Annotated in this window: 50 protein-coding genes (1 of these 50 running past the window's edge); 33 read left to right on the forward strand and 17 right to left on the reverse strand. The window is 54.8% G+C overall.

The window, feature by feature from the left end:
- Positions 1 to 605 precede the first annotated feature (605 nt).
- The 3 genes from Q0721_RS00005 (at position 606) to Q0721_RS00015 (ending at position 7,344) form a co-directional block, all read left to right on the forward strand.
- Complete coding sequence (locus Q0721_RS00005; protein ID WP_299023987.1) at positions 606 to 4,427, forward strand: GAF domain-containing protein; 3,822 nt, start codon at positions 606 to 608, stop codon at positions 4,425 to 4,427.
- Positions 4,428 to 4,441: 14 nt separating this feature from the next.
- The gene (locus tag Q0721_RS00010) at positions 4,442 to 6,781 is read left to right on the forward strand and encodes a winged helix-turn-helix domain-containing protein (protein ID WP_299023989.1); all 2,340 of its coding nucleotides are present in this window, start codon (positions 4,442 to 4,444) and stop codon (positions 6,779 to 6,781) included.
- 164 nt (positions 6,782 to 6,945) lie between these two features.
- Positions 6,946 to 7,344 carry a hypothetical protein gene (locus Q0721_RS00015; RefSeq protein ID WP_299023991.1) on the forward strand — a complete coding sequence of 133 codons (399 nt, stop codon included), beginning with the start codon at positions 6,946 to 6,948 and terminating at the stop codon, positions 7,342 to 7,344.
- 37 nt (positions 7,345 to 7,381) lie between these two features.
- Here Q0721_RS00015 and Q0721_RS00020 read toward each other — a convergent pair whose 3' ends face one another.
- The gene (locus Q0721_RS00020) at positions 7,382 to 8,203 is read right to left on the reverse strand and encodes an alpha/beta hydrolase (protein ID WP_299023993.1); all 822 of its coding nucleotides are present in this window, start codon (positions 8,201 to 8,203) and stop codon (positions 7,382 to 7,384) included.
- Between the two features lie 100 nt (positions 8,204 to 8,303).
- Here Q0721_RS00020 and Q0721_RS00025 point away from each other — a divergent pair, with 100 nt between their 5' ends.
- The 5 genes from Q0721_RS00025 (at position 8,304) to Q0721_RS00045 (ending at position 12,341) form a co-directional block, all read left to right on the forward strand.
- A complete protein-coding gene (locus Q0721_RS00025; protein WP_299023994.1) occupies positions 8,304 to 8,774 on the forward strand; it encodes a Fur family transcriptional regulator in 471 nt (156 codons plus the stop codon).
- A gap of 65 nt (positions 8,775 to 8,839) precedes the next feature.
- The gene (locus Q0721_RS00030) at positions 8,840 to 9,796 is read left to right on the forward strand and encodes a metal ABC transporter substrate-binding protein (RefSeq protein ID WP_299023995.1); all 957 of its coding nucleotides are present in this window, start codon (positions 8,840 to 8,842) and stop codon (positions 9,794 to 9,796) included.
- Between the two features lie 43 nt (positions 9,797 to 9,839).
- Positions 9,840 to 10,691, forward strand: coding sequence for a metal ABC transporter ATP-binding protein (locus Q0721_RS00035; protein WP_299023996.1), 852 nt, complete (start codon positions 9,840 to 9,842; stop codon positions 10,689 to 10,691).
- Complete coding sequence (locus tag Q0721_RS00040) at positions 10,684 to 11,535, forward strand: metal ABC transporter permease (RefSeq protein WP_299023998.1); 852 nt, start codon at positions 10,684 to 10,686, stop codon at positions 11,533 to 11,535. Before Q0721_RS00035 ends, Q0721_RS00040 begins: the two co-directional genes overlap by 8 nt.
- Before the next feature lie 68 nt (positions 11,536 to 11,603).
- Positions 11,604 to 12,341, forward strand: coding sequence for a sulfite exporter TauE/SafE family protein (locus tag Q0721_RS00045; protein WP_299024000.1), 738 nt, complete (start codon positions 11,604 to 11,606; stop codon positions 12,339 to 12,341).
- A gap of 19 nt (positions 12,342 to 12,360) precedes the next feature.
- Here Q0721_RS00045 and Q0721_RS00050 read toward each other — a convergent pair whose 3' ends face one another.
- Complete coding sequence (locus Q0721_RS00050) at positions 12,361 to 13,269, reverse strand: hypothetical protein (protein WP_299024002.1); 909 nt, start codon at positions 13,267 to 13,269, stop codon at positions 12,361 to 12,363.
- A 307-nt stretch (positions 13,270 to 13,576) separates the two neighbouring features.
- On the opposite strand from Q0721_RS00050, the gene Q0721_RS00055 reads away from it, so the two are divergent.
- The 5 genes from Q0721_RS00055 (at position 13,577) to Q0721_RS00075 (ending at position 19,550) form a co-directional block, all read left to right on the forward strand.
- Positions 13,577 to 15,307 carry an ABC transporter substrate-binding protein gene (locus Q0721_RS00055; protein ID WP_299024004.1) on the forward strand — a complete coding sequence of 577 codons (1,731 nt, stop codon included), beginning with the start codon at positions 13,577 to 13,579 and terminating at the stop codon, positions 15,305 to 15,307.
- Between the two features lie 96 nt (positions 15,308 to 15,403).
- Positions 15,404 to 16,483: an ABC transporter permease gene (locus Q0721_RS00060; protein WP_299024006.1), complete on the forward strand. Its 1,080-nt coding sequence runs from the start codon at positions 15,404 to 15,406 to the stop codon at positions 16,481 to 16,483.
- A gap of 7 nt (positions 16,484 to 16,490) precedes the next feature.
- On the forward strand, positions 16,491 to 17,429 hold the full coding sequence (locus Q0721_RS00065) for an ABC transporter permease (protein ID WP_299024008.1): 939 nt from the start codon (positions 16,491 to 16,493) through the stop codon (positions 17,427 to 17,429).
- Between the two features lie 10 nt (positions 17,430 to 17,439).
- Complete coding sequence (locus Q0721_RS00070; RefSeq protein ID WP_299024010.1) at positions 17,440 to 18,498, forward strand: ABC transporter ATP-binding protein; 1,059 nt, start codon at positions 17,440 to 17,442, stop codon at positions 18,496 to 18,498.
- A gap of 5 nt (positions 18,499 to 18,503) precedes the next feature.
- Entirely contained in the window at positions 18,504 to 19,550 is a 1,047-nt protein-coding gene (locus tag Q0721_RS00075) for a dipeptide ABC transporter ATP-binding protein (RefSeq protein WP_299024012.1), read from the forward strand.
- Here the strand turns inward: Q0721_RS00075 and Q0721_RS00080 are convergent.
- A complete protein-coding gene (locus tag Q0721_RS00080; protein WP_299024014.1) occupies positions 19,531 to 20,616 on the reverse strand; it encodes a hypothetical protein in 1,086 nt (361 codons plus the stop codon). The two genes, Q0721_RS00075 and Q0721_RS00080, sit on opposite strands and share 20 nt — an antisense overlap.
- Positions 20,617 to 20,670: 54 nt before the next feature.
- Complete coding sequence (locus Q0721_RS00085) at positions 20,671 to 21,750, reverse strand: glycosyltransferase family 2 protein (protein WP_299024017.1); 1,080 nt, start codon at positions 21,748 to 21,750, stop codon at positions 20,671 to 20,673.
- Between the two features lie 94 nt (positions 21,751 to 21,844).
- On the opposite strand from Q0721_RS00085, the gene Q0721_RS00090 reads away from it, so the two are divergent.
- The 8 genes from Q0721_RS00090 (at position 21,845) to lexA (ending at position 29,197) form a co-directional block, all read left to right on the forward strand.
- Positions 21,845 to 22,570 carry a hypothetical protein gene (locus Q0721_RS00090; protein WP_299024019.1) on the forward strand — a complete coding sequence of 242 codons (726 nt, stop codon included), beginning with the start codon at positions 21,845 to 21,847 and terminating at the stop codon, positions 22,568 to 22,570.
- A gap of 316 nt (positions 22,571 to 22,886) precedes the next feature.
- Complete coding sequence (locus tag Q0721_RS00095; protein WP_299024021.1) at positions 22,887 to 23,912, forward strand: bile acid:sodium symporter; 1,026 nt, start codon at positions 22,887 to 22,889, stop codon at positions 23,910 to 23,912.
- Between the two features lie 124 nt (positions 23,913 to 24,036).
- The gene (locus tag Q0721_RS00100) at positions 24,037 to 24,351 is read left to right on the forward strand and encodes a hypothetical protein (protein WP_299024022.1); all 315 of its coding nucleotides are present in this window, start codon (positions 24,037 to 24,039) and stop codon (positions 24,349 to 24,351) included.
- Between the two features lie 154 nt (positions 24,352 to 24,505).
- Positions 24,506 to 24,910: a NifB/NifX family molybdenum-iron cluster-binding protein gene (locus Q0721_RS00105; RefSeq protein ID WP_299024024.1), complete on the forward strand. Its 405-nt coding sequence runs from the start codon at positions 24,506 to 24,508 to the stop codon at positions 24,908 to 24,910.
- A gap of 12 nt (positions 24,911 to 24,922) precedes the next feature.
- Entirely contained in the window at positions 24,923 to 26,101 is a 1,179-nt protein-coding gene (locus Q0721_RS00110; RefSeq protein ID WP_299024026.1) for a vitamin K epoxide reductase family protein, read from the forward strand.
- A gap of 151 nt (positions 26,102 to 26,252) precedes the next feature.
- Positions 26,253 to 26,717: a transcription elongation factor GreA gene (gene greA / locus Q0721_RS00115; protein WP_299024028.1), complete on the forward strand. Its 465-nt coding sequence runs from the start codon at positions 26,253 to 26,255 to the stop codon at positions 26,715 to 26,717.
- A gap of 93 nt (positions 26,718 to 26,810) precedes the next feature.
- Entirely contained in the window at positions 26,811 to 28,328 is a 1,518-nt protein-coding gene (gene lysS, locus Q0721_RS00120; protein ID WP_299024031.1) for a lysine--tRNA ligase, read from the forward strand.
- A 161-nt stretch (positions 28,329 to 28,489) separates the two neighbouring features.
- Entirely contained in the window at positions 28,490 to 29,197 is a 708-nt protein-coding gene (lexA, locus tag Q0721_RS00125; RefSeq protein ID WP_299024033.1) for a transcriptional repressor LexA, read from the forward strand.
- Positions 29,198 to 29,214: 17 nt separating this feature from the next.
- On the opposite strand, the gene Q0721_RS00130 is transcribed toward lexA, so the two are convergent.
- Genes Q0721_RS00130 through Q0721_RS00155 form a run of 6 tightly spaced genes read right to left on the reverse strand, consistent with a single transcriptional unit; the run spans position 29,215 to position 34,494 of the window.
- Positions 29,215 to 29,559, reverse strand: a complete 345-nt coding sequence (locus tag Q0721_RS00130; RefSeq protein ID WP_299024035.1) for a hypothetical protein — start codon at positions 29,557 to 29,559, stop codon at positions 29,215 to 29,217.
- 8 nt (positions 29,560 to 29,567) lie between these two features.
- Positions 29,568 to 30,884: an extracellular solute-binding protein gene (locus Q0721_RS00135; protein WP_299024037.1), complete on the reverse strand. Its 1,317-nt coding sequence runs from the start codon at positions 30,882 to 30,884 to the stop codon at positions 29,568 to 29,570.
- Between the two features lie 11 nt (positions 30,885 to 30,895).
- Positions 30,896 to 31,894, reverse strand: a complete 999-nt coding sequence (locus Q0721_RS00140; protein WP_299024038.1) for a M42 family metallopeptidase — start codon at positions 31,892 to 31,894, stop codon at positions 30,896 to 30,898.
- A 25-nt stretch (positions 31,895 to 31,919) separates the two neighbouring features.
- Positions 31,920 to 32,975 (reverse strand): hypothetical protein, encoded by a 1,056-nt coding sequence (locus Q0721_RS00145; protein ID WP_299024041.1) that lies wholly within the window; start codon positions 32,973 to 32,975, stop codon positions 31,920 to 31,922.
- Positions 32,976 to 32,977: 2 nt separating this feature from the next.
- Positions 32,978 to 34,042, reverse strand: a complete 1,065-nt coding sequence (locus Q0721_RS00150) for a hypothetical protein (RefSeq protein ID WP_299024043.1) — start codon at positions 34,040 to 34,042, stop codon at positions 32,978 to 32,980.
- Positions 34,043 to 34,074: 32 nt separating this feature from the next.
- On the reverse strand, positions 34,075 to 34,494 hold the full coding sequence (locus Q0721_RS00155; protein WP_299024045.1) for a hypothetical protein: 420 nt from the start codon (positions 34,492 to 34,494) through the stop codon (positions 34,075 to 34,077).
- A gap of 176 nt (positions 34,495 to 34,670) precedes the next feature.
- Between Q0721_RS00155 and Q0721_RS00160 the strand changes: the two genes are divergently transcribed.
- On the forward strand, positions 34,671 to 35,159 hold the full coding sequence (locus tag Q0721_RS00160) for a histidine phosphatase family protein (protein WP_299024047.1): 489 nt from the start codon (positions 34,671 to 34,673) through the stop codon (positions 35,157 to 35,159).
- A gap of 9 nt (positions 35,160 to 35,168) precedes the next feature.
- Here Q0721_RS00160 and Q0721_RS00165 read toward each other — a convergent pair whose 3' ends face one another.
- The 4 genes from Q0721_RS00165 to murJ form a co-directional block, all read right to left on the reverse strand.
- A complete protein-coding gene (locus tag Q0721_RS00165; RefSeq protein ID WP_299024049.1) occupies positions 35,169 to 37,046 on the reverse strand; it encodes a cellulase family glycosylhydrolase in 1,878 nt (625 codons plus the stop codon).
- Positions 37,047 to 37,107: 61 nt separating this feature from the next.
- A complete protein-coding gene (locus tag Q0721_RS00170; protein WP_299024051.1) occupies positions 37,108 to 37,857 on the reverse strand; it encodes a SagB/ThcOx family dehydrogenase in 750 nt (249 codons plus the stop codon).
- Positions 37,857 to 38,483: a GNAT family N-acetyltransferase gene (locus Q0721_RS00175; protein WP_299024053.1), complete on the reverse strand. Its 627-nt coding sequence runs from the start codon at positions 38,481 to 38,483 to the stop codon at positions 37,857 to 37,859. The genes Q0721_RS00170 and Q0721_RS00175 overlap by 1 nt, the downstream gene beginning before the upstream one ends.
- The gene (gene murJ / locus Q0721_RS00180; RefSeq protein WP_299024055.1) at positions 38,480 to 40,114 is read right to left on the reverse strand and encodes a murein biosynthesis integral membrane protein MurJ; all 1,635 of its coding nucleotides are present in this window, start codon (positions 40,112 to 40,114) and stop codon (positions 38,480 to 38,482) included. The genes Q0721_RS00175 and murJ overlap by 4 nt, the downstream gene beginning before the upstream one ends.
- A gap of 77 nt (positions 40,115 to 40,191) precedes the next feature.
- Between murJ and Q0721_RS00185 the strand changes: the two genes are divergently transcribed.
- From Q0721_RS00185 to Q0721_RS00205, 5 genes are read left to right on the forward strand one after another with little or no spacing between them, the layout of a single operon-like run.
- A complete protein-coding gene (locus Q0721_RS00185) occupies positions 40,192 to 40,893 on the forward strand; it encodes a rhomboid family intramembrane serine protease (RefSeq protein WP_299024057.1) in 702 nt (233 codons plus the stop codon).
- Positions 40,894 to 40,918: 25 nt separating this feature from the next.
- Positions 40,919 to 41,776, forward strand: a complete 858-nt coding sequence (locus Q0721_RS00190) for an ATP-dependent Clp protease proteolytic subunit (protein WP_299024059.1) — start codon at positions 40,919 to 40,921, stop codon at positions 41,774 to 41,776.
- A 40-nt stretch (positions 41,777 to 41,816) separates the two neighbouring features.
- A complete protein-coding gene (locus Q0721_RS00195; RefSeq protein WP_299024061.1) occupies positions 41,817 to 42,776 on the forward strand; it encodes a helix-hairpin-helix domain-containing protein in 960 nt (319 codons plus the stop codon).
- Entirely contained in the window at positions 42,773 to 43,744 is a 972-nt protein-coding gene (locus Q0721_RS00200; RefSeq protein ID WP_299024063.1) for a hypothetical protein, read from the forward strand. The genes Q0721_RS00195 and Q0721_RS00200 overlap by 4 nt, the downstream gene beginning before the upstream one ends.
- Before the next feature lie 26 nt (positions 43,745 to 43,770).
- The gene (locus Q0721_RS00205) at positions 43,771 to 44,379 is read left to right on the forward strand and encodes a hypothetical protein (RefSeq protein ID WP_299024065.1); all 609 of its coding nucleotides are present in this window, start codon (positions 43,771 to 43,773) and stop codon (positions 44,377 to 44,379) included.
- An 87-nt stretch (positions 44,380 to 44,466) separates the two neighbouring features.
- Here Q0721_RS00205 and Q0721_RS00210 read toward each other — a convergent pair whose 3' ends face one another.
- The 3 genes from Q0721_RS00210 to Q0721_RS00220 form a co-directional block, all read right to left on the reverse strand.
- Positions 44,467 to 45,567, reverse strand: coding sequence for a hypothetical protein (locus Q0721_RS00210; RefSeq protein ID WP_299024067.1), 1,101 nt, complete (start codon positions 45,565 to 45,567; stop codon positions 44,467 to 44,469).
- Positions 45,568 to 45,630: 63 nt separating this feature from the next.
- On the reverse strand, positions 45,631 to 46,833 hold the full coding sequence (locus Q0721_RS00215) for a trypsin-like peptidase domain-containing protein (RefSeq protein ID WP_299024070.1): 1,203 nt from the start codon (positions 46,831 to 46,833) through the stop codon (positions 45,631 to 45,633).
- Between the two features lie 26 nt (positions 46,834 to 46,859).
- Positions 46,860 to 47,783 carry a J domain-containing protein gene (locus Q0721_RS00220; RefSeq protein WP_299024072.1) on the reverse strand — a complete coding sequence of 308 codons (924 nt, stop codon included), beginning with the start codon at positions 47,781 to 47,783 and terminating at the stop codon, positions 46,860 to 46,862.
- Between the two features lie 159 nt (positions 47,784 to 47,942).
- On the opposite strand from Q0721_RS00220, the gene Q0721_RS00225 reads away from it, so the two are divergent.
- From Q0721_RS00225 to Q0721_RS00250, 6 genes are all read left to right on the forward strand, one after another.
- Positions 47,943 to 49,640 (forward strand): GAF domain-containing protein, encoded by a 1,698-nt coding sequence (locus Q0721_RS00225; RefSeq protein WP_299024074.1) that lies wholly within the window; start codon positions 47,943 to 47,945, stop codon positions 49,638 to 49,640.
- On the forward strand, positions 49,637 to 51,562 hold the full coding sequence (locus Q0721_RS00230) for an ATP-binding protein (RefSeq protein ID WP_299024076.1): 1,926 nt from the start codon (positions 49,637 to 49,639) through the stop codon (positions 51,560 to 51,562). The genes Q0721_RS00225 and Q0721_RS00230 overlap by 4 nt, the downstream gene beginning before the upstream one ends.
- 463 nt (positions 51,563 to 52,025) lie before the next feature.
- Entirely contained in the window at positions 52,026 to 52,640 is a 615-nt protein-coding gene (locus Q0721_RS00235; RefSeq protein WP_299024078.1) for a LysM peptidoglycan-binding domain-containing protein, read from the forward strand.
- A gap of 100 nt (positions 52,641 to 52,740) precedes the next feature.
- The gene (locus Q0721_RS00240; RefSeq protein ID WP_299024081.1) at positions 52,741 to 53,274 is read left to right on the forward strand and encodes an NUDIX hydrolase; all 534 of its coding nucleotides are present in this window, start codon (positions 52,741 to 52,743) and stop codon (positions 53,272 to 53,274) included.
- A gap of 197 nt (positions 53,275 to 53,471) precedes the next feature.
- Positions 53,472 to 57,071 carry a pyruvate:ferredoxin (flavodoxin) oxidoreductase gene (gene nifJ / locus Q0721_RS00245; RefSeq protein ID WP_299024083.1) on the forward strand — a complete coding sequence of 1,200 codons (3,600 nt, stop codon included), beginning with the start codon at positions 53,472 to 53,474 and terminating at the stop codon, positions 57,069 to 57,071.
- A gap of 67 nt (positions 57,072 to 57,138) precedes the next feature.
- Positions 57,139 to 57,671 carry the 5' portion of a dihydroorotate dehydrogenase-like protein gene (locus Q0721_RS00250; protein ID WP_299024086.1) on the forward strand. 475 nt of this gene lie beyond the right edge of the window, so only the first 533 of its 1,008 coding nucleotides appear in the window; its start codon is at positions 57,139 to 57,141; its stop codon lies off the right edge, out of view.

Raw genomic sequence — 57,671 nt, forward strand, 5'->3', positions numbered from 1 at the left:
TTCTGCCGCAACGCGCCGCGACCGCGTTGCTGTCTCAGCCTCACCGGCAGCATCGGTGAGGCTGAATTGTATTTTGTGTATAAGTATAGCAAAAGTTTGAATTTGCGACACCGTTTTGAGGTGGCAGCATTGTCAAGCCAACAAAACCCCACTTTATTACGGAGGTAAAACCATATCAGATCTTATTTCTAATGCACTTAATTTCTCTGATTTAGCGCAGAGGCTTATCTGGGATGTTTGTGGGGAAAAGGAGAATGAAACCCCTGTAGCCTGTCTTACCAAACTGCGCTGTTTGGAGCATTTTTTAGCGGAGAAGGGTTATACGGAGATAAATCAACGGTCAGTAGATAAATTTGGGTTGTGGATAGAACGGCGCTGTGGCGTAGTGTCAAATGCGGGTTCAAGCCCCGCCGGGGGCGCTGATCATGTGAGTTACCTGCACTGAGACTGACATCTACCTGACCTGTATCTGGTATGAGAGGGTCAGATAGATGTCATTTCTTAAGAGGAGCCTCTCTGGTAATCTTAGTGTAGACTCAGAATAAGCCTGTAACTTTGTCCCCTTGGATAAATAAATCTTGTTGTTTGAAGCATGGGTGGCACTTATGACAGGGTCTTATCAGGGTCGTTGGTGGTCATTAGCAAAGTGGTCAGAGGCCTTTGGGACATTCTTGCAAGATTTAGCCATGGCTGAGGATATTGACCAGGCCTATGGGATGATCGTTTCCTCCGCCTTAACGCTATTTGGCGCTGATGGCGCTATTCTGTACCCATTTTCATCAGATGGATCCCGTTTTGAACTTGATCGTGTGATCAGTGAAGGACTGGCGGAGGATTTTATTTTCTATCACCATGAGTATCCCCTGCTCGATAGACTACCAGCACAGGTCTTGGAGAGTGGACAAGTGGCGGTTGAAGATATCTCAAAGCCCATCCATCAAGGATGGATGAGTGCTTTGACCCGCCAGCGCTTGCTCGGTGTGGGGATTCGTGCATTAGTTGCCCAGTTGCTCCAATTTAGGGGCGAGAACTTGGGTGTCCTCTATTTCAACTTCAGCCGACCCCAAGGTTTTTCTCTAGAATTCCTAGAATGGATTCGACACTTTGCGGATATTGCGGCCACTTTTTTAGGTCGGATGCAGATACTAGAAGAGCAAATCGCCCAATATCGAAAGCTAAAACGCTATTTTGAGCTAGCAGAGCAAATTGGATTTCTGACAACCATTCGGGCAGGTGGAGACTTGTCTGTTCAGCACTTGCTTTCTCTCTTAGTGGATCGTGTACCTGGCCTTCAGTTGGCTGCCTTTTATCAACGTTGCGATTCGCCCTCTAGATTGGAACTCGTAGGGTATTCTTCACAGACTCAACCTGCTAGCATACAGAGGAACATTCCCCTTTCACTCGAATTGATTCGGCAATTGCAAGAGGTTTATGAAAGCACAAAATTCCAAGGCTATCATCAGGAGTTGGAGGAAATTGGGCTCTGGTCTTCGAGAGCTGCTTCGTTTTTGAATTACCCCTTATGTGATCCTTCCACGGGTGATCTTCTGGGATTGATTCACCTTGAGAGCAATCTGGAGCAAATCTTTGGGCCCGAGGATCGGCACTTACTCTATCTTATCAGTATTTATCTAAGTAATCTCTTCAAGTATTGGCAGTTATATAACAAGGAGCGGCGCCGAGCAGAACAATTCAAAACAATCTTAGGAATTACCCAAGGGATCTCAGCACTCCAGTTCTATCGAGATGTTCTACAACAAATTGCGAGTCATTTGCTGGCCTATTATATGCATTATTATCCACCCGAGAAATGCGCCATAATTCTTTTCCCGTATCGAGAAGATCGTCAACAATGGGAACGGCCCGTTATTGCTGGTCATCTGCAACTTCCAGAACGGGTTGAGAGCAAGATGGAAGGCGACACCCTTCTGGACAAGATTCTCAAGGGTGGGGATAACTCCCACTTTACTTCTGGAGAGGCATCTCAAGATCCCTTGCTTGCGGGTGGTTTTGTGAGACGGGAAGGAATAAAGGCCTCAGGATTTGTGCGTTTGAGGATTGGCCGGGAAATTGCTGGGGTGTTATTTGTCAACTTACGCGTCCCTCATGAGTTCGATTCCGAGGAACGTGAATTCATTAATCTGCTGGCTAATCAAGCCTCGATCGCGATCTTAAACGCGCGTCAGTTTGAAGCGTTATCGGGTGATTTGGACCACCTTGAAGCCATGTTATGGGGGGTACTGGGACATTTTGAGTCGGGGTCATTGCGTGGCGAACTGCAAGCCATTCTAGAGGACTTAGTGCACAAAGAAAAGTACGATACGGTTTCACTTCACCTCTATAGACCCGAGGCGCAACAGCTAGATCGTCCATTGTTGGCCGGTAACTTCTACGCTTATGTGCAGGCCGCTGGCTTAGATAGAATCGAGGGCACCGTTTTATCTCATTTCTTACCCGAGGGTCCAGCGGAATATTTCAGTCGAGACGCGCGTCATGACCCTCTACTTTGGGGTGGCTTCGTGGAGCGCGAAAAGGTTGCTTCAGCGGCGGTTCTGCGTTTAGAAGTGGCGGGACGCATTCATGGGTTGCTTTTCGTCAACTCACGGCATCCCCTTCAATTTGATGAAGCACGGAAAGAAGCCTTGCGCCAATATGCTCATCGCGCGGCGCGTATTCTCGATCAGGCGTGGCTCTACCGAAAGGATAAACAACAACTGAGATTGATTGCTAGAGTTCAGCAATCAGTGACACGTACTTTGTGTATCGAAGAACTCTTTGATCTTCTCAAAGGGGCTTTCAAGGAAATTTGGGGCGAGGATGTTCTCCTAAGTTTGTGGTTGCCATCGAAAGATAGAACCTTGTTAGAGATTTGGCAACCTGAGAGGTCCATTGAGCACATAGAGGAACGGTTGATAGAGGGGAGGGTATCTATTGGGGATGGCTCGATCATTGGTAAGGCAGCCCAATCTCTTCAGACGCAATCAACACTCCCTTACAGTCCTGATCCAACAAGGATTCCGTCGGCTTGGGAGGGGATTGTGGCTGAATTTGCGGTTCCCATCCTTTTAGATAGTGAAGACGGCTGCGAGTTAGTGGGTGTTCTGGATGTTGGTGCCTCCGCTCCCGGTGTCTTGACAGAAGACGATCAAATCCCTTTGGAACTCCTGGCACGTCAATTAGGATATGCCCTAAAGAACATTCGAGCCTATGAAGAGTCGGAACGAATGCGTAAGCAACTCTTGGGTCTCTATGAGTCGGTCCAAGCTTTGATGACCCCATTAGAAAAGTTTCAAATGTTACAGAGGATCCTGCGCAAAGCCTGTGAGATGACCGGAGCTCACGCGGCGATGCTCCTGCGCTGCGAAGATTCCGCGTTGAGTTTTGAGGCTATTTACCCTGATGAAGCCGCTTCTCAAATCTTAGGCCGTATCGGCAGGAGTATACCTCTAAGTGGAAAGGGAATAACCATAGAAGCCGCTCGAACCGGTAAAGTGATTTTGGTTGAAGATGTTGAATCTTCAGCCCTATATCTAGATGGATTAGGTTGGAGAACACGATGCGAAATGGCAGTGCCTATTGTACAAAATGGACAGGTAATCAGTGTTTTCAATATTGAGCATGGAGAAGTGGGTGGATTATCGGAACGGGATCAAGATGTCATCTTAGCGTTGGGGTACCTAAGCGAGGCGGCGCGTCAAATTGCGGATCAGGCAAATGCAATAGCCGGATATCAGGCTCAACGTCGCCAACAGCAGATTTTGGGGCGGGTTCGTAAACGTATGATTGGCCATTTAGAGCGTATGGGAAGCCTCGTCGGTGATCTTGGGGGAAGATTGAACAATCTTAAGCGAGAGATAGATCGTGGGCGCGGATTATATCTCGAACGCGAAGTTAAGAGCGCCATCAGAGCATGTGGTGAGCTTTTTGAACTTCTGCAGTTGGTGCGGCAGCATAACGTGGATGAGCCACCCCAGGAGATTGAAATTGTGGATTTTCTGCGCAATCGTCTGAGACGGTGGAGGGTACGCTGTTCCAATGTTGAATTTGATTTTGGTCCTCTCGCCAATGTCAAACCCCTTCTGGTGAAGACGATTCCATCCGACTTGGAGTGGATTTTGGATTTGCTCGTTCAGAATTCCGTCAATGCTTTGCGGTCCGAAGTGAGCGGGCCCAAAAGGATCTGGTTTCAGTTAGAGGTGGAAAAGGCTGATCTCTATATAAAGTTACTGGATTCTGGACCGGGTATACCTGAAGACTTAATAGGCCGCCTGGGTTCTGAAATGTTAAGGTTAAGAGATGAACGCTATCATATGGGGTGCTATGAGGCCGCTCAATTTGCACAGGATCTGGGCGGAGAGGTCACTTGGCAGAATATGCCTGGGGGAGGCGCATGTGCCACGCTACGACTACCGCTGAGTGTGACATAGTGGACAGCACAATTATGGCTCAAACCCAGGTCGTAATTCTAGGCGAGGATGATCTCTGGGTAAGCATTCTGCCCAAGCGCCCTGATCGGGAGTACATATGTGTAACTAGTGCTGAGGCTTTGAAAAAGTTGTTGCTCAAGCCTTTGCCGATTCAACCCGATGTGATCGTGATAGATGTGAGTGCAGTCTTTGACCCTATTGCGTGGGTGAACGTGTTGCGGGATTGTTTTGTGAGTTCTCGTGTTGTGGTTTTAGGAGCGGCACCGAACTGGCCTCTTGTTCGCTCTGTGCTTAAGCGGGGAGCGGTCGCGTTCTGGGATAAAATTTATGATAGGGCGCGGGTTGATCAACAACTAGATGAGGTTTTGAGCCAAGTTCCATTGCCAAGGGAGGAGCGAATGATTAAACCTCGTATCTTGTACTATGACAACGAACGTGAAGATTTGGAACGGTTGCAGGAAACGCTACAACTTGAAGGGTATGAGATTGAGACCTTTTGGGTGCAAACGCGAGAGGATATCCTCTACCTTAAACAACGATTGCAGAATGAGTGGTGGCATTTGATTATCGGGGATATTGCTCTCATCAATGAAGATGAAGAGAAAGGGGTGGATGAAGAGGGATTAACGCTTGCTCTGGGCCTCGATTCTGTAGTGCCTCTGATCATTTGGACGGCGCATCCGAATTGGGCCCGCGCTTATCGAGCGCTCAGAGGGGATAACGGGGAAAGCAAAGCGAAGGCGTTCGATTTTATTGATAAGGCCGATATTCAAAGTACCAACAAACTTCTGCAAGCCGTTAGGCAAGTTTTCACCACGGACCCCCACAGAATAAACTTCAATCTCTCTATCTCTTATCTAGACGATTTCTCTTTCCTGGAATTGATCCGTGCCTTTGACGAGGACTTCGGGAAAATTGATGGGGTTAGCCAGCTCCAGTTACGGCATGATGAACTGGCAGATTTGTTGCGCAAGCTTTTCTTTGAAAATAAGGCCATTCAGGTTGGGCGCGCTCTAAAACGTCGGCGGACAGCGTTAATCAAAGTGGCCTTTCAGGGATTATGGGGTACTCCTTCGACGGTTCTGGTTGAACTGGGACCACGTCCTGTCATTCGAGATCTTAAGGATAAATGGGATCGTTATATGACCGTTCTTCATCCCAACGCTCAACTAGTAGCCGCGGTAGAAACCCTTCGTTATGGAGCGTTAGCCTACCGGCTGGAAGGGGAAATTGAAGAATATAAGACCTTTCGAAATTACTACAGGATTCATCCACCCGAGGTAGTGAGAGATTTTTTAGAGCATCTTTTCATGAACGAACTCCAGCCATGGTTTGAAGTCGACGCAGAAATAGGCTCATCCGCTTATCCGTTGGGGGAGTTTTATCGAAAGTGGCTTGATCTTGAAGGGCATAAGGTGGATTTGCAGAGCATTTTTCAACGTGAAGTAAGGCGACTCTCGATAGTGCGGTTGGATCGCCAGGTACAAGGCTATCGTCTAGAATTAGATGCTCGTGAATACCTACTCCCAGATCCGCTCCAAGTCGTGTACGAGGGGAAATTGCTCGAGAAATCGTATCCGCTGGCCGTCACACATGGAGCAATGACCGCTAATGGGTTGCTGATCGCACCTGGGGGGCGATGGTGGCTTTTAGGGGCAGAAAGTATAGGGGCCTCGCATTGCTGGCGCGATCTGATCAGTCTCGAGGGCGCTATTATGTTCGAGTTGGCAGAGTCGGCGGTGCTACCGGAAGAAACGTGGCTTCGGGGCCTGTGTGAGTGGCTTTCTCCGTCCCAACCCGACGATAAGATTGTGTTATCTGGACAAAGCAGTGAGTTCTACAAGGCCTTTGAAACCATTAATCACATCCGTTCTTTAGCAAAACGCCTTGCACCTGATGAGGATTTATATGCATATTATCTGGGTTTGTTAATGGTCATGGCCCGGAATCTTCTCACGTCACGAACACGCGAATCAAGTGCTCCTTTAGTCCTAATGCTTTTTCTCCTGGCGAGCCGTGTAAGTGGATGGCCACGGTGGGATCTTTTGCGTTCGGGCTTATCAAAGGGGATACAATTAGACGAGGTCAGACGGCGCGTTTTTGTTCCTGCAAAGGGCGAGTGGGTGCTACTCAGTGAGCAGGAGACTCAGTTACTCTCTTTTCTCCTTGCCCACCCTAATACCGTAATCGCTTGGGAGGCCGTTGATAAAATTCTGTGGCCGGGTGGAGAGGTGAGCAAGGAAATGCGCCAGAAAGCAGTTAGCCGCTTGCGTGCCAAAATCGAGATTGATTCGAAGCATCCTGTTTATCTCCATGTCTTGCGTGGTAAAGGGATTGAATTCAGGCCAGCGTAAGCCTCTGAGATATGACCATAAACTGATCTAAAGCTGACCCAACAACCCGCCAAGTTCCTGGCGGGTTGTTTTCGTTTCCGGACTTAAAGGTGTTGGGTTGTCGTCTGTGGTTTCTCCTCTCTACGAAGGTATTCTGAAAGTGGTGGGTGAGAGAGGAGGGCCAAATGCAAAAGATAAAGAACACCTTAGTTCTGCTGATATTACTGTATGGGATTTTATATTTTGTCGCGGCAGCACCTGCGGAGGAAACATCAGGGCAACTTGGGAGACAAAGCCTATCCACCCCAGGGCACAGTTTGTTATCTGGGGAGAGCGAACCTCAATCCGAGGAGCAGGTCAAGGAGGCTATCCAACTGGTAAGTCATGCAGGCTTGCTTCTCAAGGAATTCACTAGTTTTCTGGCGGAATTCTATCGCTTCTTCCTGGCTGCCCTGCATTGGATCGCTGGATGGAATTCGGACTTTCTAGATGCGCTGATGGGCTTTGTGTGCTTAAGGGGGATAGTCTTAGCAATGCTGGGTAGGGGGGTGCTTTCAATCTCTTCCAGGGTGCTCAATAGATAGCATGGAATCTTGCGCTTTGGGTGGGTGAGAAGGGGGCTCACCCACTGACTTTTCGCAAGAACCTTAACACCGTCTGAATGTAGGGGCGGTAAGCCTCACGATGGATACTGTGGCCAACTTCAGGGAAGGGTACAACTTGCACTTGGGGCCACAGAGCTTTGATCTCCTGAGCCACTTGAGGGGTTATCAGGCCCCCGTGCGCAGGGTCGGCGGTGAGCAGTAACCCCGGACAGCGTAGGCTGCATACCACCTCACGCCAAGGACGGCGCGGTTCCACCCAGCCACTGAGGGCTTCGGGGCGCAATTCGCGCTTGGCTTTAGCCCATTGGAAATATTCACTCTCATCCCAAGTGGGGTGACGCGTCCGACACAAGGCGATCAAATCATCAAGGGTGCGTTGTTTGTTAATCAGCAGATCATCCCAAATTTGTGCGTATTGAGGAGACTGAGGGTCCAGGCGGTTTAGCAAGAGGTGATCTCCCCAAGGAGGATCTTCCAGCACCAAGCCGCGTACTAGATCAGGGCGGTTGGCCGCTAGGCGGGCGGCGACGTCGGCGCCCATCGAATGACCGATGACGACCGGCGGTTTCAACGCCAAGGTTTCGATCAACACCTCCACATCCCGTGCCTGCACTTCGAGGCCAACCCCTTCGGGCCCAATCCCCGAAGAGCCGTGCCCACGGGCATCGGGGAGAATGACATCAAACTCTTCTTCCAAGGCCAGAGGGACACGGTTCCAGCACAGCGCATTGTCGGAGAAGCCGTGCAAGAGGATGACCGGGGGCTTCTCGCCACCAGTGCGGTAGTAGGTCAGGCGCATCTGACCTATGGTAATGTGACCGTAAAATAGGCGTGGCATATAATGGCTCCCCGCAATTTGAGTTGAATCAATTTTAGCATACGCCGTCTCAACCAACTCAGGAATTGGGCGCTGCCATTCTTGCATCAGGCGCCTTGACATGAAAATGATTTTCAATTACACTTTTATAGCAATGAGTGAGGGAGTGGCGGACTTGGTGAATGAGTGGTTGGAGCGATTGCAGGCCAACGGTTACCGGCTGACCGAGCCATTGCGTCACATTGTGGAAACCCTGGTTGTCAGTCCGCGTGCCCTTGGGCCAATTGAAATTTATGACTTGGTACGAACACGCTATCCCAATCTGGGCTTGGTAACCGTGTATCGCACCTTGGAAAAATTAGAGTCTCTCGGGTTGATCCAGCGCGTGCACCAGGAAGATGGCTGTCACCGTTATTTGCGCGCTACGCAAGGGCATCAGCATCTCCTAGTCTGTACCCGTTGCGGACGGGCGGTTTACTTTGCCGGCGATGACCTTTCACCTCTGATCCAGCGTACCGAGGCCGAGACAGGTTACGCCATTGAAGATCACTGGTTGCAACTTTATGGCCTGTGTCCAACGTGTAAATCGTAGTCGTATTTTTGTTAATCTCTTAGCGAAAATGATATTCATTACATAACGTAAAGTGGAGGTGCGTCATGGCCAAACGCTTAGTGGTTAGCATAGTAGTTGCAGTACCCTTGTTGATCCTGGCCGCCTGCGCGGCGCCTGCACAACCTTCGCCCGTGCCAACGCAGGGCCAAAAGCTGCGCGTTGTTGCGACCACCACGCTGGTGGGGGATGTGGTTAAGCAGGTCGGTGGTGAGTGGGTTGACCTGCATGTTCTGCTCCCCGTTGGTGCTGATCCTCATAGTTTTGAACCGGCGCCCCAGGACGCGGCTAAGTTGTCTCAGGCGGATCTCATCTTTGCGAACGGTTTGGAATTGGAGGCGTTTCTAGAGCCGTTGATCGAAAGTGCAGGTGCGTCAGAGCGGGTGGTGTATGTTTCGGAGGGTATTCAACCGTTGTCTTTAGCCGAGGAGGAACCTGCGCATGAGGCAGAGCACACTCATGAGCATTCCCACGGCGCAGGTGACCCGCATGTGTGGATGGATCCCCATAACGTGATGATCTGGGTAGATAACATCGAGAAAGCACTGAGCGACCGCGATCCCGCCCATGCGGCTGATTATGTAGCCAACGCTCGCGCCTATCGTCAGGCGCTGCAAAACCTAGACACCTGGATTCGCGAGCAGGTGGCCCAGGTGCCCCCAGAAAAGCGTAGAATTGTCACCGATCATCTCGTTTTCGGGTATTTTGCGCAGCGTTACGGGTTTGAGCAGGTGGGGGCAGTGGTACCTGGCTTCAGCACCCTGGCGGCGCCCTCAGCGCAAGACCTGGCAGCCTTGGAAACCCAGATCCGTCAATTAGGGATTAAGGTCATTTTTGTGGGTACAACTGTCAACCCCGCCCTGGCTCAGCGCCTGGCCGAAGACGTTGGGGCCAAGGTGGTTACCATTTATACTGGCTCGCTTAGTCCAGCCGACGGGCCAGCAGCAACTTATCTCGACTTTATGCGCTATAATGTGCTTGCATTGGTAGAGAATCTTAAGTGAAAGAACTCTACTTTAGCCCATCTGGGCCAAAGGAAGCAGACGTATGACCTTGATACGCGAAATTCGGCGAACGCGCTGGTCACTTAACGGTTATCGTGCTGTTCATGATCGTGGGTACCCCATCGTTCGGGCAGCGGATCTGAGCGTACGGTATGAAAGTGGGTTTGCCCTTGAGCGCGTAAGTTTTGAGGTCATCAAGGGAGAGCGCCTGGCTGTGGTCGGCCCCAACGGCGCCGGTAAGAGCACTCTGTTTAAGGTCATTGCGGGTATTTTGCCGCCCACCAGTGGACGGGTTGAGATCTATGGGGGGGCACCCGGGGAACACATCTGTGTCGCCTATTTACCCCAACGCTCGATGGTGGATTGGCGCTTTCCGGTGACTGTTTATGATGTGGTCATGATGGGCCGTGTAGGGCGGATTGGGCTGCTCCGCCGTCCTAGACGGGAAGATCATCAGAAAGTGCGCCAGGCTCTAGAGCGGGTGGGACTGAGTGACCTGGCGACGCGTCAGATCGCTCAACTTTCAGGAGGGCAACAGCAGCGTATGTTCCTGGCGCAGGCTCTGGCCCAGGAAGCTGAACTGATGCTCCTGGATGAACCCTTCACAGGGCTTGATCTGCCTTCACAGAATGAGTTGCTGGACCTGTTGGTGCGCTTGCAACGCGAAGAAATTACCCTCATGGTCTCGTTACATGACCTGAACCTTGCCGCCCAGCACTTTCCTCGCATCTTGTTGCTCAATCGGTCACTGATAGCATTGGGTTCCCCGCAGGAGGTCCTCAATACGCGAACTCTGCTGGCCGCCTATGGAGGGTATCTCCATGTTCTAAACGAGCCCACGGGTAACCTCGTTTTGGGCGATACCTGTTGCGAGGGAAGAGGGTTTGATGCTTGAGGTGTTCTTACAGCCATTTCAGTATGCGTTTATGATGCGAGGGATGTTGGCTGCCATCTTGGTGGGGGTGGTTTGCGCTGTGGTAGGCACGTTTGTCGTCCTGCGAGGTATGGCGTTTTTTGGCGACGCGCTGGCACACACGATCTTGCCCGGCCTGGCGGTGGGGTACTTGATTGGGGGTGGTTCGCGAGAAGCTCTTTTCTGGTGGGCGCTGGGAACAGCAGTGCTCAGCGCGGTTTCGATTGGCACCCTCAGTCGCAAACTGCACTTGAAAGAAGATACCGCTATTGGGATTATCTTCGCCGGGATGTTTGCCCTGGGCGTAGCGCTGATCTCATCCGTGCGCAGTTATTCGGTGGATCTGGCCCACTTCCTCTTCGGCGATATTTTAGCAGTCCGCACCAGTGATCTAGTGCGTAGCGCCATCTTCGGCGGGCTAGTGTTGATCTTGATCTACGCCTTTTATAAGGAATTCACCCTTCTTTCCTTTGATCCTGTTTTGGCAGCCACCCTGCGCTTGCCGGCCTCTCTGCTGGATTTATTATTGGTCATTTTGATTGCGGTGACCATTGTGGTCTCCTTGCAGACGGTAGGCGTAGCGCTGATGGTCGCCATGTTGATCACCCCAGCGGCAACCGCTTCGCTACTCACCCGTCGTCTGCCGCTGATCATGCTCTGGGCCGCGGTCATCGCTGCCTTCTCAGGAGTGATTGGACTATACCTTTCATATTACTTCAACGTTGCTTCTGGTGCTGCCATTGTGTTAACCTGTACCCTGATCTTTATTTTAGTCTCCGTCATGCGGGCGGTGCGTGAACGATTCATGCGTGTTTCGGCAACGTAAAGGAAATCCGTCTCCGAGCAGGTTCCATGGTGAGAATCCAAGGTGAATTTATTTAAAGGATTTGCCCCGTGATAGAGGGTTCAACGTTGCTGATTGCTCTGGCTTTTTTTGTGGCTGCCCTTCTCTACGCCTCGGTGGGGCACGGGGGAGCTTCGGCCTATCTGGCGGTAATGGGGCTGCTGGGCATTGCACCTGCAGTGATGCGTCCAACGGCCTTGATCCTTAACCTGTTGGTGGCAAGCGTGGGGGCGTATCAATACATCCGTGCGGGTCGTTTTTCTTGGCGTGTCTTCTGGCCGTTTGCGCTCACTTCGGTGCCCCTGGCCTATCTGGGAGGGCGCGTTCACCTCCCTGCTCATTATTTTGAACCCTTGTTGGGCATCGCCCTACTTTTTGCCGCGCTGCGTTTATGGGTCAGAAAAGAGGATAGCACCGAAACTCTGCGTCCCTTTGTTTTGGGTTGGGCGTTAGGGATTGGTGCGGTGCTAGGGTTTGTTTCGGGGCTAATTGGCATTGGGGGTGGCATTTTTCTCAGCCCATTACTGATCTTTCTACGCTGGGCCGAGACACGCCAGGTTTCTGGTATTGCGGCGGCCTTCATCATAGTTAACTCAGTCTCGGGCTTCTTGGGCTTACTGCAAAGTCATCCACCTTTGCCCCAGGCCTTGCCTTTATGGGCGCTGGCGGTATTGGTGGGAGGGTGGATAGGTGCCGACCTAGGCAGTCGCCGCCTTAACTTGCCCTGGATTCGGCGCGCACTAGGGGCAGTGTTGGTAGTAGCGGCTTTGCGGGTTCTGGCGGTCTGAAGAACAGTTGCCTCGTTCTTCACCCCCCGGTTTGGAGTAAGCGCGGCAGGATGTGCCGCTCCACTTGTTGGTCGTTGTGGGGAGTGGGTACTTCGTCGAACAGATACCAATCCTCGATATGTTCAAGGCTTTCGCCGGGGGCGAGGCGCATCAGAGGGCCGAGTGTTTCAAGTTCTAAGAAACGATCATTGATAAATACCTCGACCGTACTCCCCCAGTCGGGATAGGTGGCCTCGGGATGATATTCAAACCGCTTTAGGAATAGGTGCCCGCGGCGGGCATAGGCTGCCCACCCTAACGGGGTATGCAGGCCAATTTTCTGTTCCATGGAACGTAGGGGATCCTGACGAGCCAGTACGTAGGAGCGTCCCAGCGTCCATCGTGGATCGCTGAGATCCGTATAGGCCCACAGCGCCAGTGCACTTACGGGCTGAAGGTAGGCCTCGTGCGTGCTACGTGGGGGCAGGGGGAGGATTGCGCTACCGCCCGGCGCCATGGCGGTGATAGCCCAGGCAGCCAATTCTACTTCCCAAACCCCCTGGTTGTGTAAGCGGTGGATCACCCGCACGTGGCTTCCCTCGGGGGCCAGCCAAATCTCCAGGCTCTTTTGGATGCCGGTCAGGGTTTCCACCGGTTGGATGACACGTACACCCTCAGCGGTCACTTCGTAAGAGACGGGCTGGTTATCGGGCACGTAGGTGCGAGGGCGCACCTCTGGGGCATGCCACAGGCGATGACCGCCATAAAGATACCACTCTGTAGGGTCAAGCGGTTGAGTGGGATTGAACACTTCGGCGAATTCGTTCTCACCCTCGAGGAATCCATAACGAATGATGCGCGGACCGAGGGTGGTGGTGATCAATACTTCAACCCGGTCATTGGCCAGGCGGAGGCAAAGGCCGAAAGGGGGATAATCTACAAGGTTCATAAAGGGATAAGACCTCGGGTGGTAGATAGGACTTGTTTTGGTCGTTTTTTATTATTATCCCGATAACGTGGAGGTAAAGCAAGAAATTTAGCGGGGTGGGACTCGTAGTGTGGTAAAATTCGCTCAATTCGCACGGCAATCTGTCGTATTTTATATCTCCCAGGGATTATTTGCGTATAATAGTTTTTGTACTCGGTGTCCTGATTCACCCTGGCCAAAGGAGGTGATGCATAAACCGGTACCCCCCAAACTTTTTCTTCCCCAGTAGCACAATTCTTGCCCAGTCTTGCATTTGAAGGAGGAGACGATGTTTGCCAAGAGAGTCTTTGTTGTTCTGGCTGTTCTGACCGTTGTGAGTATGGCATTGGCTGCCTGCCAGCCGGCTGCAACTCCTACCGCAGCCCCTACTCAACCCCCGGCTACACAACCCCCAGTAAGTGAACCAACCGCTACGCAGCTCCCTGCAACCGAGGTGACTTTTGAAGGGATGAAGTACCCGGAAAATCCCTCATGTGATTATGGTGGGATCATCAAAGAAATTGCGGCGCTGGATCGGCTGACGGTGCAATTTACGCTTTGCCAACCGGATCCGGCTTTCCCCTCTAAGGCGGCCTTCTCGGCTTTCTCTATCCAGCCCAAGGAATGGATTGAGGCGGCAATGGCCGACCGGCGCATTCTTTCCCAGCCCATTGGAACCGGGCCGTTCAAACTGGAGGCGTGGAACCGTGGCGACAGCATCGTAATGAAGCGCTTTGAGGATTATTGGGGCGAGAAGGCCAAGGTTGAGACCCTGGTCTTTCGCTGGAATAAAGAGGCCGCTGCACGTTTGCTCGAACTGCAGTCTGGCACTGTGGATGGCATTGATAATCCCAGCCCGGATGATTTTGAGGTTATTCGCAACGATCCTAAGCTGAGACTCATCGAGCGTGAAGCGCTCAATGTCTTCTACGTGGGCATGACCAATACCTTCAAGCCCTTTGATGACGTGCGGGTACGCCGGGCTATTGCGATGGGCATTGATCGCGAGCGCATTGTCAAGAATTTCTTCCCCGCCGGCTCCGAGGTGGCTACCCACTTCACGCCTTGCGCCATTCCCAACGGCTGTACAGGGGATCCCTGGTATGACTTCGATCCCGCTAAAGCCAAGCAGTTACTGGCCGAGGCAGGATATCCGAATGGCTTCAAGACCAAGATTTACTACCGCGATGTGGTGCGTTCTTACCTGCCCGAACCGGGTCTGGTTGCGACCGATATCCAGGCACAACTGAAGGAGAACCTGGGAATCGAGGCGGAGGTGGTTGTGATGGAGTCGGGGGCGTTTATTGAGGAATCGAGCGCTGGTCGGCTGGATGGGTTGTACCTGCTGGGTTGGAATGCGGATTACCCACACATCACCAACTTCCTTGATTTCCACTTTGGGGCTTCCAACCCGCAATTCGGCAAACCCCATCCTGAGATTTATGAGGTGCTTCAGAAGGCTGCCCAGATCGCCGATCCTAAGGAAGCCGAAGCGCTCTATACCCAGGCCAACAATGCCATCCGTGAACTGGTGCCCATGGTGCCCATTGCGCATGGGGGTTCAGCAGTGGCCTACCGTGCCGATGTGGAAGGCGCCCATGCCAGCCCGTTGGGAAATGAGTACTTTGCGGTGGTGAAACCAGGAGACCGCAATACCTTTGTGTGGATGCAGAATGCAGAGCCCATCTCGCTCTACTGCAATGATGAAACCGATGGTGAGTCGCTGCGTGCCTGCGAACAAATGCTGGAGTCTCTGCTCTCCTTTGAGGTGGGTGGCACGGCGGTTAAACCCGGCTTGGCAACCTCTTGCGATCCCAATGAGGATCTCACAGTGTGGACCTGCAAACTGCGTGATGGGGTGAAATTCCACGATGGATCCGACCTGGATGCCAACGATGTGGTCATGTCGTGGGTTGTTGCCTGGGATGCCAAGCACCCGCTTCACATTGGCAACACCGGCGCTTTCACTTACTTCTCGACCCTGTGGAACGCACTGCTTAATGCACCGCCCAGTGAATAGCCAGACTTAGCCCATAAAGAGGTTTTTAGCGGGATGGGGTTGGAAGGGTTACCCCATCCCGCTTCCACCATCCCTTTGGAGAGGGCCTAGAAACCCATGATCCAGTATTCCATCCGGCGTATCCTGGCCTCTTTCCCGGTTTTGCTGGGAATTCTAATTGCCACCTTTGTCCTGGCGCGGCTCATCCCCGGTGACCCCTGCAAAGCAATCCTGGGCGAAAAAGCTACCCAGGAGGTGTGTGCCCAATTTGCCGAGCGCTATGGATTGAATAAGCCCATTTACGTTCAATTGGGAATTTACATGGGCAATGTGCTGCGGGGTGATTTTGGTACCTCGATTCGTTTCAGCCGCCCGGTCACGGTTATTTTGATTGAGCGCCTGCCCACCACAGTGGAATTGGGGCTGGCAGCGATGACCGTTGCTTTGGTGGTTGGCATTCCTGCCGGTATTATCTCGGCCATCAAACGCAATTCCGTGTTGGATGTGATCACCATGGTGGGAGCAAACATCGGGGTTTCCATGCCAGTGTACTGGTTGGGTTTAATGTTGGCCTACTTTTTTGCCTTGGTGTTAAAAGACACCCCATTCTGGCTACCCCCCAGTGGCCGTCTTAGTCCGGGGGTGACCGTGGTGCCGTTTTATCAGGTCTTTGGCTGGTCGGTACCCGAGGCGGGTTTTTGGCGGGGCGTGTTGGATTTTATTGCCCGTCTCTATCTCTTTAATTCCCTGATTACCGGTAACTGGAAGGTCTTCAAAGATGCCCTAACTCACCTGATCCTTCCGGCACTGGCGCTGAGCACAATCCCAATGTCTATTATTGCACGCATGACGCGTTCGAGCATGTTGGAGGTGCTACGCCTGGATTACATTCGCACTGCACGTGCCAAAGGGCTGACCGAACGCCTGGTTATTCTCAAGCATGCTTTGCGCAACGCCTTGCTGCCGATTGTGACGGTTGTGGGCATTCAAGTGGGTAATTTGTTTGCGGGTGCCGTGCTCACGGAAACCATTTTTGGGCTGGCGGGGGTGGGGAGCATCCTTTTTGAAGCCATCACCGCGCGTGATTTTCCGATTATCCAGGCCTTTACCGTGGTCATTGCCATTGGTTATGTGGTCATCAATCTGTTGGTGGATTTATCTTATGTCTTTATAGATCCTCGTATTCGCTTGGAGTGACCCCTCTATGGCCTCAACCTCGGTACCCCTTGGTTCATCGTCGGTGCGCGATTATCGCGCGAACAGCCTGTGGCGTTTGACGTTGCGGCGCATTTTCCGTCAGCGTCCCGCCATTATTGGCATGACGCTGCTGGGTCTCTTGGTTTTCTGCGCCGTCTTTGCGCCAGTGATTGCGCCTTATGATCCAGAGGCCGTGCTTATCGGGATTGAGGATGTGCGCAAGCGCGAGCCGCCGTGCATTCATTTGCTGGGGTGCCCAAAGGATCGCCCGCAGCACCTGATGGGCATTGATGGGAATGTGCGCGATGTGTTCAGCCGTATTATATTTGGCGCGCGCATTTCTCTCTTCATTGGTATCACAACGGTCAGTTTTGCCATTATTGTCGGCACCATTTTGGGGGCTATTTCCGGTTACGTGGGGGGCTGGGTGGATCTGGTGATCATGCGCATTCTGGATGTATTGCTGGCTTTCCCTTCACTGTTATTGGCCATTGCGATTGTGACGGTTTTGGGGCGCGGGTTACAAAATGCTCTGCTAGCGATTGCCATTGTTTCCATTCCGGTCTATGCGCGCGTAGTGCGTGCCAGTGTGCTCTCGGTTAAAGAAAGTGCCTATGTGCTGGCCTCACGGGCTCTGGGTGGCAGTCATTTTCACGTCCTCTTACGTCGCATTTTGCCCAATGCCATTCCACCCCTGATCGTGCAGGGCACGCTGGGAATTGGCACGGCGATTCTAGATGCAGCGGCGCTGTCCTTCCTGGGGCTGGGGGCTCAGCCCCCGACCCCTGAGTGGGGCACCATGTTGGGTACCGAGCGCAATCAGGTCTTCACAGCGCCGCATTTGGTCTTCTTCCCCGGCCTGGCGATTATGGTCACGGTGCTCTCATTCAACCTGCTGGGGGATGGCTTGCGGGATGCCATTGATCCTCGCTTGAAGCAGGGGTAAGGAGGCCGGTATGAGCGTTAGCGGCCATTCGCAACCTTTACTAGACGTGCGCGATTTGAAGACCTATTTCTTTACCGAAGACGGCATAGTCAAAGCGGTAGATGGCGTCTCGTTTCGTGTGTATCCGGGGGAAGTGTTGGGGTTGGTGGGTGAGTCGGGATGTGGCAAGAGCGTGACCTCGCTTTCCATTATGCGTCTGCTGGATGCACCGGGAAAAATTGTGAGCGGTGAGATCTGGTTTGAGGGTCGCGATCTCTTGCGCTTGAGCGAACACGAGATGACTCAGGTGCGCGGGAATCAGATTTCAATGGTCTTTCAGCAGCCGGTGACCAGCCTGAACCCGGTGTTCAATATTGGCAGTCAGATCGCCGAAGTGATTATGATTCATAACCCCCAGGTTAAGAAGACGGATGCCTGGCGCGAGGCAGTTAACCTGTTGCGCCTGGTAGGCGTCCCGGATCCCGAACGACGTGCTTATGCTTACCCCCACGAACTTTCAGGTGGGCAGGCGCAACGGGTGATGATTGCCATGGCGTTGGCCTTGCGTCCCAAACTCCTGATCGCCGATGAACCCACTACGGCGCTGGATGTGACTATTCAGGCGCAGATTCTGGATTTGTTGCGAGGACTCCGCAATCAATTCAATACCGCTGTTATCCTCATCACGCATGATCTGGGGGTAGTAGCCGAAATGGCGGATCGTGTCGCAGTGATGTACGCAGGCAAGATCGTGGAAGAGGCCGGTGTGCAAGAGTTATTTGCTAACCCACTTCATCCTTACACCCGCGGATTAATCGCTTCAGTGCCGATTCTTGGGCGTGTGCGTGATTACTTGGAAACCATCCCGGGTAATGTGCCTAACCTGATCGACTTACCGCCGGGTTGCCGTTTTGCGCCGCGTTGCCAGGCGCGCGTGGATTATCATCTGGAGATCTGCACTCAGGAGGAACCGGACCTCGTTGAGATTGCGCCGGGTCACATGGTGCGTTGTTGGTTGTATCAGGGTCGTGGGGCGCACACAGCTCCCTTACGCCAGATGGTGCAAGACCAATCTTCCATGAGGGATTGATTAAGGTGGCAGACGAAGCCGTATCTCCAAACCTAACCCCTGCTAAAAATGGGCGTGTCCTGTTGGAAGTGCGCAACCTGGTCAAATACTTCCCCGTGCGAGGTGGCATTTTTCGCCGTGTCGTCGCTTGGGTGAAGGCGGTAGATGATGTCAGTTTCACCATTCGTGAGGGCGAGACGCTAGGATTGGTTGGGGAGTCCGGTTGTGGCAAAACAACGGTGGGACAGGCGATCTTGCGCTTGACCGAGCCCACGCGTGGGCAGGTGATCTTTGATGGACAGGATTTGCTTAAACTCAAGGGCGAAGCCCTTAAGCAGGCGCGGCGCAACTTGCAAATTGTCTTCCAGGATCCTTATGGGTCGCTGGACCCACGCTTGCCGATTGGTGAATCTATTGCCGAGGGGCTACACATTCACAACATTGGCACGTCTGCTGAACGGTTTGAGATCGTTTTAGAGATGCTGCGCAAAGTAGGCATGGAAGATTATCATGCCATGCGCTACCCCCACGAATTTTCGGGTGGACAGCGTCAGCGCATTGGTATTGCCCGCGCGTTGGTGCTGCGCCTCAAGTTCCTTGTCTTGGATGAGCCGGTCTCAGCCCTGGATGTGTCCATTCAGGCCCAAGTGCTTAACCTCTTGCGCGATTTGCAACACGAGTTTGGCCTGACCTACCTCTTTATTGCCCACAACCTGGGCGTGGTGGAGCACATTTCTGACCGGGTGGCCGTGATGTACCTAGGCAAAATTGTGGAAGTGGCGCCCCGGGACGTGCTCTTTGGTAACCCGATGCACCCATATACGCAGGCGTTGATGTCAGCTATTCCTATCCCAGACCCCACCATCAAGCGGCAGCGCATCATCCTCAAAGGGGATGTGCCCAGCCCGCTTAATCCGCCTTCAGGCTGTCGCTTTCATCCCCGCTGCCCAATGGCTATGGGGATTTGTGCGCGTCAGGAACCGGAATTGCGCGAGGTTGCGCCGGGTCACTTTGTACACTGCTGGCTCTACCAGCCCCATGAGCCGGCACCGATTACGGCCCCAACCGACTAACTGGCCAGAGGTGAAGGAGTTTGTCCTCGCCCAGGCTGAGCAGGTAGCGGCCATCTGGTGAGAAAGCCAGCGCTGTCACACTGCCACGGTGAGCGGTAAAAGGGGGCAGCCACTGCTGAGTGCTCAGTTTGAGCAGATAGATCTCGCTGCCGATCCCTAGGGCTAGCCATTGGTCATCTGGGCTGATGGCGATCGCATTAGCGATTTGAGGTAGGGCTAATTTGGCCTTAGGGTTTCCATTGCGGGCGTCCCATAGGGTGAGCAGGGGGACAAATTGATCATTGAGCGTACCACCGGCCACTGTCGCTACCAGCGTGGCATCGTGGTTGACGGCAAACACAGCAATGAAGTCCTCATGGTTGAGGGCGGGGCTCAAGGTGCCATTGGTAGCATCCTGCAGTTGGAGGGTGCCTCGTGCGTACCATACGATGTGCAGTACATCCGGGGCGAAGACAACGTTATAGACCGGAGCAGCGGTTTGAAAGCCCGAGAGCCGTAAGCCGGGCTGGCCTGAGGCTACATCCCAAATGGTTGCGGCAATTTCCTGGGTCGAGCCGATGAGAAGCAGGTTGCCATCTGGTGAGAATGAAGCGGCGTAGATTCCCCCATCGGGTTGGAGGGTGTGCTGCACTTCCCCGCTGACTAAATCGCGCAGGGTTAGGGTCAAGTTATCAGTGGTGACGGCCACTGTACGCCCATCCGCCGAGGCATCCAGCACGGTAGTGGGGGGAGTGTAGGCAAAATCGGCCAGCGGCTGCAGGGTGTTAGCATCATAAAGGGTAATTTCCTGCTCGGCCAGGACCCAGAACGCGGCGCTGTCCTTACGCCAGACAGCGCGGAAGGGGTAGGCCGGTACGGTGGCGGTCTGAGCTCCCAGCGCCTCCACTGGGGCGGGGGTGGGGGAAGCCGTTGGGGTGGAGATGGGGGTAGGAATGGGTGGAAGCGTTGGAAGGCGGGTGGGTTCGGGAGAGGGTGTAGGGGTAGGGGGTACTGGTTGACCACCGCAGCCGACTGCTGCAAGCAGAAAAACCCAAATCAGCAGCAAACGCAAACGAAGAAATCTCATTGGATCACCATATCCTGAGGCTTAGCAGATTTCTGGAAAACAGATATACAACGATTATACTCCGGGTGCGGGAGGCGATTTGTGAGTCAGCGGTGAGGCATCGTCGGTCTTGAGGTTGGGAGGAGTGTTGGTCTGCAAACGCACGCGGTAGAGGATTTCCTCCAACAATTTGCGATTGAAGTTGATGAGATCAGCCACCAGACCGATGAGAATGGTCTGGAACCCCACAATGAGGAGCACAGCCCCCAGGATGAGGGATTGGATGTTACCACTCCCGCGTCCTTGAAAATAAAAAACGAGAAAGCGTACTAGTGGCACCAGCCCCAAGGCAATCAATCCCAGACCAATGGTGGTAAAGACACGAAGCGGGCGGTACATGGTGTAGGCCCGCACAATCGTGACGGTGGAGTTCAGCAAATAATCCCCAATCCCTCTCATGAGTCGAGAGGGGCGGCGCGGAGGATTGGTGCGGATGGGGACGCTCGTAATGGCAAAACGATGGTTGCCGGCCTGGATAAGCGTTTCGAGGGTGTAGGAGTAGTGGCTGAGCACGTTGGTGCGCAGGGCAACTTCACGCGTCATGGCCCGGAAGCCGCTGGTCGCATCCGGGATGGTGAGGCCGGCTGCTTGGGAGACGACCCGGCTACCCCAGGCCTGCAGGCGGCGTTTGAGCGGGGAGAAATGGGGGTGCTCGGCTACCCCACGGTCCCCGATGACCAGTTCGGCCTCTCCCCGCAGGATCGGGGCAATGAGCGCCGGAATGTCTTCGGGCTTATATTGCTCATCGGCATCGGTGTTGACGATGATATCGGCGCCCAAGCGCAGGCTGGCATCCAAGCCGATTTTGAAGGCTTCGGCCAACCCCGCGTGGCGTTTGAGGCGGACAATGTGATCGGCTCCGGAAAGCCGGGCTACCTCGGCGGTGTTATCGGTGCTACCATCATCAATGACCAGTACCTCCACGCAATCTATCCCTTCGATCTGGCGGGGCAGGTTGCGTAGCGTGGTGGGGAGCACCTCGGCTTCGTTGTAACAAGGGATTTGGATGATTAATTTCATCGGCAATTTGGGACGGGTTTTCCGATTGACCAGAGTTGCTAAAAGTATACCATGGGCACGAATACAATCTTGCATGAAGGTTGGCGCACTGAGCGGAAGAGAGCCGAAAAAGCGTAGGCAAGTTGGGGTTTCAGGCTATAATAAAATTAATTTCCTTCAGGAGCCAACAATGCAGCGGGGACGCCTTGGGTTATTCTTCTTTGCCGCGCTTTTCTTAACCGCGTGCCGTGTCATTCTAGAAACCCCTGTTCCTCCGGTGCCGGAGGCCGTGGTACCCCCTGAAGCCGTAATTCCCACGTCTACAATGACGCTTCCACCGCCACCAACCCCTTCCCCATTCCCAACCCCTAGCCCTGCACCAACCGAAACGCTGGCTAGCCTTCCGGAGGCGGCCTATCCAGCGCCGCTGGCGGCTTCCCTACTAGCCACACCCACCACTGGAAGTGCAGGGATGAGCCTGCTCAGCACACCCACCGCCGTACCGCTGACGCTCACGGTGCAGAGTAATTTGCCGGCCTTTATCCCGGCTTTTCGCTATGCCAGCCTGGGGTGCAATTGGATGGGGGTGGCCGGGCAAGTGTTTGATGCTGGTGGCAATCCAGTGACCAATCTGGTGGTGAGTGCGAGTGGCAATGTGGCTGGGCAGAGCGTAGATGCCCTAGGCTTCACCGGGCTAGCTCCGGATTATGGGCCTGCCGGTTATGAGATTAAGCTAGCCGATCGCGTTGCGCCAGCGATCTTTTGGTTGCAGGTCTTTAATTTACAAGGGATGCCCCTCAGCGAAGCCCAGATGTTCCAAATGGTGAGCGATTGTAATCGGAATCTGGCCATTGTCAACTTTGTGGCAACTGATTACCTAAGCAACCGCCTGTATTTACCAATGATTGGACGATAACCTGCAGCACAAGAGGGGGCGAGTGGGTGCATCGAGATCATGCTCGGAATGAAAATCTGAAGGATTGACCGAGCAGGGCAAGTGTTGATTCGGTGTATCTTTTACCGGCCAATCACATCTAAATAATTGAATATAAAAGATGAGGATTAAGGTAGATCTAGATGATTGGCTACCCTGCTCTCAATGCCTCGTATATATGCCCCACGGGTTGCGCGTATGGTGTGGGGAGGTGGATTGAGCGTTCTCCCCCGTGGCAGCCCCTATATTTCAAACAGTTTTAGGCACGATTATTTCTCGTTTTGAAAGGAGGTCTGTCATGAATTTAAAAGCGTTGCAAGAACATTTGAATAAATGGCTATTGGGCTATGTGGTGTTGGCCATGGCGCTGGGGCTCTTGATCGGTCATCCCGCGGCAGGTTGGACTAAGACGCACCAACCGCTGGTTAGCAACTTAACCACCGTGATGGTGTTCCTAATCGTCTATCCCATGATGATCAATCTTAGGCTAGAAGCACTAGTCAATGCCGGAAGAAACCTTAAGAGCCTGTCCCTGGCAGTAATTTACAATTTCCTTTGGGCGCCGGTGATAGGCTGGCTGCTAGCACAGGCGTTCTTGCGAGATCCTATGCTGGCATTAGGTTTCCTGCTGGTGATGGTGGTGCCGTGCTCGAGCATGAGCATTGGATATACCGGTCTGGCTGAAGGCAACCTTGAATTAGCCACGGTGACCGTTGCGCTAAGTTTTGTCTTGGCCGTGATAGCAGTGCCGTTGTGGATGTTGGGTTTTGCTGCTAATTACCACGTGGGAGTGCCCCTTCAGGACATGCTGATGTCCATTCTGACGGTACTGATTGCGCCAATGGTGTTGGGTTACCTAACAAGATTGGGGCTGATGCGGTGGCTGGGCGAAAAGAAGTTTAAGGCAATCCAGCCCTTCTTCCCCTCGCTTTCCCTTCTGGCCATGTATGGGATTGTGTTCTTGATCTTCTTCGCCAAGGCGACTTTGATCATCGAGAAATGGAACCTAGTGCTCATGCTGGTGCTGCCCAATGCCCTGTTTATCCTCTTAACGTTAGCGGTGGTAACCTGGCTTAACCGGCGGTTGGGGCTGTCCTATCGTGATCACATGGCCATTGTGTTTGCCAGTACGGGTAAAAACAACGGGACGGCCATTGCGATTGCTACGACTGCATTCTCACCTTTGGTGGCCATTCCTGCTGCTACCATGCCGATCTTCCAGATCCTTTTCCTTGCGCTATACCTGAAAATGGCTGGATGGGTGCGCCACTACTTTGAGAAGAAACCACCCGTTGCCGAGATCTCAAAACAGCCGGCAGATTAGCGTGAGCAGGGAAGTGAGGCAAGGTGATGGGATGTTTAGGAATGTTGGGTAATCATTGGACCACGTATCTGGAAGCCTGATGATAGGCATATGAGATCCCTAAACTAGATAGGAGGAAGGTAAGATGAAACCCTATGGATGGAAATTTGGACGTCGTTGGCATGGATATTTCGTTGGTGAGGAAATTTCTCGCGAGCAGGTTGAAGATAAGGTCAAAATGCTGCTGGCAAAGGTTCGTAAGGGTGAAGCCTGGACCAGTCCTTGTTGTGGGGTTAAGCATATCCCTCTGCTTGTCGAGAGCGAGATCGTCGGGCACCTGTGGGAAGACGTAGATCTGAGTCAATTGGAAGTCAGTGCCTTTTGGAGTGGCCCGTTTGGGGTTAAGGCTGAATTGGCCTTCCAGGGGCGCGTTGTGGGCATGGTCTGGGTAAGTATGTAAACTCGGTAGACAGCATGAATGGACTCGGGGTGAGCTAAATGCTCACCCCGAGTTACTTTAATCCACGGATGAGATGACATTTGGGTCTCACCCCAGAAGACGGAGGCCGGTATAATTACATTCGAAAAATCGAATTTTATGTGGAGGTCAAAACATGAAAGTTGCCGCGGTCTCTGAGGATGGGGTTACGATTAGCCAACATTTTGGTCGCGCTCCGTTCTATGTGGTGCTTACCGTAGAAAATGGGCACATCGTTGCGCGTGAGATACGCGAAAAAATGGGGCACGCGCAATTTGCAGGACATGGCGAATCCCATATACATGTTGAACAGGCGCAAGGGCATGGGTTTGACGCCGCAGCACAGGAACGGCATGCCCGCATGGCCGCGGTTATTGCCGATTGCGAGGTGCTTTTGGCACGTGGGATGGGTGCGGGGGCCTATGAAAGTATGCGTCGAGCCGGGATTCGTCCTATCCTTACTGATATTACCAATATCGAAGAGGCGGTTCAGGCGGTAATCTCCGGTCAAATCAAAGATCATACCGAGTGGTTGCATTAGGTAGGTGCTAACATGTGGAGGGTGCGTTTTTCCCTCTGGCGGGGAATCCGCCTTCTGACGTTGATCGGTGTGGGGTTAGGACTGGTTGGTACATCGGTCCACTCAGTTTATGGGCAAACAGCGCCTACGCGCACGCCCAAGATATGCCATCTGTGCGACGAAGAGCTTCCCGCAACCACGCCTTCACCCGCGTCCACATCGTCGGCTGGTCATCAGGCACGGGTGCGGTTGGTTATGTTTTGGATGGACGGCTGCCCGCATTGCCATGAAGTTCTGGAGCATGTGCTTCCGCCTTTACAGCGGCAATTCGGTGAGGCGCTGGAAATTCGGTTGATTGAAATCGCCACGGTTGAGGATGTAAATTACTTTTATCAAGTAGCAGAGTTTTATGGAATTCCCCGTGAGCAGGCTGGAGTGCCCTTTCTTATCTTGGAAAACCATGTTCTCAAGGGCTCCAGCATGATTGCATCCAATTTGCCCTCCTTGATTGAACAGACCTTGGCGCAAGGGGGGTGCGATTGGCCGGTGTTGCCTGAATTGCCATCTCAGAAGGTAACCCAGCAAGCCACACCTTCTCAGGTTCCGCGCCGCGATGTGGAAAGCACTTTGCCTACCGCTGAGGGATTCGGTCTGCTGTATGGTGTAATGGTGTTTAATGGGATGAGCCTTATTTATGCTATGGTACGGGGGGTGGGTGCCTGGGTTTCCAAATTGCGGGGTTCGGCTTCATCTCGTTCGAGTGGCGGGCAAGCGTATGCCGTCTTGCTTCTAGCCCTAATCGGACTAATTATTGCGCTTTATTTGAGCGTCATTGAGGTTAGTGGCAGAGAGGCGTGGTGTGGTCCGGTGGGGAATTGTAACGCAGTGCAAACCAGCGCCTATGCGCGTCTATGGGGGGTGTTGCCAATTGCGGTGTTGGGTGTGTTGGGTTATGCCGTGCTGATCGGGTTGTGGATATGGGGCCACTATGGTCGGGGGCGTTTTGTTCATCTGGCCCCTGTGGGGATATGGGGGGTAGCGCTGTTCGGCGCATCCTTCTCGCTTTATCTTTCTTATTTGGAGGCGGTGGTCATTCGAGCCGTATGCGGATGGTGCCTGGCTTCGGCAGCGGTGATGAGCCTGATTCTCCTGCTGAGTGTGCGCGGGGCATGCCAGGTCTTTGAAGCGGGCGCTACACCCAACTTGTCATAATGCTTGACTTATGATAAGATAATTTTGCGCAGCGGCGACATCTTCAGGCAGGAATTCCTCATCTGTGAGGGCTTCCTGTTATTTAACTCTGACAACTTGGCTTCGTAATACTCCCAACTCATAGGATATAGAAACCGAAAGGGAAGATGCCATGCACAATACATTCCTGACCCGCGAAGGCTATAAAAAACTCCAGGAGGAACTTGAGTATCTCCGCACCCAGCGTCGCCAAGAAATTGCCCAGCGTTTGCATGAGGCAATGGAGGGCGGTGAACTGATTGAAAATGCCGAATACGAGGCGGCAAAGAATGAGCAAGCCTTTGTCGAAGGGCGCATCAAAGAACTGGAGATTCTGCTGGCCACGGCGCGCATTGTGGAGGAGGTTCCGGCAGCCGATACGGTTCAAATCGGATCGCGGGTGACGGTGCAAGAGGAGGGTAGTGACACCCCTGAGGAATATATCATTGTCGGTGCCGCTGAAGCCGATCCAACAGTGGGTAAGATCTCGAACGAATCACCTCTAGGCAAGGCTTTGCTCAATAAGAAGGCCGGTGATGTGGTTCAAGTTGATGCGCCGGCGGGATCGCTGACTTTCCGAATCCTCAAGGTAGAGTAAAAGATGGGGTAGCCCAGAGCGCCCCGCCCGCAGCGCAAAACCAAAAGGGCGGGGCTTTTTTATGAGCCGAAACTTTTTTAATGAGGGTTGACAATGGAATTATCTGAACTGGAAAAAATACGTCTCAAGAAAGTCTTTGAACTGCGTAACAATGGGATTGAACCCTATCCCACGCGGGCCAATCCCACCCATTCTTCGCAGGAGGCTATTGCGGCCTTTGAGGCCGCGGAGAGGCAGGCTACTTCAGCGCCGGTGGAGGTAACCCTGGCGGGGCGCTTGCGTGCCATTCGCCCCATGGGTAAGGTGATTTTTGCCCATATCGAAGACGGCGCAGGGCGGATCCAGCTTTTCTTCCGCGTCAATGAATTGGGTGAGGAGCAAATCCGCCATTTTGTTGATTATTATGACCTGGGCGATTTTGTTGAGGCCAGCGGAGTGATGTTTCGCACGCGTACCGGCGAGGTGACCCTGCATGTGCACCGTTTCCGCATGCTGGCCAAAGCCATCTCGCCCCTACCTGCGGCGAAGGATGAGGTTGTGGATGGCCAGGTCATCCGCCATGCTACGTTGAGTGATCCTGAACTGCGCTACCGCCAACGTTATGCGGATCTGGCAGTCAATCCGGAGGTACGTGAGATCTTTCGCAAACGGGCGGCTATTGTGCGCGCCTTGCGAGAGTTTCTAGATCAGCGGGGCTTCCTGGAAGTTGAAACTCCGATCTTGCAACCTATTTACGGCGGTGCTGCAGCACGGCCTTTTGTAACTTATCACAACCAACTCAAACAGCAACTTTATTTGCGCATCTCGTTTGAACTCTACCTGAAGCGTTTACTGGTAGGGGGCTATGAACGGGTATATGAGATTGGGCGTGATTTTCGCAATGAAGGGGTTTCGTTCAAGCACAACCCTGAATTCACGCAACTTGAGTTCTATATGGCTTACGCGGATTACTTAAAGGTCATGACACTGGCCGAGGAGATGTTGGCTTACGTATGTGACCGCGTCCTAGGCACGCGCCAAGTGACCTTCAACGGTCATGTTATTGATTTCAATCCTCCCTGGCGGCGTATTTCGCTCCGTGAGGCATTGATCGAAGCGGTAGGGATTGACATCGCGCAACATCCCACGACCGAGAGCCTGGCCGAGGCCATGCGTCAGAAGGGCCTGGCGGTAAAACCCAATGCCCCTCGGGGCAAGTTGATCGAGGGCCTATTGGGTGACTTTGTTGAGCCCAATCTGATCCAACCCACATTTGTTTATGATTATCCACGCGATATTTCGCCCCTAGCCAAGAACAAACCCGAGGATCCGGACACGGTGGAGCGCTTTGAGGGTTACGTGGGAGGCATGGAACTGTGCAATGCCTTTACCGAATTGAACGACCCCCTGGAACAGGAGAAGCGCTTTCTGGAAATGGGGCGCACTTATGAGGCTGATGACGAAGACCGCCATCCCATGGATGAGGATTATCTGCGGGCAATGGCTTATGGCATGCCGCCAAACGGGGGGTTTGGAATGGGGATTGACCGGTTGGTTATGCTCTTGACCGATCGTCGTTCCATACGCGAGGTGATTCTTTTTCCACACCTGCGCGAACGCGAGGTTGAGTAAAGCGGGGTCTGCACACTCGGGGGACGAAGAGGAAATAACATCTCGCCCCCGAATCTTAAAAAACCCCGCGATGCTTGACATAGAACATTCGTTCATCTATAATAAAACTAAATTTGTGAATAGAACAGGCGATCCATAATGCTGCCCAGGGAGGAAGGGCCATGGTCAAACCTAGAAACGGGCTGAGCGAGCGCCACAAGCGCATTTTGCAATTTATTGAGGAATATCGCCACCAAAACGGCTATTCCCCTTCCATTCGCGAGATTGGGGATGCCATTGGTGTGGCATCCACATCTCTGGTTAACTATTACCTAGATCAACTTGAAGACTTGAAATATATCCAGCGTGATCGTTCCATCTCACGGGCGATTCGCGTTCTGCGTCCGCTGGTGGAAGGCAACGGCCGGCGAGGCAATGTCTTGCCAACTTTGCGCGAGGATTTTCTGGCCTTTCCTTTGATTGGGCGTATTGCGGCCGGCGTTCCCTTACCCGCCGTTCCTCAGGAAATCACCGAAGATTATGAGATGATCCATGTTGCCACCAGTGATTTTCCGGCCCGTGTACCCCGAGAAAATGTGTACGCGCTGGAAGTTCAAGGTGATTCTATGATTGACGCGCTGATTTACGACCGGGATATTGTCCTTGTGGAATACGCACAGGACGCAAATAAGGGCGACATGGTGGCGGTATGGTTTGATGATACAAATGAGACTACGTTGAAGTATTACGAGCCCGAATATGATCGCTATGGCCGTTTGCGCAGTGTGACCTTACGGCCTGCTAACCCTACCATGCAACCTATCAAGGTGGAAAATCGCCCGCTCCGAATCCAGGGCAAAGTGGTCATGGTGATTCGCAAATATCGCTAGTAACCAAGCAAGCCCTTTCAGGGCGTAGGGGGATCATCATCGTGCCTTCGGCGCAGAATGACGCTCAGTGTCCCGCCGATGACAATCAGCACCAGGATGGCGCTGCCCAGAATGATACCGTTCGTCTGGGTGGTGTTCTCCAGGAATTCGGGGGGCAAGGGGGTTACCAAGGGTTCGCTTTCATTTTGCATGACCACTGGTGTAGGGGTATCGACGAGGGTGGGGGTCAGTGCTTGTGGTGAGGCCGCAGCAGGCGGAGTTGGAGCCTTCCAGGCCTGCGCACCGATGAGAAAGGCCAGGATCAGGAGAAAATACAGGCCAAAGCGCAAAAAGGAAGAGAAAGAAGGAGGAAGAGGTCTCATTGTGGCATTCAGGGGCGGCGAAGTTGTTCCACAGCGGCCGTTGCTGCCGTGACCGGATCGGCTTGTTGCTTGAGCACTTGTTGGGTAGCAAACGAGAGCACTGGGCGTAGACTATCCAGCGCCGGGTTAGGGGGAGGGATGCGAGCGCTCAGGATGATCTGGCTGAGAGCGTCACGGAGATTGGCATCGCTCCAAGCATTCAGGACGCTCAGCCGGGTGGGCAGGTAACCCGCTGCCTGTGACCAGGGCGCCAGGAATTCTGAAGCACTTAGGTAAGCCGCCAGACGCACGCTGAGGGTGCGCCGTTGCGGGTCGGGGTCGGCAATGGCCCACATCCATCCGTTGGCGAGGGTGTAGGAATTGCCGCTGAGGGCTGGAATTGGATGAATGACGGCATCGGCGGGTAGATCTACGAGGTAATTGCTGCTCCAGGTGAGTGCCCCGTCTGCACGACGTTCCAGGAAAGTCTGCCAGACCTGTCCATCGCTCTGTAGCGTAGTGATCCAGTTTGGGAAGACCCCCCGGCGTGCCGCTTCGGCATAGAGGGTAAAGACCTGCTCCAGGGGCTCTTGCTCCAAAGTGGGCAGCCCCTGACCATTCTGTACCTTTCCCCCGGCCCCCAGGTAGAGTACCAGCGTGGTCAGGGAGTCATTGCCAGCAAAAGCAATCGTTCGCCCGCGGGCAAGCAGGTCCTCCCACGAGGTGGGCGGTGCCCCTAGCATTGCCGGGCGATACACCAGAGCATAGGCATCCCCTGCAAATGGCAGGCCGTAAAGGCGCTCCTGGAGCGTGCCCAAGCTGCGGGCATAACCTAACCAATCCTGATCCAATCCTTGGGGAAAGGCTTCGTCCAAAGAGTAGATCAGGCCCTTGAGAGCCGCATTTTCTAAATCGGCGCGGTTAAGCGCAATGACGCCGGGCACAGCAGCAGGTGCAGCGGCTGAGGCTGCTGCCAAGGAATCCAATAATCCACCCGGTCCGCTGCTGGTTTTGACGCGTACCTTTACAATTACGCCCGGATTATCGCTCATGAATTGGATTAAGCGCTGCCGGAGTAACTGCGCGGCCGGGGTTTCGTTGGCCGGGTCCAGCTGTGGAGGCAGCCACAGGGTAATGACGGCCGGTGCCGCTGCGGGGGGCGATGCGGTTGGAGTGGAGGTCAAGTTAGGTGTGGGGGTGGTCGGCAGGAGTGGAATTGGGCTGGCCGTTGGTTGGCCGACTGGCCCTGTCCAGGAAAGGCCCTGGCAGGCAATTAGCACCCCCCCTACAACCGCGGTTATAACTCGGGCGATCCAGTGTCGTAATCTGGAATCTGCCAGTTTCATCTGTAAGGCACTCAGGCCAGATTTACCGGTTGCGAAAGTAAAGCCACCAACAGCGCGACTGCGTTCTGCACGTCGTCGTAATCCACCATCTCGGATGGAGAGTGAATATATCGGCAGGGGATAGAAAGACAGCCCGAAGGCACGCCGGCACGGGTCAGCTGGATGGCACGTGCGTCGGTGCTGCCGGCTTCCAGAACCTCCAGTTGGTAGGGGAGATTGGCCTTTTCGGCTGTCTCCACCATCCAACGCACTACCCGTGGATCGGCCAGCATGCCACTATCGCGGACTTTGATGGCCGGCCCTTTGCCCAGCGCGACGGCCATCTTGAGGCCTTTGGGCGTATCGCCGGTAAGGGTGACATCCACCGAAAGCCCCAGTTCGGGGTCTACCCCAAAGGCGGCCGGGGTGACGCCGCGTGTTCCCACTTCCTCCTGGGTGGTGAAAACCAGGTAAATCTCGTTAGGGGTATCGCCTAGGCGGCGCAGGGCTTCGATCTGGATGGCGCAGGCAATGCGGTCATCCATGGATTTAGCCACCAGGCGCTTGCCCAAGTCGAGGAATGGACGCTCGAAAGCGGCCACATCACCGACCTTGACCGGACAATCCTCCCTGCTGGTTGCGCCCACGTCAATAAAGAGCCGATCAAAACTGTGGACGCGCTCCATACTATCAAGTTTCTCACCGCCGATGACGCCGCGCACGCCGTTGACAAATTGCACGCGTCCGCCCAAGCAGGTATGGGGGCGCACCCCGCCGATGGTCGTAAAGCGTACAAATCCATCCTCTTCAACATGAGTGACAATGACGCCGATCTCGTCCATGTGGGCGGCGGTCATGATGCGTAGCCCGCCTTCGCGCTTCTGCCCTTTGCGGACGATCAGGTTGCCCAGGGCATCCACGCGCATCTCATCGGCGTAGGGGGCTACTTCTTCTTTGATCAACTCACGTACGGTCTGTTCATACCCCGAGGGGCCAATGGCTTCAACTAGTTTGCGAATTAGGTCTTTCATGGTGTCTCCTTGCGGGCAAAGATTTCTAACGTTCGGTGCTTAGAGCTTCGGGGGTGAGGGCATGAAGGGCCTGAGTCATCAGGTAGAGGGTGTTGGCCCAATCTTCAACGCGTGCAATGGCTACTGCGCTGTGGGCGTGGCGGATCGGTACGGAGACCGATACGCTGGGGATGCCCGTCCGCTGGCGATGAATGGCGCCGGCGTCGGTGCCCCCACCGCCGGGTTGGCGAATTTGATAAGGGATGCGGTGTTCATCGGCTACCCGGAGCAAGAAACGCACCAAGCGGGGGTCGGAGAGCGTAGTGCCATCGGCCACGTAGATCGCTGGGCCCTGGCCCAAGCGGGTGTTGTAAGCCGTGTTCTCGCTGCCATCCCAAGTGGGCAGGTCGTTAGCAGGGGTGGCATCGAGGACGAAAGCCAGGTCAGGATCGAGGGCGTAGGCCGCTACCCGTGCGCCGCGTAGGCCAATCTCCTCTTGCACGGTGAAGGCGGCCTGAAACTCGAGGTGTGGCGGCGCTTGGCGCAGTAATTCGATCAGCGTGGCGATGCCCAGCCGGTCATCCAAGGCTTTACCCAGCAGGCTTGGGCCCACTCTCTTGAGAGAAGTAGCAAATACGGCGCGATCCCCCGGCTTGGCCTTTTTACTTCCCTCTGGCCCTAGATCAATCCGCAGGCTCTCGGTGGCAATGGCTGATTTGCGTTCTTCAGGAGTGGTGAGGTGGATGGGGCGGGCACCAATTACGCCTGGCAGATGGTCTTTGCCCACCCAGACCGGTTTCCCAGGTAACTGGCGTGGGTCAATGCCGCCGACGATCTCAAACTTGTAGAGGCCCCCTTCCTCCTCATCTACAATCATCAAACCCACTTCGTCCATGTGCGCAGCCAGCATGACCCGCAGGCAGGGTTGTTTTTGGGCGTGCTTGATCGCTAGAACATTGCCGAGTGCGTCTACCCTGACCTCATCTGCCAGTGGCTGCACGGTCTCAAGGATGATTTTGCGCACTTCGCCTTCATCCCCGGAGACTGCGCAGGCATTCGAAAGACGTTCAAGCAAGTCGAACGGCAGGTTTTGGGTTTCCATGATCAATCTTCCCAGCGGATTTTTTCGATGAAATCGGCTTCTAGGCCGGTGATGAACTCAGCTAGCAGGTGCCCAGTGCGTTGAATATCTTTGAGTGAGATGACCTCGACTGGGGTGTGCATGTAACGTAGAGGGAGGCTCACCACCATGGTGGGAATGCCTTCTGCAACGACTTGCATGGCAAAAGCATCCGTGCCCGAATGGCGCGGCATGACCTCAACAGTGTGGGGAATATCCAGACGCTCAGCCAGATTCTTGAATGCCTTGAAGAGCGCTGGGTGGATGTTAGGCCCCCATCCTAGGACTGGGCCCTTGCCCAACCCAAAGGCGCGGTAATCACTGTTGACCCCCGGCCCACGGGCGAAGGTCACATCCACGGCAATGGCCAGATCGGGGCGCACACTGAAGGGCGAAGTAAACCCTCCTCCCAGTGTTTCCTCTTCTTGCACGGTCGCCACTGCCCATACGTCCCAGACGTGCTGACGGCGTTGCAGTTCCTGCAGGCAGATGGTGAGCGCAGCGACCGAGGCCCGATTATCTAGACTGTGGCCGGCCAGCGTTTCGCCAGTAAGTTCAAGCGGAGGCTGGGCGAACGAGACCAGATCGCCCACGCGCACCAGAGCCCTGACCTCCTCTGCCGGTAGGCCGGTATCCACAAAGAGGTACTCTATATCAACGGCGCTTTTTTCTCCCAGGTGGGGGGGGAGCAAGCGAGGGGAGGGTTGCAGAATTACGCCGGGCAGGTCACGTCGCCCGTGCACAATGACCGGTTGCCCTGGCAGGATGCGCGCATCTACGCCACCCACTTCGGTAATACGGATGAATCCATCTACTATCTGGCTGACCATGAGTCCAATGGCATCCATGTGTGCAGCAATGAGCAGGCGCGGGCGAGGTTCGGGGCCCTGACCACGGCGCAAGGCGTGGAGGCTACCCAGTGGGCTGACCGTGATCTCATCAACCCACGGGCGCCAGGCTTCGGCAATGGCTGTGCGCACAGAGGTTTCGTAGCCTGAAAGCCCGGGTAGCGAAATCAAATGCTTGAGAAAATCTTTAGTGTTGTTCATAGTTTTGTGAGCATATAATTCAGAATTTTTTTTCAGGGGGTTTCGGTTAGAGTTGGGATAGGGGAAGGCGATGGGGGCAAAGGCGTTGGAGTGGAGGTCGCCTCCGGCGTTGGGGTAGATGTTGGAGTGCTCGTGGATGTAGGGGTTTCCGTGCGCGGTGGCGGGGTGAAGGGAGTGAAGGTGACCGTTGGGGTCCAGGTCTGGGTGGGCGTTTCAGTGAGAGTTGGGGTGAAGGTCTGGCTGGGCAGGGTGACCGTGGGGGCAAGCGTGCCGGACGAGGTTGGGGTCAGGGCTTCCAGGCTGGGGGTGGCAGATGGGGTTGGGGTGGTCTGGACAATGCGATTGCCAATTTGGAGGATGATAAAGCCAAGGCAGTAACAAGGAAGCGTCGCCAGAATGATGAGCAACAGAACAGAACGAATGCGTTTACGCCGTTCGAGGGATGAAGCCATCGAGGTTGCCTCCAGCGCTTTTCATCATAACACGGGGCTTGACTGATGGCAAGATTGCCTTTGGAGGAGAATTTGACCCGATGAAGTCCATGGGCTGTGTTATACTTTTATACGTTGGCAAGTTTTGCGGGAAGGTAAGACCGAACCCTTATGCTTCGGTGGAGGAATTTGAGGGAATGAAGACTTTATTGCTGATGCGTCATGCTAAATCCAGTTTCAAAGACGGCAGCGTGCCCGATTTTGAGCGTCCCTTGAGCAAGCGAGGAGAAAAGGATGCCCCACGGATGGGGAAACTGCTGCGTGAAAAAGACCTGGTGCCGGATTTAATTATTTCCTCCTCAGCGTCGCGGGCCAAGGCGACGGCTGAACTGGTGGCCGACAAAAGCGGTTACAAGGGAGATATCCTCTACGTTGAAGATTTGTACCTAGGTGAGCCGGCAGCATACCTGGAAGCCTTGCGCAACCTCGATGATGAAGTGGAGACCGTTCTGGTGATTGGGCACAACCCCGGCCTGGAAACCCTGCTTCAGATCCTGACCGATAAGGTTGAATCGCTTTCGACGGCGGCAATTGCCCACCTTGAGGTGCCGCTCCGCACCTGGAAAGCACTGGATACGACGGTCATTGCCACCCTCAAACACCTCTGGCGGCCACGCGATTTGTAAGGTGTGGCGTCAACGCCGGGTAATTTCAATCTCGTGAATCGGATGGGAGGGGGCAGGGTAGTACCGCACGATTTGGCGGGTTGGATCGGTCTTATAGGTTCCATCGGAAACCCTCACTTCGAAGCCATGAGGGTAGTGAAAGGCAGGTGTGAAAATCTCCGTAGGGGCGTCCAGGCCCGGCATGTGACGGAAGGTGTAATGGAAATGCCCGCTACGGTAATCAAATTCCAGGCTTAGCGGCTCGCCGGCGGTTCTGATTGGGTAGGGGCGCAGGATGGCTTCTAAAGCCCGTCCCCCCGAGTACACATCCTCTGGTCGGGTTTGCTGATCGCGGCTGAAAATGGAAAGATCCTCGTCGTTCCACAGATCGCCGTGGGTGTTGGTGTTATCGGGGGTGTAATTCCACAACGTGTAACTGAGCAGGTTATCTTCCATGGCGCGCAAGGTGCGATCCATTGCCTGGGCATGTGCGCTGAAATTCCCATCCCGAAAGGCGCGCTTGTCGTCGAGGTCAAAGGGTATACCGCACTCGCCGATGATGACGGGGACATCGCCCAGGCGTTCGCGTGCATGACGCTTGAACTCGGCCAGTTGTTCGGCAAAATTACGGCGGAGGAAAGGCCAAAAAACCACCTTGCCCCGTCCACGCGCGTCGTAGGCTAGCCAAGGGAGGAAACGTTTGGTGTAAAGGACAAACCCATCGTACCAGTGAGGGGCATACACAAGCCCCGTAGGCCTTGGGTTGGTCCAGCGCGGTGGGGGCTGGTTGACTTCAGGCTCGACGAAGATAAGTGCCTGGGGATGGACGGCGCGCACAGTCTGAATGAAAGCCTCGTAGAATGGAAGCAGGCAATCTTGCCCAAAGTCAACTCGCCGTCCGTTAATTTGTGTGAAGTAATTCGGGCGTAATAGGCGGGGTTGGCCACCCGAGTCTACATCCCAGACCCCATGCTGGCGCCAAATGCATTCCCGATCTGCGCGCCAGGCGCGTAATCCTTGGGGGTCAATGCGCTCGCGCCGTACTACGCGGCTACCCAGGATGCTGGTGTCGAACACATCCACTTCCTGGGGATACCCCGCTCCCAGAAGCATGGCCTGGAAGGGGGTAGGAGTAACTCCCTGGTGGAGCAGACCATTGTGACGGTTAATGTCCGGCCAGCCGATGTAGCCGGGGAGAGGTTCATTCATAATATCATAGCCGATGACATTGGGCAGGTGGGCTAAGCGCTGGGCTAGGCGTTGAGCAGCCGCTAGATAGTGCCGTTGCAAGTAGTCTTGAATGTTTTCACCCTCTACAATACAGCGAGGAGCAAAAAGGCGCCCCCCGAAGAAAAGGGTAAACATGGTTGCCGCGGCCAATTTGGTGGCGTTCGTCGGCCAGATCATGCGTGGAAAAGGATCGCCGTGGGTGGCGTGCACAATGGCAGCGCCTGTAGCAGCAAAGTGACGCATCTCTAGTCCGGCCACTTCCAGTGTCCAGCCTGGTGCACCGTCTCCGCCGCTGAAGCGGCTCCACACATCCTGGTGAAAATCTACCACCACCTGAATATCGTAGGTGAGGGCTTTCTCCACCACGGTTGCGACATAGTCCAGGTAGGCCTCATCGTAGAGGCCGGGCCCGGCGTGTTCAATGGCTTCCCAGGTCACCAAGAAGCGCACAAAGGCCAGGCCCCATGCGCGCAAGCGGGCCCAGTGCTCATCGGCCTCTTCCAGTGGGAAGGGGCGCCCAACAAAAGAGACTTCCCGGTGCTCAAAGAAACCCTCCCGACGATACGTTGCTCCATCAGGAACACGGGGCACCTTACTACTACCGCTCACATTGACACCGCGCAACATAAGCACCCGCCCGGTTTCATCCTTAAACCAGGGACTGTCAGTCAGGATCATCTTCCACCTCCCTGCTGTTGATTTGTGCCCGATTATACCCTGGTGGCAGATCGAGCCTGCTCTATCGTTCGGGACGTGGAGCGCGCTTGCCTACTGTGGCTGCGTAAACCACAAATGCAGTACGTCCATCCAAGTTCAAGGTTGCATTGAGTACTGTGTCGTCGAAGGCGCCGATGGCGCACACACCACATCCCAAGCCCTCGGCGGCCAGGTAAAGATTCTGGCACACGTGTCCGGCATCTAAGAAAAGGTAGCGCAGCCCTCGTGCACCGTAACGCCAGGTCATGCGCTCGACGGCAGCGACCCAGAAAAAAGTCACCGCCGAATGGAGGACGTGTTCCTGCTCGTAACAGGCGGTGTAAAGGCGTAGCGCAATGTCGGTTTCTGTCTTATAGGGCACCAGAGCGTGGCGCAGAGCCAGGTAGCGATAAACGCCCTGCCCAAGCCCGGAAACGCGGTTGATCAAAAGGAGGGTTTCAAACGCATGGCGTGCGCCAGCAGAAGGCACGGTGCGCAGAGTAGCCGGGCGCTTGGTCACCTGGCGTACCCCCTGGGTGGCCCAGAGCAAAAGCGCCAGTTCCTCCAGCGCGAGGGGTTGATCAGCATAGTGACGTAAAGTACGCCGTTGGGCCATAATCTGCCAGAGATCGGCCGGTGGCGGCTTCAGGGTTTCCATCGTGGGGAGCGGAATGAGGGTAGTTTGGGGATCATACGGCCATTCTAACGGCGGCTGAGACAATCCCTGCTGTTGGGCTGTTTCACCCACAGATTGTGTGAGTTGGAGAGCAGTCAACACCTCTTTGGGGATCATTAGAGGCTCCTTTTGGTGAGAAATTTGACCATGCGAAAATAATAGGGCTGATGCCCATGCGTGGGCTGGGCAATGAATCCACTCTTTTCATAGAGACGAATGGCAGCGAGGTTATCGGCGGCCACTAAGAGGGCGATTTTGGAAAGGCCGGCGGCATTGGCCAGGCGTTCGGCAAACATCAACAAGGCGCTACCAAGACCCTGGCGGCGAACGTCCGGGTGAGTAGCGAGGTGCGCCACGTAGAACTCATCTGGGCGCGCTTCGAGCGTAAGAGAGAATCCGGGCCGGGCTAGTAAGTGCGTCCCTCGTCTTATTAGTTGCCAGCGTTCGTTAAATGAGTAGGCTTGAAAGATGCAGGGCACCAGTCCTAGGCTGAGGCGTAGCAAACGACGTCCCGGGAAGGCCATCAAGAGCCCCGCTGGGATGCCTCCAACCTCGGCAATGTAGCCAACCTGGTAACTCATACGGTGACCGGGTGAGATGAAGAATATCCCCAAGACGTGCCTGAGCCGCTCCGGTGAGCCCAGGCCGAAGATGTCTTGGCCCAAGTCTCCCAGCGTACTAGCCAGCAAAGGAACTGCCAAGGGCGCATCTTCCGGTTGGGCGGGGCGGATAAGGGGCTTCATGGCGTGGGGGCCTCGTGCTTAGGGCGTAGACGATGATAGAGCCAGCGCATTAGCATTTGACTTTCGGGGGTGCGCAGCAGCCATAACCCTAGCCCGTATAGCCCTAGGCCCAGTCCCAGCGAGAGGAGGAGGAGCAATGCATGCCCCACGCGGCCCCCTCCCATCTGGAGCCAAGCGGTAATTCCCATCCCCATCCCTAGTGTGGCCAGGGTGCCGCGTCCCAAGGCGTCCCAGAGCGGGCGCAAGGGCAATCCGGCCAGGCGGCGGCGCATGAAATAAAGTAGCCCCAGCATCTCTAAAAACGTAGCCAGGGAATTGGCCAGGGCTAAGCCACCATGAGGCATCCAGCCAATTTGGCGGAACAATTGGGCAAAAAACAAACTCAGGCCGATGTTCAGGCTCATGGCGATCACGCCAATAGCGACTGGAGTGCGGGTGTCGTGGAGCGCGTAGAAGGCCCGGCTGAGCACCTCTACCATGCAGTGGCCGACCAGCCCGGCGGCGTACCACAGCAGAGCCCACGTCACCATGGCGGTAGAACGTGCGTCAAAAGCCCCACCCTGATAGAGCAACACCACTAAGGGCTGGCGTAGCAGAATTAACCCCAGGGTGGCGGGCAGAGCCAACAATAGCACTCCCCGTAGGGTAGAGACGAGGGAGGTGCGCATTTCGGCATATTCACCACGTGCGACTTGTGCGGAAAGGATCGGCAGAGAGGCGATCCCGGCGGACTGGGCAATTGCCATTTGAGGGACGAGCATCAGGCTGAACGCCAGCGCAATGGCGGAAACACTGCCCTCAGGAAGGCTGAGAGCAATGATCGTATTAACCACAAAATTGAGTTGCACCACCGCTACGCCGAAGATGCGCGGCCCCATCAGGCGCAGAACCTCGCGCACGGCGGGCAAACGGCGGCCCAACGTCAGGACGAAATGTCCGCGCAGACGCCCAAGGGTGGGGAGTTGCACACCCAAGTGGAGGCACGCTCCCAGGACAGCCCCCCATGCTAGGCGGTCAATGCCCCAGTCGCGGGGAAAGACCAGTACTCCCAGAATCATTCCAATCGAGTACATCGCCGGTGCAATGGCTGGCACCCAGAAGCGCTGATGCGCGTTGAGAATGCCCATGACCAGTCCGCTAATACCAAAAATAGGCACAGTGAGCAGCAGAATTCGCAGGAGGTGGGCGGTCAGGGCTTCCTGGCCGGGGTCCTGGCCAGGCGCCAGCAGGAATAACCCATGCCGGACTACCTGAGGCGCAGATAATCCCACCCCGGCACTGACCAGGCTGAGGATGAGCACCAACCAGTTGAAAATGGCCGAAGCCAGCCGCCAGGCCTGATCGCGCTGTTCTTGGGTGAGCAAGGCCGTAAAGGTGGGAATAAACGCCGAACCAAGGGCACCGCCTGCCATCAGGTTAAACAGCATTTCGGCGACTCGGTTGGCCGCATTAAACGAATCCAGTGCTGCGCTGGTACCAAAGGCGCGGTAAATCAGGATGCCCCGCACTAACCCCATCAAATTGCTGATCAGGAAGGCCAGCATGACGGTTGTCGCGGCGCGGGCGATGCGCCGGTTGGCCTGAGCAACACTGACTGAGGCCTGATTGTGCATCGGACATGATGATAACACAAACTGCTACCCTTTGAGAGCGGCGTTTGGGAGGCGGTCTATGTATAATTAGCCTTAGGTGACCTTATGGAGGTGATATGTTTCCTATCAAGGATACCATTCGCTCGCGTTCGTTTCCCATCGTAAATTGGACTCTTATTGTCCTTAATGCCATTGTTTTTCTATTCATTGAACTAAACCTTTCGCCGCAGGGGTTAGAACGATTCATCTACACCTTTGGCCTGGTGCCGGCACGCTTTTCTTTGATCAATCCCATGACCTGGTATCCCTTACTCACCCACATGTTTTTACACGGGGGGTGGTTGCATTTTCTGAGCAACATGTGGACGCTCTACATCTTTGGAGATAACGTAGAAGACCGTTTAGGCTCAGGGCGTTATCTAATTTACTACCTGTTGGGCGGTGTGGTGGCTGGCCTGATCCAAATGTTCCTCGGCGGAGCGCCCAATATACCCTCTATTGGTGCCAGTGGTGCCATTGCGGCCGTTCTGGGGGCTTATTTCCTTTTCTTCCCCCATGCTCAGGTGATCACATTTGTGCCAGTGTTCTGGATGCCCTGGTTTGTCAATATCCCGGCGGTGGTGTACCTGGGGTTCTGGTTTATCTCGCAGTTGTTCTCAGGAGTGCTGGCGCTGGCACTGCCGGCCGGTGTAACCGCGGGCGGCATTGCTTGGTGGGCGCATATCGGTGGGTTTGTGTATGGGTTGGTCATGGCGCGTCCGTTTAGTTATCGCCGTCATCATCGCCCATGGTACCTGGATGAGTATTACCCTTGGTGAAGAATCCTAATTTCAAGGAGGCCCTATGGATCTGCTCAACTTGTTTTGGCTCTTCCTGATTATTTCCTCGGTTGCTCCGCTATTTCGTCAAAAGATCATTGAAACGAGTCGCCTGCAATTGATGCGGAAACTGGAAGAGAAGCGTGGCTCGCGTGTGATTGCTCTGATTCATCGTCAGGAGAGCATGTCATTTTTAGGATTCCCCATTGCACGGTACATCGATATCCAGGATTCGGAACAGATCCTGCGCGCAATTAAGATGACGGATAACCATGTACCGATTGACTTGATTCTGCACACACCGGGTGGATTGGTGCTGGCGGCTGAGCAGATCGCCAATGCGCTCGCCAAGCACCCGGCCAAGGTCACCGTTTTTGTCCCCCATTACGCCATGTCGGGCGGAACACTGTTGGCGTTGGCAGCAGATGAAATCGTGATGGACGAAAACGCTGTTCTGGGACCGGTAGATCCGCAATTAGGGAATTACCCGGCGGCATCCATTCTTAAGGTACTGGAAACCAAGGACCGTAACCAGATTGATGATGAGACCCTGATCCTGGCGGATATTTCGCAAAAAGCCATTCAACAGGTGAAAGCCACCGTCAAGCGCATTGCCTGCTGCCATTATCCGGAAGAGGTGGCGGAGCGTCTGGCCGAAGAATTGGCAACCGGGCGTTGGACGCATGATTACCCGATCACAGTGGAAGAGGCGCGCGAACTGGGGTTGAAGGTGAGCACAGACATGCCAGCAGAGATCTATCAGTTAATGAATCTTTATCCCCAGGCTGTGCAGCGTCGCCCCTCGGTGGAATACATTCCTGTTCCTTATCCGTCACGGCCGGGAGTGCCGGGGCGGGCTCCCCAGGGCAACCATCATGGGTAACAAGTGCTTTGGGTTGGTTTATGGATGAGAGGAGGGCACAATGAGCGATGAACGAGTCTCATTCAGGGTGGTGGACCTTAACCGGGATCCGCCGGAGGTGTTGGAGCAATTGCCGGGAGTTGGTCCCGCCCTGGCCAGGCGCATTGTAGAAGCACGCCCATTTACGACCCCTGAGGACCTGGTGCGGGTTAGCGGCATTGGGCCGGTTTTGCTGGAGCGTTTACGCCCCTATCTTACTGTCTCGCCCCTTGAGGGGGCTGAGGAAGAGGATGTAGTAGAAGAAACTGCTGGGCCAGTGACAAAACCAGAGGATGAGGGGGCAGAGCCACCTTCGGAAACGGTGGCCGCGGATCTGAGCGTTTCGACTGTTCAGGCTGAAATGGGCACTCCGTCCCCTGTGATGGAAAGTGTGAAAGAGTCCTCTGCGGTTGCCCCGCCAGTCCTTCCGTTGGAAGCGGAGGGAAGTGGCGAAAGCGTGTCCGTAAAAACCCCCTCGCAGCGCGGCATGCCGGAAGCGGGCGCCCCCGCCACTGCTGAGGCCGAAAAGCCGGTCACCCGCCGCGATTTGACAACCTGGGTGGTGGGGGGCAACCTAATCACGCTGTTCTTGGCACTGTTGCTGGCTTTGCTCTTCCTGGGCTTGATCAATGGGACGTTGCGCTTTGTCTCGATGGCGCAATTCCGTCAGTTCCAGGCGGAGACGGCGCTCTTAAGTGAGCGGGTGGACCGTCTGGAGAGCAACCTGGAGGCAGTGCGTACGCGGGTGGACGCATTAGAGGGCTTGAGTAGCCGGGTCAGTGGGTTGGAGAACGAAACGGCAACATTGAAGAGCGCACTTGATGAGGCGCAAGCCGATATTCGGGCCATCCAGACGCTGGTTAAGGGATTTGATCAACGTCTGGCGGCGGTTGAGGCAACCAGCGCCCGTTTCGAACGCTTTCTGGAGGGACTGCGGCAACTGCTGACCGAGACTCAGGCCCCAACGGAGGGAGGGCCATGAGCGCGCCAAACTCGCCGTCATCAAATGGTGTGGGACGAGCGATTCGGGCGTTCTTGAAAGCCGTTCTGCGCTTGTTACTGGTCATTTTGTTGGGGCTCATCCTCGGCGCCGGCCTTTATGCAGGTGGGGTGGTCCTCTATCAGCGCGCCATCCTGCCAGCCGAGGAGAACGCGGCGCGTTTAAATGCACTGGAGACCGAGCAGGCAGGACGTTTTGCCCTGATCAAGGACCAACTGGCCACTCATGAGGCCCAGTTGCAGACCCAGCATGCGGTTGCCTATGAGATGATGATGACGTCTACCCTCCAACTGGCTACCCAATCCGTGCGTCTGGATGCTTTAGAAAAGCGGGTGTACTATATGGGAGAATTGATCGGGGAACTGGGAGAGGACACGGATTGGCTACGCACTCAAGTGGCTGTCCTCGGCACTTCCCTGGTAACATGGGAGGGCCGTCTGAGCACCCTGGAGGCGCAGGTTGAGCAAAATCGTTCGCTGGTCTATGAGTTGCAAGCGATGCGCGCGGCCAGTCATGTGCTGCGCGCCCGTCAGTACTTGGCTGCTGGGAATTACGGCTTGGCCAAGAGTGAGATTGCCCAGGCGCGCGAACGGCTGATCGACCTATGGAAGCAGGTGCCAGCAGCCCAACAAGCCACTGTCCAAGCCTGGCTAGAGCGATTACAGCTGGCCGAGGCCAACCTGCCCGATCTGCCGGTGCTGGCGGCTGAGGATTTAGATATTGCTTGGCAATTATTGCTGGCAGGTTTGCCGCCCCTTTATGCCACCCCCACGCCGCTACGCACATTGGCTTCCCCGCCTGGGGTCATGCAGTCGCTGGGAACGGTCACTCCTACGATATCGGCGGGGACGCCGATACTTCAAATGACGTCAACACCTACACCCGCCTTTGGGGCAACTCCAAGCCCTACGCCTGCACTTTCCCCCACACCGTCCCCGCAAACCCCTTAAGCGGGAATCTATCTCTGGAGGTTCCGATGAGTACATCCTCTGAATCGTTTGAAGAAACCCCCACCACTTCGGTTGAAGGGATGACCGAAACCGCTGCGGGCGGTGAAATCCCTGAAGCGGTGACTGAAAAGCCGCCGCGCCGCTGGTGGCAAAAGGCTTTGACCTGGTTGCTAATCGTCCTGCTGGCCTTTGTGGCCGGCTTTGGTGTGGCCTTTTTTGCCCTCTACTTTCCCCTTCAGCGTGAGGCTACCAGCATGCGCAATGAGTTGAGCGCGCTGCGCCAGGATTACGAGAAGGCTAGTGCCGAATTGGAGACCCTCCGTGCGGATTACCAGCGGGCGCAGGAGGCTCTGACTAGCGGACAACTGGATATGGTGCTGAGCCGTTTGATCAGTAATATCAGTTATGCGCGCCTCGCTCTGATTACCAAAGATAACCTGACCGCACAGCAGGAATTGAGCGCTGCAGAAGCGCGCCTAAAGGATCTCGAGCCATTACTGAACGACCCCCAAACCATGCAAGCGCTGCAGGAGCGCTTTAAGACCATTCGTAATTCCCTCACCAGCAACCCCAACAAAGCGCTGGAAGAACTCCGATTGTTGAGCGAAAACCTGGCGCGCATTCGGATGCGCTAGCACCTCCCGTCGGCATGGCTTAATCGGATGACCCTGGTCATGCCAGGGTCATCCCCATTTCCAGCAGGGAATTGTCAGGTTTCGGGGTTAATAGCGTAGGAAAGCCCCGATCATTCCGGCTTTCTCGAATTCGGGATTATGGTGTACCACTTCCACGTCACCCCCGCCACGCATCACCCGGCTGACGGCAAAATCCACCGCATCGGCGATCTCGTGCATCTCACCTCCGCAGGCGGGGCAGGTGGTCTGCTGGCGTGAGGTCAGGTAACCACATTGGGTGCAGCGATAAGCCGCCTGTCCAAAACCCTCCAAGATGACCAGGGTGCTCACGCGGTCCTCATTGACCGCTTGGAGGGTGTTTTCTAAACCGATCACTGCGCCACTGTTTTTGGCCGCTGCAGTGATCAGGTCTTTGATCAACTGATTTTCGCGTTTGGTTTCGGCCTCCTGACCGACCTGCATGGCCTTAGCCAGCACCTCGGCATGGCTGGCTGTCATGTTCATGGGAAACGTGCCTACAATTAGACTCTGCCAGGCCTTGGGGAGCAAGGAACGGAAGAGCGCTACGTTGTCTTCAGTTCCTCCAATAAGGATGCGGCGGACGCGATTCTGTTCGAAGAACGCGACGGCAAAATCCGCCGCTTCTTTCATGTTGCGTTCAATCACCTCATCTACATGCTTAGTGCGTCCAGCAATTCCCCCCCGTGCCCCGGGCAGGCTGGAAGCGCCGCCGTGCTTGGTGCGTTTGACCAGTTCGCCAACGATGCCCTCTTGCTCGCGCAATTCACCCAGGTGGAAGTGAAAGAGTCGCGCCCCTTGCTTATCCACCAGCACCACGCCGTAACCGCCGTAGGAATCCAGCAAGTCGGCCAGCACACGCACGCTGGGGCGATCACTGACATGTACGAGGTCGCGCACCGGAATGGCCAAGGAGTAAGCCCGAAAGAACCCCTGTGGTGCACATGAAAAAACGGCTACACCACGGCCGCTCCAGTCGTATTCCTGCATGATGTAGCGCTCAACGGCCTCTTCATCCTGCGGGAGATCCACTTTTTTAAGCATGTTGCGCAGGCGCAACCGGTAGGAGTCTTTGTTCCCCAGGGTGGGATCAGTGTTGAGGTAAACGCTCAACACAGGGTGGGGCGAGGTGAATTTAAGTAACTCCCGCACATCCTGATCGGTTAACATGGCATCCTCCTTGTTAAGGGATTGGCACAACCGACAGAGCCGGTCGAAAGCCCCCGTTATCGGCTAGGGGCGCTTACCCAGAGTGACGCTCACCTCCTTTTCTTGATTATCGCGGATAATGGTCAGGATGACCGTATCGCCAGGGCTCTTGTTTTTCATCAGGTAACTGAGCAGGTCACTGAAGGTCTGGACAGGTTGCTCGTCAATCGCGATGATCAAATCGCCCCCAGCCGGCAGGCCGGTGAAACGGGTGGGCTTGCTGCCGCCTCGTAATCCTGCCCGCTCCGCTGGACCGCCGGGGGTAACTGAGACGATATAGGCGCCGGTTTGACGCGGCAAACGCAGGGCTTCGATTTGTTCTAGGGTTAGCATCTCGCGACTGGAGATGCCGAGGTAGGGGTAATCATAAGATCCTTTTTCAATCAGCACAGGTACCACACGCCGCACGATGTTACTGGAGACAGCAAAGCCGATTCCACTGTTGACCGGTTCGCCGGTGATGGTGGTGCCGGTCGTACGGATGGCACGATTGACACCGATGACCTCCCCAGCCAGGTTCAGCAAAGGGCCCCCGGAATTACCGGGATTAATAGAAGCATCCGTCTGGATTACATCACCGGCACTGAAGAAAGTTCCCCCCTCGGCCTGGCGCAGCGATTCTAAGGTGCGCCCTTTAGCCGAGACAATGCCCAATGTCATTGTGCCCGTCAGCCCGAAGGGGTTGCCGATAGCCACTGCCGTTTGCCCAACCCGTATCTGGTCCGAATCCCCTAATGGTAGGGGAACCAGCACCTCAGGCGGGACATCTACTTTTACCACGGCGAGGTCGGAGTCCAAATCCTCCCCGATCACTTGTGCCCGGACTTTCAAACCGGAGGCAAAAAAGACCTCCAGACTGCTGGCGCCTTCGACGACATGATAATTGGTGATAATGTGCCCCTTGCGATCGTACACAAAGCCCGACCCTAGACTTTCGATCTCGCCGTTGGTAGTCGTGGCGATGAAGACTACACCCGGAGCCACGCGTTCGTAGAGATTGGCGAGAAGGGCATCGCGGTCGGTCATTGCGGCAGGAAGTTCGGCCACCAGGGTTGGGGTGGTGATTGCGCTGGGCTGTACAGGGGGCCGCGATTCGGTTGCCCGCGCGGCGGCTTGCGGGGTAGCAGTTGGGGCACTGGTCAAGCGCGGCAGAGCCGGTGTCAGGCTACAGGCCAGGACCGCCAGAAACATGATGCTAAGAATCGCTAACCAGCCAATTCGTTTCATCTGGTCATCACTATCCTCTCTAATTCTTAGCCACCTTGGCGCAGTTGCTCGAACAGAGCGCGCTGCTGGGGGGTCAAGTGGCGTGGAATTTCCACCTTTATCTTGACATAAAGGTCGCCGTGTTTTTGAGGGTTACGCAAATTGGGCATTCCCCGCCCTGAGAGACGAAACACCTGCCCGGGTTGTGTGCCTGGCGGGATGGTCAAGATCACGTTGCCGCTCAGGGTGGGTACCGTCACCTGCCCACCCAATACAGCGGTGTAGAGGTCAATGGTTACCTCGGTGTAAAGATCATCATCTTTACGCTCGAAGCGCGGGTCGGGTAAAACCTCCACCACCAGGTAGAGATCAGAGCGCTGTCCATTGGGGCCGATGGGGCCCTGACCCGCTAGGCGGACTTTGGTACCAGTGCGTGCGCCAGGCGGGATCTTCCCCTCCAGACGACGGCCATCTACTTGAATAAGGCGGGTGGTGCCGTGATAGGCCTCTTCTAGGGTGATCTGTACTGGCTGTTCCACCGCTGGGGTGGTCTGGCGAGTGCGGCGGCCAGCTGTGCGCGTGGACGTGCCCGGCATTCCACCAAAAATGGCGCTAAAGAAGTCTGAGAAGCCACCCAGCTCGCCGAAGAGATCATCGAGATCAATGCGCACCGTGCGTGTACCCACCGGACCCTGGGCGAACCACTCTTCCCAGTTGAAATCACCGGGGGCGCCGCTCTGTTGCCAACGGAAGTAGGATTCACCCAGCGCATCATAGCGCTTGCGCTTCTCGGGATCGCCGAGGACCTCGTAGGCCTCGTTAATTTCTTTGAACTTCTCCTCGGCTGATTTATCACCCGGATTGCGATCCGGGTGATACTTCATAGCCAGGCGGCGGTAGGCTTTTTTGATCTCTTCTTCAGTGGCATTGCGATCAACGCCGAGAATCTTGTAGTAGTCTTTGTATTCCATACTTTCATTTTATGTCCACAAACTCACGGAAGTCAAGGCTACGCGGAGGGTTCTTACAAAACGCTTATACATTGGCCTAACCAAATTGTAAAGCACCCGTAAGCCCGTAAAAGGCTAAGGGGCTCTCCCCAGGGTTAATAATCATGCTATATTAAAGGCATGGCTCAATCTCGGGAATATCTGCTGGTCATTGAACCTGATCCCCGGATTTGTGAGGTTGTGGGACGTCAATCGCTCCAGGCAGCCGGCTATCGCGTTGAATGTGTATCAGAAGTCTCGGCCGCGATTGCGATGGCCGTCCAGACGTTGCCGGATGTGATTTTATGCGATTTGGTGCTGGAGGGATTGAGTAGCAAGGATTTGCTGGTGGCGTTGCGCGCCCAGGGGTTGGATATCCCAGTAGTGCTGATTGCGCCTAAGGGGGCCGAAGCAGATCTGATCCAGAATTTCCGGGTTGGGGCCGTGGACTACCTGCTCTGGCCGGCTCGTGAACCGGAGGTGCTGACCGTAGTTGAACGGGTGCTCAAACAGGTGCGTGAACGCCGGGCACGGGAACAACTGGCGCAGGCCCTTCAGCATACCAATCAAGAACTCCAACAGCGTTTGGATGAACTCAATACAATCTTCAACATCGCCAAAGTATTGACCTCGTTGACCCATCAGGGAGTGCTGCTTGAGCAACTGTTGGAGCAGTTAATTAAGGTTACCCGTTCCGACCTGGGGTGGGTGTTGCTTAAGGATGAGGAGCGCAAAGGATGGGTGCTGGTAGCCGGCAAACACCTGCCGGCCTCGCTAATGGCGCAGCGCAATCACCCCTGGGAGGATGGGCTCAGTGGGTTGGTGGCCCTTTCGGGTGAGTCGCTGGCGCTCAATGGCGAGCCGCTCAAACGCTTTCGGGTCACCACGCTGGGGCGGGCGGCTTTAATAGTGCCGATCAAGGCCTCTCAGCAGGTCATTGGGATCGTGGTTCTAATGCGCAAGCAGGATGTACCCTACTCGCCCAGTCAACAGCGCCTGGTAGAGGCTGTGGCCGATTTTGCCTCGATCTCGCTAGCCAACGCGCGTCTCTTCCGCGCCTTGGAAGAACGCGTCCGTGTTCAGCAGGCTTTGATGAAAAGCGCTGGCCTGCGTGCCCGGGTGATGAACCAAACCTTACAGCAGGTTTGCCTTAAGGTCCGCGAGCATGCCGAGGCGCAGAATCAGGCCTTGGAGCAGCTGACTAAGGACCCAACGGCGCGCTGGAGCCCGATGCAACGCCAAGCCTTGACCGCTTGGCGCGAGAGTCTGGAAGGGTTGTACCTTTTGGCAGGGCTTATTCCCGCTCACCCAGAAGCAGCCCCTGTAACTTCCGCTCAGCCCAAGGATCTCAATGGCCTAGTTAGCGAAGCGGTGCGCCATCTTCGTCCCCTCGCTCAGCATCGCCATCAGGAACTGACATTAACCTATTCGCCGCAGCCGCTGCTAGTGGAGGAGGACGAGACTCTATTGCGCTACCTTCTGCATGGCCTGCTGGCGCTGGTCATGGGGATAAGCGAGGACGGTCAGATCAGGGGGTGCACCCATTCGCAAGATGACGCGGCTCATTTAGAACTGGAATGCTGGGCTGACCTGGATGACGAGCAACGCAAAGCGCTCCAGAAACAGCCTTTTGAAGGAATTGCATCCGTTCGGCGCCGTTTTCCAGGAGAACCAGAGGCCGATTGGGGCTTGATTCGGCAGATCCTGAACCAATGTCGGGGTAAAATTTGGTTAGAGTTTGTCACCCCGGAACAGTTACGCTGGCATCTGACCCTTCCGCTTGTCCAAACTCAGGCAACTACGTTATCTTCTCTCGCAAAGGCAACCGAGACGCCATGACTCAGGTGAAGGATGTCAACATCCTGGTAGCGACTTCCGACTCACAGGTTAACTACCTGCTCGAGCGGGTCTTACAGGCAGCGGGTTATTCGGTAGCGATATTCCAAGAAGAAGAGAAAGTCTTCAGTTACCTTAACACCCATCCCACAGAGCTCGTGATTCTCTCCGATACTTTTAGGGGCAATAATCACCTGGATTTGGCACGCAAGTTAAGTCGAGATCATCCAGAGGTCCCCATCCTGCTTCTGGTAAAAAAGGATACGCCGGAATTACTCAAGGAAGCCCTGCGTTTGGGGGTCAGCGATTATCTCAGTCTGCCCCTTAAGTCGGAAGAGGTGTTGCGTGCGGTAGAGAACAATCTTACGCGGTCGCAGCGCCTGCGCGAATGGATGATGCTTGAGGCGCGCCGTTATACGGATCGGCTGCAACGGCGGGTGGATGAACTGGAGACACTGGCCCGTTTGAGCCAAAGCATTACGGCCTCTCTGGATCCCGACAGCGTGCTTTCAGCCATTGTGGAGGCAGCGGTTGAATTGACGGGTGCCGAAGAAGGTGCGCTCCTTCTGGTGGATGAGGAAACCGGCGAGCTTTATATGCGCGCCTCCAAGAATTTTCAGGAAGATTTTGTACGTACTTTTCGTCTCCCCATCCAAGATACCCTAGCGGGTTCCGTGGTGCGAACTGGGCAGCCGGTGCTCCTGGACGAGAACACACCCCAGAAGATCAAGACGGCTTACCTGGTCCATGGGCTGGTGTATGTGCCTCTACAGTACAAAGGTCAGGTTTTTGGCGTTTTGGGAGTGGATAACCGGCACAGCCGTTTTCAGTTTCAAAAGCGTGATGTGCAACTCTTAAACACATTGGCGGACTATGCTGCCATCGCCATCCAAAACGCACGTCTTTACAATGATACGCGCCTGGAACGTAATAAGTTGGAAACCATCCTGCGGCGCATTCAGGATGGGGTCATTGTTGCGGATCAAAGTGGGCGTATTTTGCTCATCAATCAGGCGGCCATCTCGGCTCTCAACCTGGCTGAGTCTGACTGGATTGGAAAACCTGCCCGCCAGGTGATCGCCTATCCCGAACTGGTGGAGTTGCTGGAATTGTCCACCCGCAGTTTATCCAGCCGACTGGAGTTCACGGTAGAGGATGGACGGGTTTTCGATGTGCAGCGCACGCCAATCCCAGATGTGGGCACAGCGGTAACCCTGCATGACATTACCCAGTTGAAGAAGATAGATCGGATTAAGAGCGAATTTGTTAGTACGGTCTCGCATGATTTGCGTTCACCGCTGACAGCAATCTTGGGGTATGTGGAGTTAATCGAGCGTGCTGGCCCGGTGAACGAGTTGCAGCAAGAGTTCATCCGCCGGGTGCAGGCCAGCGTTCAGAATATTACTCACCTAGTTGATGATCTGGTGAATCTAGGGCGTATTGAGGCGGGCTTTGATACCCGCAAAGAATCCTTTAGCCTGAACCATGTGCTGGATCACGCCATTGAGAATTTCAAGAAGGCCCTGGAGCGTAAGGGGCATCGCCTGGTGAAGGAATTGCCTGAGGACCTGCCGCTTTTTTTGGGCAACCCGGTTCAGATTCGCCAGATGTTTGAGCATTTGCTGGATAATGCTATTAAATACACGCCGCCTGGCGGGCAAATTACCATCCGCGGACAGATGGAGCAGGAACAGATCATTTTGCAGTTCCGTGACACCGGGATCGGAATCCCGATGTCGGACTTGCCCTTCGTTTTTGATAAGTTCTACCGTGCCAGCAACGCCAGCATAGAGGTTTCTGGGAGTGGGCTGGGACTGGCTATTGTAAAATCAATTGTTGAGGGCCATCAGGGGCGCATCTGGGTTGAGTCCACGCTTGGGCAGGGCACCACTTTCACGATTGTATTGCCCGTGGTCGAGGCGTAACTTGGGTAGCGTTTTCGAGGATATGGGCGGTGATTGGTTAACAAGGAAGCCTCCGCCGAAGGCGTTGCTCGTTTCCGGCGGAGGCTCTTGCCAAAGGAGGAGACAGCGATGAGCTTGTCTGGAGGTGTCCGGATGACCACGTTGTCGCTACTGATGATACTATATCTATGAATGGGTGGCTATGGTTAGAAGTCACGAGGGAACAATGATGTTTATCTTGACCCTCTGTGACATTTTTGCTGTAAAAGATATGAGTTTCATCCAGGCAGGAACTTTGCAAAGGGATCACAAACCAAGTGGGGGGATATTTGACATAAAAATTAGCCAAGTTGATTGGGGTTGAAAATTCATGTACGGGTGTTCTTGACGCAAATTTGGCGATATGCTACTATGAGTTGAAATCACTCCAGAAGGTGTTGCGCTGGGCGCTATTTTTAAACGAGCGATTGGAGGAGAATTTTCTATGAAAAAACAAATTCCCTTTATCCTGGCATTTGTATTGCTGATCGCACTGGTGGTTTCTGGGTGTACCCGTTCGGCCTCCACGTCGCCGACTGCCCTGGCCACCCCAACCTCGGAAGAACTTCCCTTTCCGGTGGATGTGGCACAACGTATGACCGAGGTGGCTCAACAAACCCAGATGGCCATGCCCACGCCAGCCGAACCGCTAGCGACGCCAGTAGGGGTTGAGACTCCGACGCCGGAACCGACTAGCACCCCGGTGATCATTCCGACACCTACCCGTCCCGCTACTTACACCCTGCAGCCCGGTGAATGGCCATTGTGTATCGCCCGTCGTTACAATCTTGACATCAACGCCTTCTTTGATGCCAACGGATTGACGATGAACTCGCGACCTGCAGCTGGCACGGTGTTGAAAATTCCACAGGGAGGTGCTTGGAGCGCAGGTGAACGTGCCTTAAAGCCCCATCCCACGCAGTACACAGTAAAGGCCGGCGATACGATTTACTCCATTGCCTGCGAGTTTGGAGATGTCTTCCCTGAATCCATTATTGCCGCCAACAATCTCCAGAGTCCATATACGCTGACGCCGGGCCAAGTGCTGCAAATTCCCTGATCCCCGGTCGTAGGGTCGAGGTAATTAGAAGCAAGAGCGCGGGTGAATGCCCTGACCCGCGCTTATTCTGTTCTTCCATTCCTTTATTCCGAGGTGGTGCATGATGTTTGAGATCCTTGGTTACGAACCTCAATATCGGGGGCATGCCTTTGATGTGGCTAAAGTGCAGGTCCGTCTCCCAGATGGCCGAGTGCGTTTCTATGACCTGGTTGAGCACCGCGACTCCATTAGCATTGTGCCCGTGGATGCACAAGGACGGATTTTGTTTGTGGCACAGTATCGCATTGGGGCGGGCCAGGAATTGCTAGAACTGCCAGCGGGGGTGATGGAAGACGGGGAGGAGGCACGCGCCTGCGCTGAGCGCGAGATCCGCGAGGAAACTGGGTATGCCGCCCGCGAATGGATCGAACTGGGGCAGTTCTACCTTGCCCCAGGTTATTGTACTGAGCGCATGATGGCCTTCCTGGCTCGTGATTTGTACGCCGCTCCTCTGCATCCAGATGTGGACGAATTCTTGCGCCTGCGAGTGCTGAGCATTGAGGAGGCCTATGCCATGGCTCAGCGGGGTGAGATTCGTGATTCCAAAACGCTGGCCGCCTTGTTTTTGGCGCGCCCTTATTTGTTACCGCGTTGAATCCGAGCCCGAAGTGGCGGAAGAAGGGGGATCATTGAATTGTGACAGGACGCACACAAATAAGGTGACCTATATAACTTTTGCTCATTTCTAAATGGGGATAAACTTGAATGAACGAATTGTGTCTAGACCACGCTGTCCAGCGTGGTAGTAAAAATGAAGCGCGCAATAACCCAGGTTTATAGGGAGTGTGTCCTATGAGTCGTAACGTAATCACAATTGATGCGAATGAGGCGGTCGCCCATGTGGCTTATCGCCTCAACGAAGTGATCGCCATTTACCCCATTACGCCTTCTTCGGGGATGGGGGAATTGGCTGATGAGTGGTCGGCCAAGCGTATTCCCAATATTTGGGGGACAGTGCCGCTGGTCGTAGAGATGCAGTCTGAAGGAGGGGCGGCTGGTGCTGTCCATGGCGCTTTGCAGACCGGTTCGCTTAGCACTACCTTCACGGCATCGCAGGGTCTGCTGTTGATGATCCCGAACATGTACAAGATTGCGGGCGAATTGACGCCGACGGTTTTTCACGTCTCGGCGCGCACGGTTGCCACGCACGCGCTTTCCATTTTCGGTGATCATTCGGATGTGATGGCCACCCGCCAGACCGGATGGGCGCTACTGGCTTCACGCTCAGTGCAAGAGGCCCATGATAATGCGCTGATTGCCCAAGCGGCTACCCTTGAATCCCGCGTGCCGTTTCTGCACTTCTTTGATGGTTTCCGCACCTCTCACGAAATTAACAAGATTGAATTTCTCAGCGAAGACGATTTACGCGCGATGATTGACTACCAGCTGGTTAGTCAGCACCGCGCGCGTGCGCTTAGCCCCGATCATCCAGTTATCCGTGGCACGGCCCAGAACCCGGATGTCTTCTTCCAATCCCGTGAACGCTGCAATCCCTATTATGAGGCTTGTCCGGATATCGTGCAGAGGGTGATGGATCGCTTTGCCCAATTGACCGGCCGGCAGTATCACCTCTTTGACTACGCGGGTGCACCAGATGCTGAACGGGTGCTCATCCTAATGGGTTCTGGCGCCGAAACGGCTGAAGAAACGGCACGCTACCTGATGGAACGCGGTGAGAAGGTCGGTGTGGTGACAGTGCATCTCTATCGGCCCTTCTCGGCGCGTCACTTGCTCCGCGTCCTGCCGGCAACTGTGCGCAAGATCGCCGTACTGGATCGCACCAAAGAGCCCGGTGCGGCGGGTGAGCCCCTTTATGAAGATGTAGTTGCGGCAGTTTATGAGGGTTTGAGTCAGGGCTTTGCTCCCTTCAGCCAGGCGCCGGTGATTGTGGGCGGCCGTTATGGTCTTTCCTCCAAGGAATTTACCCCGGCCATGGTTAAAGCGGTCTTTGATGAATTACAAAAAGATCAACCGCGCAATCATTTCACGGTAGGGATTGAAGACGACGTTACTCATCTAAGCCTGGCCTACGATCCATCCTTCTCGATTGAGGATCCGCAGACGGTGCGCTGCGTCTTCTTCGGGCTGGGGGCAGATGGAACGGTCAGTGCCAACAAGAACTCCATCAAGATCATTGGCGAGGAGACGGATAATTACGCTCAGGGCTATTTCGTGTACGACTCTAAGAAGTCGGGATCGGTAACCATCTCGCACTTGCGTTTTGGTCCCAAGCCTATCCGTGCACCGTACTTGATCGGGGAAGGAGATGCTAATTTTGTGGCGTGTCACCAATTCTCCTTCCTGGAGCGTTTGGATGTGCTCAGATATGCCAAGCCCGGGGGTGTTTTTCTGCTCAACAGCATTTACCCGGCGGATAAGGTGTGGGATGAACTCCCGCGCGAAGTGCAAGAGGCCATCATTGCCAAGAAACTGCGCTTCTATGTCATTGATGCTTACGATGTTGCGAATAAGACCGGCATGGGTGGACGTATCAACACCATCATGCAGACCTGTTTCTTCGCCATCAGTGGGGTGCTGCCGCAAGATGAGGCGATTGCTCAGATCAAGAAGAGCATTCAGAAGACTTATGGCAAACGTGGTGAGGCAGTGGTCCAACGCAACTTTGCTGCCGTAGATCAGGCATTAGCACACTTACAAGAGGTGAAAGTGCCGGACAAGGTGACGGCCACTCGCACCCGCCGCAAACCGGTAGCCGATGAAGCGCCTGAATTTGTGCGTGAGACGTTGGCGCCGATGATGATCTTCGAGGGCGACCGCCTCCCGGTTAGTAAATTGCCTGAAGATGGCACCTTCCCTACCGGTACAGCGAAGTGGGAGAAGCGCAACATTGCCTTGGAGATCCCGGTGTGGGATCCGGAGGTGTGTATCCAGTGCGGTAAGTGCGTCATGGTATGTCCGCACGCGGTTATCCGCCAGAAGGTTTATGACCCCAAGTACCTTGAAAATGCGCCGGCGACTTTCAAGTCCACCGATGCGCGCTTCAAGGAATTTCCGGGGATGAAGTATACATTGCAGGTTTCACCGGAGGACTGCACCGGCTGTGCGCTGTGCGTGGAAGCCTGCCCGGCCAAGAACAAGAGCCAGGTTGGTCTGAAGGCGATCAACATGGCCCCGCAACCGCCCTTGCGCGAGCAGGAACGTGAGAACTGGGAATTCTTCCTCTCCTTGCCCGAGGTGGATCGCACCGCGATTAGCGTCTCCACGGTCAAAAATTCGCAGTTACTGGAGCCGCTCTTCGAGTTCTCGGGTGCCTGTGCTGGCTGTGGCGAGACCCCCTATCTCAAGTTGATGTCCCAACTCTTCGGCGATCGCGTGGTGATCGCCAATGCAACCGGTTGTTCCTCGATTTACGGGGGTAACCTGCCTACCACGCCTTGGACATACAACCGCGAAGGGCGTGGGCCGGCCTGGAGCAATAGCCTATTTGAGGACAACGCTGAATTTGGGCTAGGCATGCGCTTGACCATTGACAAACAAAGTGAATTTGCACGCGAATTGCTCCAAAGCCTGGCTACTGAGGTGGGTGAATCACTGGTGGACGCCATCTTGAATGCTGACCAGCGCACTGAAGCGGGTCTTCGCGAGCAACGTCAGCGCGTGGCCTTGCTCAAGGAGCGTCTGGCCGGGATCCAAGACCTGCGTGCACGTCTCTTGATGGATGTGGCAGATTTTCTGGTGCGCAAGAGCGTGTGGATTGTCGGTGGGGATGGCTGGGCCTATGACATCGGTTATGGCGGCCTGGATCACGTGCTGGCCTCGGGACGGGATGTCAACATTTTGGTGCTTGACACGGAGGTCTATTCCAACACCGGCGGTCAGGCCTCTAAGGCCACACCACGCGCTGCGGTCGCTAAATTTGCTGCCAATGGAAAAGGTCTGCCCAAGAAAGATCTAGGGTTGATTGCCATGACATACGGTTACGTCTATGTGGCCAGGGTGGCCATGGGCGCCAGCGATCAGCACACGCTGAAGGCTTTCCTGGAAGCGGACGCGTATGAGGGGCCGTCGCTGATCATTGCGTACAGCCACTGTATTGCCCATGGCATTGACATGCGCAAGGGTCTGGACCAGCAGAGACTTGCAGTCCAATCGGGGGCGTGGCCGCTCTTCCGCTACAACCCAATGTTATTGGAAGAGGGCAAGAATCCGCTGATCCTGGATAGCAAAGAACCGAGCGTTCCGTTGGCTGATTATGTCTACAACGAGACACGCTACCGCATGCTAACCCAAAGCGATGAGCAACGTGCCGAAATGCTCCTTAAGGCCGCACAGGAGGACGTGAAACGTCGCTGGTTGCAGTATAAGCAAATGGCCGAGATGGTGATGCGCATTAACGGGAATGGTCATGAGGGCGCGCCAGCGCAAGATTGAATGAGAAAAGGCGGTGAGGGTTCTGGGAAGGGAGCCTGGAACCCTCACTTGATCTTGGGAGGCAAATATGGTGGATTTGACAACGCGTTATTTAGGGCTACAACTGAAAAACCCTTTGGTGGTATCAGCCTCGCCGCTTTCGAAGAAACTGGACGGTATTCGCCGCTTAGAAGATGCGGGTGTGAGTGCCGTAGTGATGTACTCGCTCTTTGAGGAGCAAATCGTCCACGAGAGCCTAGCGCTGGATCACTACCTGACCCGCGGTAGCGATTCGTTTTCTGAAGCGCTCACCTACTTTCCAGATCTTGGACGGTACAACGTTGGGCCGGAAGGTTATCTGGAATTGATCCGCAAGGCGAAGGAAAGTGTTAGCATTCCAATCATCGGGAGCCTGAACGGCGTCTCCAGCGGAGGCTGGATCGAATACGCCCGTTTGATTCAGGAAGCCGGGGCAGATGCGCTGGAACTCAACCTCTATTACCTGCCCACCGACCCCGCATTGACATCGGCGGAACTGGAAGCCAATTACGTAGCGTTGGTGGCAGATATTCGCAAGCAGATTCGTATTCCCCTGGCGGTCAAACTCAGCCCCTTTTTTAC

This window comes from uncultured Thermanaerothrix sp. (assembly GCF_938028735.1).
Lineage (GTDB): Bacteria > Chloroflexota > Anaerolineae > Anaerolineales > Anaerolineaceae > Thermanaerothrix.

What these genes read in the sequence shown, in the direction of transcription:
- Q0721_RS00005 (WP_299023987.1), top strand. Translation starts at nt 606, where the DNA reads ATGACAGGGTCTTATCAGGGTCGTTGGTGGTCATTAGCAAAGTGGTCA.
- Q0721_RS00010 (WP_299023989.1), top strand. Translation starts at nt 4,442, where the DNA reads ATGGCTCAAACCCAGGTCGTAATTCTAGGCGAGGATGATCTCTGGGTA.
- Q0721_RS00015 (WP_299023991.1), top strand. Translation starts at nt 6,946, where the DNA reads ATGCAAAAGATAAAGAACACCTTAGTTCTGCTGATATTACTGTATGGG.
- Q0721_RS00020 (WP_299023993.1), bottom strand. Translation starts at nt 8,203, where the DNA reads ATGCCACGCCTATTTTACGGTCACATTACCATAGGTCAGATGCGCCTG.
- Q0721_RS00025 (WP_299023994.1), top strand. Translation starts at nt 8,304, where the DNA reads ATGAAAATGATTTTCAATTACACTTTTATAGCAATGAGTGAGGGAGTG.
- Q0721_RS00030 (WP_299023995.1), top strand. Translation starts at nt 8,840, where the DNA reads ATGGCCAAACGCTTAGTGGTTAGCATAGTAGTTGCAGTACCCTTGTTG.
- Q0721_RS00035 (WP_299023996.1), top strand. Translation starts at nt 9,840, where the DNA reads ATGACCTTGATACGCGAAATTCGGCGAACGCGCTGGTCACTTAACGGT.
- Q0721_RS00040 (WP_299023998.1), top strand. Translation starts at nt 10,684, where the DNA reads ATGCTTGAGGTGTTCTTACAGCCATTTCAGTATGCGTTTATGATGCGA.
- Q0721_RS00050 (WP_299024002.1), bottom strand. Translation starts at nt 13,269, where the DNA reads ATGAACCTTGTAGATTATCCCCCTTTCGGCCTTTGCCTCCGCCTGGCC.
- Q0721_RS00055 (WP_299024004.1), top strand. Translation starts at nt 13,577, where the DNA reads ATGTTTGCCAAGAGAGTCTTTGTTGTTCTGGCTGTTCTGACCGTTGTG.
- Q0721_RS00060 (WP_299024006.1), top strand. Translation starts at nt 15,404, where the DNA reads ATGATCCAGTATTCCATCCGGCGTATCCTGGCCTCTTTCCCGGTTTTG.
- Q0721_RS00065 (WP_299024008.1), top strand. Translation starts at nt 16,491, where the DNA reads ATGGCCTCAACCTCGGTACCCCTTGGTTCATCGTCGGTGCGCGATTAT.
- Q0721_RS00070 (WP_299024010.1), top strand. Translation starts at nt 17,440, where the DNA reads ATGAGCGTTAGCGGCCATTCGCAACCTTTACTAGACGTGCGCGATTTG.
- Q0721_RS00080 (WP_299024014.1), bottom strand. Translation starts at nt 20,616, where the DNA reads ATGAGATTTCTTCGTTTGCGTTTGCTGCTGATTTGGGTTTTTCTGCTT.
- Q0721_RS00085 (WP_299024017.1), bottom strand. Translation starts at nt 21,750, where the DNA reads ATGCAAGATTGTATTCGTGCCCATGGTATACTTTTAGCAACTCTGGTC.
- Q0721_RS00090 (WP_299024019.1), top strand. Translation starts at nt 21,845, where the DNA reads ATGCAGCGGGGACGCCTTGGGTTATTCTTCTTTGCCGCGCTTTTCTTA.
- Q0721_RS00095 (WP_299024021.1), top strand. Translation starts at nt 22,887, where the DNA reads ATGAATTTAAAAGCGTTGCAAGAACATTTGAATAAATGGCTATTGGGC.
- Q0721_RS00100 (WP_299024022.1), top strand. Translation starts at nt 24,037, where the DNA reads ATGAAACCCTATGGATGGAAATTTGGACGTCGTTGGCATGGATATTTC.
- Q0721_RS00105 (WP_299024024.1), top strand. Translation starts at nt 24,506, where the DNA reads ATGAAAGTTGCCGCGGTCTCTGAGGATGGGGTTACGATTAGCCAACAT.
- Q0721_RS00110 (WP_299024026.1), top strand. Translation starts at nt 24,923, where the DNA reads ATGTGGAGGGTGCGTTTTTCCCTCTGGCGGGGAATCCGCCTTCTGACG.
- greA (WP_299024028.1), top strand. Translation starts at nt 26,253, where the DNA reads ATGCACAATACATTCCTGACCCGCGAAGGCTATAAAAAACTCCAGGAG.
- lysS (WP_299024031.1), top strand. Translation starts at nt 26,811, where the DNA reads ATGGAATTATCTGAACTGGAAAAAATACGTCTCAAGAAAGTCTTTGAA.
- lexA (WP_299024033.1), top strand. Translation starts at nt 28,490, where the DNA reads ATGGTCAAACCTAGAAACGGGCTGAGCGAGCGCCACAAGCGCATTTTG.
- Q0721_RS00130 (WP_299024035.1), bottom strand. Translation starts at nt 29,559, where the DNA reads ATGAGACCTCTTCCTCCTTCTTTCTCTTCCTTTTTGCGCTTTGGCCTG.
- Q0721_RS00135 (WP_299024037.1), bottom strand. Translation starts at nt 30,884, where the DNA reads ATGAAACTGGCAGATTCCAGATTACGACACTGGATCGCCCGAGTTATA.
- Q0721_RS00140 (WP_299024038.1), bottom strand. Translation starts at nt 31,894, where the DNA reads ATGAAAGACCTAATTCGCAAACTAGTTGAAGCCATTGGCCCCTCGGGG.
- Q0721_RS00145 (WP_299024041.1), bottom strand. Translation starts at nt 32,975, where the DNA reads ATGGAAACCCAAAACCTGCCGTTCGACTTGCTTGAACGTCTTTCGAAT.
- Q0721_RS00150 (WP_299024043.1), bottom strand. Translation starts at nt 34,042, where the DNA reads ATGAACAACACTAAAGATTTTCTCAAGCATTTGATTTCGCTACCCGGG.
- Q0721_RS00155 (WP_299024045.1), bottom strand. Translation starts at nt 34,494, where the DNA reads ATGGCTTCATCCCTCGAACGGCGTAAACGCATTCGTTCTGTTCTGTTG.
- Q0721_RS00160 (WP_299024047.1), top strand. Translation starts at nt 34,671, where the DNA reads ATGAAGACTTTATTGCTGATGCGTCATGCTAAATCCAGTTTCAAAGAC.
- Q0721_RS00165 (WP_299024049.1), bottom strand. Translation starts at nt 37,046, where the DNA reads ATGATCCTGACTGACAGTCCCTGGTTTAAGGATGAAACCGGGCGGGTG.
- Q0721_RS00170 (WP_299024051.1), bottom strand. Translation starts at nt 37,857, where the DNA reads ATGATCCCCAAAGAGGTGTTGACTGCTCTCCAACTCACACAATCTGTG.
- Q0721_RS00175 (WP_299024053.1), bottom strand. Translation starts at nt 38,483, where the DNA reads ATGAAGCCCCTTATCCGCCCCGCCCAACCGGAAGATGCGCCCTTGGCA.
- Q0721_RS00185 (WP_299024057.1), top strand. Translation starts at nt 40,192, where the DNA reads ATGTTTCCTATCAAGGATACCATTCGCTCGCGTTCGTTTCCCATCGTA.
- Q0721_RS00190 (WP_299024059.1), top strand. Translation starts at nt 40,919, where the DNA reads ATGGATCTGCTCAACTTGTTTTGGCTCTTCCTGATTATTTCCTCGGTT.
- Q0721_RS00195 (WP_299024061.1), top strand. Translation starts at nt 41,817, where the DNA reads ATGAGCGATGAACGAGTCTCATTCAGGGTGGTGGACCTTAACCGGGAT.
- Q0721_RS00200 (WP_299024063.1), top strand. Translation starts at nt 42,773, where the DNA reads ATGAGCGCGCCAAACTCGCCGTCATCAAATGGTGTGGGACGAGCGATT.
- Q0721_RS00205 (WP_299024065.1), top strand. Translation starts at nt 43,771, where the DNA reads ATGAGTACATCCTCTGAATCGTTTGAAGAAACCCCCACCACTTCGGTT.
- Q0721_RS00210 (WP_299024067.1), bottom strand. Translation starts at nt 45,567, where the DNA reads ATGTTAACCGATCAGGATGTGCGGGAGTTACTTAAATTCACCTCGCCC.
- Q0721_RS00215 (WP_299024070.1), bottom strand. Translation starts at nt 46,833, where the DNA reads ATGAAACGAATTGGCTGGTTAGCGATTCTTAGCATCATGTTTCTGGCG.
- Q0721_RS00220 (WP_299024072.1), bottom strand. Translation starts at nt 47,783, where the DNA reads ATGGAATACAAAGACTACTACAAGATTCTCGGCGTTGATCGCAATGCC.
- Q0721_RS00225 (WP_299024074.1), top strand. Translation starts at nt 47,943, where the DNA reads ATGGCTCAATCTCGGGAATATCTGCTGGTCATTGAACCTGATCCCCGG.
- Q0721_RS00230 (WP_299024076.1), top strand. Translation starts at nt 49,637, where the DNA reads ATGACTCAGGTGAAGGATGTCAACATCCTGGTAGCGACTTCCGACTCA.
- Q0721_RS00235 (WP_299024078.1), top strand. Translation starts at nt 52,026, where the DNA reads ATGAAAAAACAAATTCCCTTTATCCTGGCATTTGTATTGCTGATCGCA.
- Q0721_RS00240 (WP_299024081.1), top strand. Translation starts at nt 52,741, where the DNA reads ATGATGTTTGAGATCCTTGGTTACGAACCTCAATATCGGGGGCATGCC.
- nifJ (WP_299024083.1), top strand. Translation starts at nt 53,472, where the DNA reads ATGAGTCGTAACGTAATCACAATTGATGCGAATGAGGCGGTCGCCCAT.